53 protein-coding genes (1 of these 53 cut by a window edge) are annotated in these 56,137 nt (G+C 72.1%); 26 read left to right on the forward strand and 27 right to left on the reverse strand.

The features are described 5' to 3' along the window. Positions 1–652: 652 nt before the first annotated feature. Positions 653–1,657: a tryptophan--tRNA ligase gene (gene trpS / locus ACZ4YL_RS28960; RefSeq protein WP_468120616.1), complete on the forward strand. Its 1,005-nt coding sequence runs from the start codon at positions 653–655 to the stop codon at positions 1,655–1,657. A gap of 48 nt (positions 1,658–1,705) precedes the next feature. Here the strand turns inward: trpS and proC are convergent, their stop codons facing one another. The 5 genes from proC to ACZ4YL_RS28985 form a co-directional block, all read right to left on the reverse strand. Continuing rightward, positions 1,706–2,515, reverse strand: coding sequence for a pyrroline-5-carboxylate reductase (proC, locus tag ACZ4YL_RS28965; RefSeq protein ID WP_373038150.1), 810 nt, complete (start codon positions 2,513–2,515; stop codon positions 1,706–1,708). 101 nt (positions 2,516–2,616) lie between these two features. Beyond that, positions 2,617–3,354 carry an ABC transporter permease gene (locus ACZ4YL_RS28970; protein WP_030010824.1) on the reverse strand — a complete coding sequence of 246 codons (738 nt, stop codon included), beginning with the start codon at positions 3,352–3,354 and terminating at the stop codon, positions 2,617–2,619. Continuing rightward, positions 3,351–4,178 carry an ABC transporter ATP-binding protein gene (locus tag ACZ4YL_RS28975; RefSeq protein ID WP_468120618.1) on the reverse strand — a complete coding sequence of 276 codons (828 nt, stop codon included), beginning with the start codon at positions 4,176–4,178 and terminating at the stop codon, positions 3,351–3,353. Before ACZ4YL_RS28975 ends, ACZ4YL_RS28970 begins: the two co-directional genes overlap by 4 nt. Before the next feature lie 110 nt (positions 4,179–4,288). Next, the gene (locus ACZ4YL_RS28980) at positions 4,289–4,819 is read right to left on the reverse strand and encodes a hypothetical protein (protein ID WP_468120619.1); all 531 of its coding nucleotides are present in this window, start codon (positions 4,817–4,819) and stop codon (positions 4,289–4,291) included. Positions 4,820–4,888: 69 nt separating this feature from the next. Then, on the reverse strand, positions 4,889–5,191 hold the full coding sequence (locus ACZ4YL_RS28985) for an SH3 domain-containing protein (RefSeq protein ID WP_468120620.1): 303 nt from the start codon (positions 5,189–5,191) through the stop codon (positions 4,889–4,891). A gap of 106 nt (positions 5,192–5,297) precedes the next feature. Between ACZ4YL_RS28985 and ACZ4YL_RS28990 the strand changes: the two genes are divergently transcribed. After that, on the forward strand, positions 5,298–7,451 hold the full coding sequence (locus ACZ4YL_RS28990; protein ID WP_468120622.1) for a serine/threonine-protein kinase: 2,154 nt from the start codon (positions 5,298–5,300) through the stop codon (positions 7,449–7,451). A 52-nt stretch (positions 7,452–7,503) separates the two neighbouring features. Here ACZ4YL_RS28990 and ilvD read toward each other — a convergent pair whose 3' ends face one another. The 4 genes from ilvD to ACZ4YL_RS29010 form a co-directional block, all read right to left on the reverse strand. Next, on the reverse strand, positions 7,504–9,354 hold the full coding sequence (gene ilvD, locus ACZ4YL_RS28995) for a dihydroxy-acid dehydratase (protein WP_390796552.1): 1,851 nt from the start codon (positions 9,352–9,354) through the stop codon (positions 7,504–7,506). Positions 9,355–9,476: 122 nt separating this feature from the next. After that, the gene (locus ACZ4YL_RS29000) at positions 9,477–10,106 is read right to left on the reverse strand and encodes a TetR/AcrR family transcriptional regulator (RefSeq protein WP_468120624.1); all 630 of its coding nucleotides are present in this window, start codon (positions 10,104–10,106) and stop codon (positions 9,477–9,479) included. Beyond that, complete coding sequence (locus ACZ4YL_RS29005; RefSeq protein WP_468120626.1) at positions 10,103–10,960, reverse strand: sugar phosphate isomerase/epimerase family protein; 858 nt, start codon at positions 10,958–10,960, stop codon at positions 10,103–10,105. Before ACZ4YL_RS29005 ends, ACZ4YL_RS29000 begins: the two co-directional genes overlap by 4 nt. Positions 10,961–11,087: 127 nt before the next feature. Then, complete coding sequence (locus tag ACZ4YL_RS29010) at positions 11,088–12,026, reverse strand: Ppx/GppA family phosphatase (RefSeq protein ID WP_373038142.1); 939 nt, start codon at positions 12,024–12,026, stop codon at positions 11,088–11,090. A 63-nt stretch (positions 12,027–12,089) separates the two neighbouring features. On the opposite strand from ACZ4YL_RS29010, the gene ACZ4YL_RS29015 reads away from it, so the two are divergent. Then, entirely contained in the window at positions 12,090–12,962 is an 873-nt protein-coding gene (locus ACZ4YL_RS29015) for a DUF3109 family protein (RefSeq protein ID WP_468120628.1), read from the forward strand. Between the two features lie 12 nt (positions 12,963–12,974). Here ACZ4YL_RS29015 and ACZ4YL_RS29020 read toward each other — a convergent pair whose 3' ends face one another. Both ACZ4YL_RS29020 and ACZ4YL_RS29025 read right to left on the reverse strand, forming a co-directional pair. Then, positions 12,975–14,735, reverse strand: a complete 1,761-nt coding sequence (locus ACZ4YL_RS29020; protein WP_468120630.1) for a BACON domain-containing protein — start codon at positions 14,733–14,735, stop codon at positions 12,975–12,977. 51 nt (positions 14,736–14,786) lie between these two features. Beyond that, entirely contained in the window at positions 14,787–15,239 is a 453-nt protein-coding gene (locus tag ACZ4YL_RS29025; protein WP_468120632.1) for a hypothetical protein, read from the reverse strand. 85 nt (positions 15,240–15,324) lie between these two features. Between ACZ4YL_RS29025 and radA the strand changes: the two genes are divergently transcribed. Continuing rightward, the gene (radA, locus tag ACZ4YL_RS29030; RefSeq protein ID WP_390170987.1) at positions 15,325–16,737 is read left to right on the forward strand and encodes a DNA repair protein RadA; all 1,413 of its coding nucleotides are present in this window, start codon (positions 15,325–15,327) and stop codon (positions 16,735–16,737) included. Between the two features lie 205 nt (positions 16,738–16,942). Beyond that, positions 16,943–18,067 (forward strand): DNA integrity scanning diadenylate cyclase DisA, encoded by a 1,125-nt coding sequence (disA, locus tag ACZ4YL_RS29035; RefSeq protein ID WP_150258629.1) that lies wholly within the window; start codon positions 16,943–16,945, stop codon positions 18,065–18,067. Positions 18,068–18,142: 75 nt separating this feature from the next. Here disA and ACZ4YL_RS29040 read toward each other — a convergent pair whose 3' ends face one another. Then, entirely contained in the window at positions 18,143–18,949 is an 807-nt protein-coding gene (locus ACZ4YL_RS29040; RefSeq protein ID WP_468120634.1) for a hypothetical protein, read from the reverse strand. Between the two features lie 409 nt (positions 18,950–19,358). On the opposite strand from ACZ4YL_RS29040, the gene ACZ4YL_RS29045 reads away from it, so the two are divergent. The 6 genes from ACZ4YL_RS29045 (at position 19,359) to ACZ4YL_RS29070 (ending at position 25,019) form a co-directional block, all read left to right on the forward strand. Further along, positions 19,359–20,300, forward strand: a complete 942-nt coding sequence (locus ACZ4YL_RS29045; RefSeq protein ID WP_468120636.1) for an HhH-GPD family protein — start codon at positions 19,359–19,361, stop codon at positions 20,298–20,300. Positions 20,301–20,484: 184 nt separating this feature from the next. After that, on the forward strand, positions 20,485–21,045 hold the full coding sequence (locus ACZ4YL_RS29050) for a SigE family RNA polymerase sigma factor (RefSeq protein WP_161294905.1): 561 nt from the start codon (positions 20,485–20,487) through the stop codon (positions 21,043–21,045). Positions 21,046–21,080: 35 nt separating this feature from the next. Beyond that, positions 21,081–21,713 carry a hypothetical protein gene (locus ACZ4YL_RS29055; protein ID WP_468120639.1) on the forward strand — a complete coding sequence of 211 codons (633 nt, stop codon included), beginning with the start codon at positions 21,081–21,083 and terminating at the stop codon, positions 21,711–21,713. A gap of 29 nt (positions 21,714–21,742) precedes the next feature. Then, a complete protein-coding gene (cseB, locus tag ACZ4YL_RS29060; RefSeq protein WP_382549640.1) occupies positions 21,743–22,456 on the forward strand; it encodes a two-component system response regulator CseB in 714 nt (237 codons plus the stop codon). Then, complete coding sequence (gene cseC / locus ACZ4YL_RS29065; RefSeq protein ID WP_468120641.1) at positions 22,453–23,772, forward strand: two-component system sensor histidine kinase CseC; 1,320 nt, start codon at positions 22,453–22,455, stop codon at positions 23,770–23,772. Before cseB ends, cseC begins: the two co-directional genes overlap by 4 nt. Before the next feature lie 71 nt (positions 23,773–23,843). Then, positions 23,844–25,019: a LamG-like jellyroll fold domain-containing protein gene (locus ACZ4YL_RS29070; protein WP_468120643.1), complete on the forward strand. Its 1,176-nt coding sequence runs from the start codon at positions 23,844–23,846 to the stop codon at positions 25,017–25,019. 106 nt (positions 25,020–25,125) lie between these two features. Here ACZ4YL_RS29070 and ACZ4YL_RS29075 read toward each other — a convergent pair whose 3' ends face one another. Further along, entirely contained in the window at positions 25,126–25,719 is a 594-nt protein-coding gene (locus tag ACZ4YL_RS29075; protein WP_468120644.1) for a M23 family metallopeptidase, read from the reverse strand. A gap of 377 nt (positions 25,720–26,096) precedes the next feature. Here ACZ4YL_RS29075 and ACZ4YL_RS29080 point away from each other — a divergent pair, with 377 nt between their 5' ends. Continuing rightward, positions 26,097–29,123 (forward strand): NACHT domain-containing protein, encoded by a 3,027-nt coding sequence (locus ACZ4YL_RS29080; protein WP_468120646.1) that lies wholly within the window; start codon positions 26,097–26,099, stop codon positions 29,121–29,123. Positions 29,124–29,198: 75 nt separating this feature from the next. Here ACZ4YL_RS29080 and ACZ4YL_RS29085 read toward each other — a convergent pair whose 3' ends face one another. Further along, positions 29,199–31,724 (reverse strand): ATP-dependent Clp protease ATP-binding subunit, encoded by a 2,526-nt coding sequence (locus tag ACZ4YL_RS29085; protein WP_109778942.1) that lies wholly within the window; start codon positions 31,722–31,724, stop codon positions 29,199–29,201. 462 nt (positions 31,725–32,186) lie between these two features. Here ACZ4YL_RS29085 and ACZ4YL_RS29090 point away from each other — a divergent pair, with 462 nt between their 5' ends. Further along, a complete protein-coding gene (locus tag ACZ4YL_RS29090; protein WP_468120648.1) occupies positions 32,187–32,819 on the forward strand; it encodes an SCO3374 family protein in 633 nt (210 codons plus the stop codon). Positions 32,820–32,823: 4 nt separating this feature from the next. Here the strand turns inward: ACZ4YL_RS29090 and ACZ4YL_RS29095 are convergent, their stop codons facing one another. The 7 genes from ACZ4YL_RS29095 to ACZ4YL_RS29125 form a co-directional block, all read right to left on the reverse strand. After that, positions 32,824–33,159: a histone-like nucleoid-structuring protein Lsr2 gene (locus ACZ4YL_RS29095; protein WP_468120650.1), complete on the reverse strand. Its 336-nt coding sequence runs from the start codon at positions 33,157–33,159 to the stop codon at positions 32,824–32,826. A 164-nt stretch (positions 33,160–33,323) separates the two neighbouring features. Next, entirely contained in the window at positions 33,324–33,854 is a 531-nt protein-coding gene (locus ACZ4YL_RS29100) for an amino-acid N-acetyltransferase (protein ID WP_468120652.1), read from the reverse strand. An 11-nt stretch (positions 33,855–33,865) separates the two neighbouring features. After that, positions 33,866–34,318, reverse strand: a complete 453-nt coding sequence (locus ACZ4YL_RS29105) for a BlaI/MecI/CopY family transcriptional regulator (protein ID WP_382549027.1) — start codon at positions 34,316–34,318, stop codon at positions 33,866–33,868. 101 nt (positions 34,319–34,419) lie between these two features. Next, entirely contained in the window at positions 34,420–34,587 is a 168-nt protein-coding gene (locus tag ACZ4YL_RS29110) for a hypothetical protein (RefSeq protein ID WP_327383959.1), read from the reverse strand. Positions 34,588–34,601: 14 nt separating this feature from the next. After that, positions 34,602–35,165 carry a hypothetical protein gene (locus tag ACZ4YL_RS29115; protein WP_468120864.1) on the reverse strand — a complete coding sequence of 188 codons (564 nt, stop codon included), beginning with the start codon at positions 35,163–35,165 and terminating at the stop codon, positions 34,602–34,604. Between the two features lie 97 nt (positions 35,166–35,262). Further along, the gene (locus tag ACZ4YL_RS29120; RefSeq protein WP_468120654.1) at positions 35,263–35,448 is read right to left on the reverse strand and encodes a DUF397 domain-containing protein; all 186 of its coding nucleotides are present in this window, start codon (positions 35,446–35,448) and stop codon (positions 35,263–35,265) included. A 252-nt stretch (positions 35,449–35,700) separates the two neighbouring features. Beyond that, complete coding sequence (locus tag ACZ4YL_RS29125) at positions 35,701–36,831, reverse strand: threonine aldolase family protein (protein WP_468120656.1); 1,131 nt, start codon at positions 36,829–36,831, stop codon at positions 35,701–35,703. A 112-nt stretch (positions 36,832–36,943) separates the two neighbouring features. Between ACZ4YL_RS29125 and ACZ4YL_RS29130 the strand changes: the two genes are divergently transcribed. From ACZ4YL_RS29130 to ACZ4YL_RS29150, 5 genes are read left to right on the forward strand one after another with little or no spacing between them, the layout of a single operon-like run. Further along, positions 36,944–37,855, forward strand: a complete 912-nt coding sequence (locus ACZ4YL_RS29130) for a Rossmann-like and DUF2520 domain-containing protein (protein ID WP_468120658.1) — start codon at positions 36,944–36,946, stop codon at positions 37,853–37,855. Further along, positions 37,852–38,844, forward strand: coding sequence for a pantoate--beta-alanine ligase (gene panC, locus ACZ4YL_RS29135; RefSeq protein ID WP_468120660.1), 993 nt, complete (start codon positions 37,852–37,854; stop codon positions 38,842–38,844). The genes ACZ4YL_RS29130 and panC overlap by 4 nt, the downstream gene beginning before the upstream one ends. Beyond that, a complete protein-coding gene (locus ACZ4YL_RS29140; RefSeq protein ID WP_468120662.1) occupies positions 38,841–40,592 on the forward strand; it encodes an L-aspartate oxidase in 1,752 nt (583 codons plus the stop codon). The genes panC and ACZ4YL_RS29140 overlap by 4 nt, the downstream gene beginning before the upstream one ends. Positions 40,593–40,594: 2 nt before the next feature. Beyond that, positions 40,595–41,563 carry a carboxylating nicotinate-nucleotide diphosphorylase gene (gene nadC, locus ACZ4YL_RS29145; RefSeq protein WP_468120866.1) on the forward strand — a complete coding sequence of 323 codons (969 nt, stop codon included), beginning with the start codon at positions 40,595–40,597 and terminating at the stop codon, positions 41,561–41,563. 3 nt (positions 41,564–41,566) lie between these two features. Continuing rightward, positions 41,567–42,376 carry a type III pantothenate kinase gene (locus ACZ4YL_RS29150; protein WP_052876528.1) on the forward strand — a complete coding sequence of 270 codons (810 nt, stop codon included), beginning with the start codon at positions 41,567–41,569 and terminating at the stop codon, positions 42,374–42,376. Between the two features lie 63 nt (positions 42,377–42,439). Here the strand turns inward: ACZ4YL_RS29150 and ACZ4YL_RS29155 are convergent, their stop codons facing one another. Further along, positions 42,440–42,649, reverse strand: coding sequence for a hypothetical protein (locus tag ACZ4YL_RS29155; RefSeq protein ID WP_301368272.1), 210 nt, complete (start codon positions 42,647–42,649; stop codon positions 42,440–42,442). A 198-nt stretch (positions 42,650–42,847) separates the two neighbouring features. Between ACZ4YL_RS29155 and ACZ4YL_RS29160 the strand changes: the two genes are divergently transcribed. Together ACZ4YL_RS29160 and ACZ4YL_RS29165 are read left to right on the forward strand one after the other, a co-directional pair. Beyond that, entirely contained in the window at positions 42,848–43,975 is a 1,128-nt protein-coding gene (locus tag ACZ4YL_RS29160) for a DUF5937 family protein (protein WP_468120663.1), read from the forward strand. A gap of 232 nt (positions 43,976–44,207) precedes the next feature. After that, a complete protein-coding gene (locus ACZ4YL_RS29165) occupies positions 44,208–45,758 on the forward strand; it encodes a M28 family metallopeptidase (protein WP_468120665.1) in 1,551 nt (516 codons plus the stop codon). 69 nt (positions 45,759–45,827) lie between these two features. On the opposite strand, the gene ACZ4YL_RS29170 is transcribed toward ACZ4YL_RS29165, so the two are convergent. After that, entirely contained in the window at positions 45,828–46,772 is a 945-nt protein-coding gene (locus tag ACZ4YL_RS29170; RefSeq protein WP_468120867.1) for an SAM-dependent methyltransferase, read from the reverse strand. Positions 46,773–46,926: 154 nt separating this feature from the next. Here ACZ4YL_RS29170 and ACZ4YL_RS29175 point away from each other — a divergent pair, with 154 nt between their 5' ends. Together ACZ4YL_RS29175 and ACZ4YL_RS29180 are read left to right on the forward strand one after the other, a co-directional pair. Further along, positions 46,927–48,129: a sensor histidine kinase gene (locus ACZ4YL_RS29175; protein ID WP_468120666.1), complete on the forward strand. Its 1,203-nt coding sequence runs from the start codon at positions 46,927–46,929 to the stop codon at positions 48,127–48,129. A gap of 17 nt (positions 48,130–48,146) precedes the next feature. Continuing rightward, positions 48,147–48,821 carry a response regulator gene (locus ACZ4YL_RS29180; RefSeq protein WP_150258603.1) on the forward strand — a complete coding sequence of 225 codons (675 nt, stop codon included), beginning with the start codon at positions 48,147–48,149 and terminating at the stop codon, positions 48,819–48,821. Positions 48,822–48,914: 93 nt separating this feature from the next. On the opposite strand, the gene ACZ4YL_RS29185 is transcribed toward ACZ4YL_RS29180, so the two are convergent. From ACZ4YL_RS29185 to ACZ4YL_RS29195, 3 genes are all read right to left on the reverse strand, one after another. Next, on the reverse strand, positions 48,915–50,441 hold the full coding sequence (locus tag ACZ4YL_RS29185; protein ID WP_468120669.1) for an AAA family ATPase: 1,527 nt from the start codon (positions 50,439–50,441) through the stop codon (positions 48,915–48,917). A 144-nt stretch (positions 50,442–50,585) separates the two neighbouring features. Next, positions 50,586–51,986, reverse strand: coding sequence for a PH domain-containing protein (locus ACZ4YL_RS29190; protein WP_468120670.1), 1,401 nt, complete (start codon positions 51,984–51,986; stop codon positions 50,586–50,588). Then, positions 51,983–52,474: a PH domain-containing protein gene (locus tag ACZ4YL_RS29195; RefSeq protein ID WP_468120672.1), complete on the reverse strand. Its 492-nt coding sequence runs from the start codon at positions 52,472–52,474 to the stop codon at positions 51,983–51,985. The genes ACZ4YL_RS29190 and ACZ4YL_RS29195 overlap by 4 nt, the downstream gene beginning before the upstream one ends. A gap of 31 nt (positions 52,475–52,505) precedes the next feature. Here ACZ4YL_RS29195 and ACZ4YL_RS29200 point away from each other — a divergent pair, with 31 nt between their 5' ends. Genes ACZ4YL_RS29200 through ACZ4YL_RS29210 form a run of 3 tightly spaced genes read left to right on the forward strand, consistent with a single transcriptional unit; the run spans position 52,506 to position 54,782 of the window. Continuing rightward, complete coding sequence (locus tag ACZ4YL_RS29200) at positions 52,506–53,648, forward strand: NADH-quinone oxidoreductase subunit D (RefSeq protein WP_468120673.1); 1,143 nt, start codon at positions 52,506–52,508, stop codon at positions 53,646–53,648. A gap of 37 nt (positions 53,649–53,685) precedes the next feature. Further along, on the forward strand, positions 53,686–54,537 hold the full coding sequence (locus ACZ4YL_RS29205) for an arylamine N-acetyltransferase family protein (protein ID WP_468120675.1): 852 nt from the start codon (positions 53,686–53,688) through the stop codon (positions 54,535–54,537). Between the two features lie 29 nt (positions 54,538–54,566). Further along, positions 54,567–54,782 (forward strand): hypothetical protein, encoded by a 216-nt coding sequence (locus tag ACZ4YL_RS29210; RefSeq protein ID WP_301368292.1) that lies wholly within the window; start codon positions 54,567–54,569, stop codon positions 54,780–54,782. Positions 54,783–54,988: 206 nt separating this feature from the next. Here ACZ4YL_RS29210 and ACZ4YL_RS29215 read toward each other — a convergent pair whose 3' ends face one another. Next, positions 54,989–55,894 carry an NAD(P)-dependent oxidoreductase gene (locus tag ACZ4YL_RS29215; protein ID WP_468120676.1) on the reverse strand — a complete coding sequence of 302 codons (906 nt, stop codon included), beginning with the start codon at positions 55,892–55,894 and terminating at the stop codon, positions 54,989–54,991. 117 nt (positions 55,895–56,011) lie between these two features. Here ACZ4YL_RS29215 and ACZ4YL_RS29220 point away from each other — a divergent pair, with 117 nt between their 5' ends. After that, on the forward strand, positions 56,012–56,137 hold the start of the coding sequence (locus tag ACZ4YL_RS29220) for a TetR/AcrR family transcriptional regulator (protein ID WP_468120678.1). Its footprint extends 468 nt past the window's final position; 126 of the gene's 594 nt are visible here — the first part of the coding sequence; it begins with the start codon at positions 56,012–56,014; its stop codon lies off the right edge, out of view.

A 56,137-nucleotide genomic window follows, 5' to 3' on the forward strand; every position in this document is an offset into this window, starting at 1 on the left:
TTCTGTTCTTGCGTTTCCGACTCTATCAGACTCTTTCGTGTCCGACTTCCTCGGCGCTTTCCAGGTTTTCGCTTTCGCGCTTTCCCTTTCCGGCGAGTCCGACTCTATCAGATCCTTTCGGGCCTGATCCCCAGTCAGCGGGGCTTGCCTTCCGGGCTGTTGGGCCCTTTCGACGAGTGAGACAGTAGCGGATTCCGTGCCTCCGAACCTAATCGGCGGCTGCGTCCTGGAACGCGGATTCCTCATTCGCAAATACGCATGAAAACGAGACGACGGAGTGCGTCGTTCGTTCGAATGTGTAGTGCGGGATGGCTGTCCGGGGACCGACCGGGGTCGGCGCTCACTTCGGACAACTCGAAGAACCTTACGGACCGGGCACATCTGTGTCAACCCCCGGCTGACCCGCCGCGCGGGATCCGCGAAACTCCCGCCGCCTTCAGCCCCTTCGGTCTACGCTGGGCCCATGACTACGCATGCGCTCACGCTCAGCCTTCGCTGGTGGGCCGCCTGACGGCGGCCGACCTTCCACGCGAGCACGCATGCGCTCACGGCCGCCGCTACGGCGGCCGTTTTTGTTTCTCCCCTCCCGGGAGTGGCTCGGTCGCCCGGCGCGGTGGCCACCGGCACCACTCACACACAGGGAGAGCAGGACATGACGACGACGAGGATCTTCAGCGGGATCAAGCCCACCGGACACCTGACGCTGGGCAACTACCTGGGGGCCGTGCGGCAGTGGGTCGAAGCCGACCTGACGCCCGAGTCCGCGCTGTTCTGCGTCGTCGATCTGCACGCGCTGACCGTCGAGCACGAGCCGGCCCGCGTACGAAGGCTGAGCCGGCAGGCGGCGACGCTGTTGCTGGCGGCCGGGCTGGATCCGCAGCGGTGCACCCTCTTCGTGCAGAGCCATGTCGACGAGCACACCCGGCTGGCGTACCTCCTGGAGTGCACCGCCACCGACGGGGAGCTGCGGCGGATGATCCAGTACAAGGAGAAGGCGGCGAAGGCGCAGGCCTCCGGGGAGGGCGTGCGGCTGTCGCTGCTCACCTATCCCGTGCTGATGGCGGCCGACATCCTGGCGTACGGCGCGCAGGAGGTGCCGGTCGGGGAGGACCAGCGGCAGCACGTCGAGCTGACCCGGGATCTGGCGGTGCGGTTCAACCAGCGGTACGGGCACACCTTCACCATGCCGAAGGCGACGCTTCCGGCGGTGGCCGCGCGGGTCATGGACCTGCAGGACCCGACGTCGAAGATGGGGAAGTCCCATGAGAGCGGGGCCGGGATCGTCTATCTGCTCGACGAGCCCGGGGTCGTGCGCAAGAAGGTGATGCGGGCGGTCACCGACAGCGGGGACGGTGCGGTGGTCTACGACCGGGAGGCGCGGCCGGGGGTCGCCAATCTGCTGGACATCCTGGCGGCGTGTGCCGGGGGTGATCCGGCCGAACTCGCCGAGGGGTACAGCGGCTACGGGGCGCTGAAGCGGGATGTCGCCGACGCGGTGGTCGAACTGCTGCGGCCCGTACAGGAGCGGCATGCGGAGCTGGCGGGCGATCCGGCGGAGCTGGAGAAGGTGCTGCGCGAGGGTGCCGGGCGGGCCAGGGAGCTGGCGCGGCCGGTGGTGGACCGGGCGTACCGGGCCATCGGGCTGCTGGAGCCGTGACGGGTGGGGGGTCCCGCATGCCGCGGGGCCCCCACCGGTACGGGTGTCTCAGCTGTTGCCGGAGGCGAGCTCGCGGCTGCGGTCGCGGGCCGCTTCGAGGGCGGCGATGAGGGCGGCGCGTACGCCGTGCTTCTCCAGTTCGACGATGGCGTTGATCGTCGTGCCGGCCGGGGAGGTGACGGCCTCGCGGAGCTTGACCGGGTGTTCGCCGCTGTCGCGCAGCATGACGGCGGCGCCGATGGCGGCCTGGACGATCAGGTCGTGGGCCTGGGCGCGGGGCAGCCCGAGAAGGATGCCGGCGTCGGTCATGGCCTCGACGAGGAAGTAGAAGTAGGCGGGGCCGGAGCCGGAGAGGGCGGTGGCCGCGTCCTGCTGGGACTCGGGGACGCGCAGGGTCTTGCCGACGCTGCCGAAGATCTCCTCGGTGTGGGCGAGGTGCGCCGCGGTGGCGTGGCTGCCGGCGGAGATGACGGACATGGCCTCGTCGACGAGGGCGGGGGTGTTCGTCATGACGCGGACGACGGGGGTGCCGGGGCTGAGCCGTTCCTCGAAGAAGGCGGTGGGGACACCGGCGGCGCCGCTGATGACCAGGCGGTCGGCGGGAACGTGCGGGGCGAGCTCGTCGAGGAGCTTGGCCATGTCCTGGGGCTTGACGGTGAGGATGAGGGTGTCGGCGCGCTTGGCGGCCTCGGCGTTGGAGACGGCCTCGACCCCGTAGCGGGTGCGGAGTTCCTCGGCCCGTTCGGTGCGGCGGGCGGTGACGAGGAGCTTCGAGGCGGGCCAGCCGCCGCGGATCATTCCGCTGAGCAGGGCCTCGCCGATCTTGCCGGTACCGAGGACTGCGACTGTCTGGGTCATGCCCGATCCACCTCGCCGAACTGTTCTTGCGCGTGAGCTGCCTATACGTCCTCATCCTTGCACCCGGGCGGGGAAGGGGGAGGGTGCCGTCCGGAGTGCGGTCAGGGGGTGCGGCGGCGGAGGGTGACCGCGCCGAGGGCGAGGACGAGCAGGGCGCAGGCGGCGACGATCGCGGCGTCGCGGACGAAGTCGGCGGTCATGTCGGTGTGGGTGACCACCTGGGTCATGCCGTCGACGGCGTAGGACATGGGCAGGACGTCGGAGAGTCCTTCGAGGACGGGGTGCATGGTGTCGCGGGCGGCGAAGAGGCCGCAGAGGAGCAGCTGGGGGAAGATCACCGCCGGCATGAACTGGACGGCCTGGAACTCGGAGGCCGCGAAGGCGGAGACGAAGAGCCCGAGTGCGGTGCCGAGGAGGGCGTCGAGGAGGGCTACGAGGAGGAGCAGCCAGGGGGATCCGACGACGTCGAGGCCGAGGGCCCAGAGGGCGAGGCCGGTGGCGAGCAGGGACTGGAGGACGGCGACGGCGCCGAAGGCGAGGGCGTAGCCGGCGATGAGGTCGCCCTTGCCGAGCGGCATGGCGAGGAGGCGTTCCAGGGTTCCGGAGGTGCGTTCGCGCAGGGTGGCGATGGAGGTCACCAGGAACATGGTGATGAGGGGGAAGATCCCGAGGAGTGAGGCGCCGATGCCGTCGAAGGTCTTGGGGCTGCCGTCGAAGACGAAGCGCAGCAGGGTGAGCATCAGTACGGGGACCAGGAGCATCAGCGCGATGGAGCGCGGGTCGTGGCGGAGCTGGCGCAGGACGCGGGCGGCGGTGGCGGTGGTGCGGGCGGCGTTCATCGGGTCTGCTCCCGGATGGCGGTGACGTTGGAGACGGCGGCGGCGTTGGCGTTGGCGTTGGCTTCGTCGACGAGGCGCAGGAAGCCCTCCTCGACGGTGGTGGCGTGGGTACGGGTGCGCAGTGCGTCGGGGGTGTCCTGGGCGAGGATGCGGCCCTCGCGCATGAGGAGCAGGTCGTGGCAGCGCTCGGCCTCGTCCATGACGTGGGAGGAGACGAGGAACGTCGCGCCGCGGGTGGCGGTGATGTCGTGGAAGAGGTTCCACAGGTCGCGGCGCAGGACGGGGTCGAGTCCGACGGTGGGTTCGTCGAGGACCAGGAGCTCGGGGGTGCCGAGCAGGGCGACGGCGAGGGAGACGCGGCTGCGCTGGCCGCCGGAGAGGTTGCCGGCGAGGGCGCCGGCACGGCTGGTGAGGTCGACGTCGGTGATGGCGCGGCTGACGGCGGCGGCGCGGCGGTCGGCGGCGGCGCGGCCGGGGTCGAGGACGGCGGCGAAGTAGTCGAGGTTCTGCCGGACGGTGAGGTCGTCGTAGACGCTGGGGGCCTGGGTGACGTAGCCGATGCGGGAGCGGAGCCGGGGGTGGCCGGCGGGGTGGCCGAGGACGTCGAGGGTGCCGGTGACGTGAGCCTGGGTGCCGACGATGGCGCGCATGAGGGTGGATTTTCCGCAGCCTGAGGGGCCGAGGAGGCCGGTGATGCGGCCGCGGGGGACGTCGAAGGCGATGGCGTCGAGGACGGTGCGGGGAGTGCGGCCGGTGCCGCGCCGGACGGTCAGGTCATGGGCGTGGACGGCGGCCGGGTCTTCCTCGGCCTGGTTATTCATCATGTGATGAATAATGCTCCTGGCGGTGCCAGGACGTCAATCGCCGGGACGGGTGTGGGTGTGGGTGTGGGCGCGGGTGCGGGTTGCTTCTCGCCGCTGCGCCGCGCGCGGGGCTACTTCTTGCGCTTGGGCCGACGGGCGGCCGGGTTCCCCGTACGGGTGCTGCGGCGGCGGGCGTATTCGACCTGGGCGCGCTCGTACTCGGCGCGGCGGAGCTTCTCGCCCGGCGCCTCCCCGAGGCAGCGCAGGAAGTACGCGATCAGGGAGCCGATGAAACCGATCGTCTTCAGGCCCTTGAGGGCGGCCTCGTCGGAGGACGGGGCGGGGCGACGGCTGAAGGAGGCCCAGGTCTTGGTGAAGGCGATGGAGCTGGCGATCGCGAAGAGGACGACGACCGAGATGCTGAGGAAGGGGCCGACGTTGCCGATCTCCAGGCCCTCGTAGGCGAAGCGGAGCAGCAGGGCGGCGGCGACGGCGGTGGCCAGCGAGCCGATGGCGAGGCCGACGCGGCGCAGGGCGTAGCCGCCGTCGTGCTCGACCCAGGTGGTGCCGAAGAACGGGATCGGCTCGGGCTGCGGGCCGGCGGGCAGCGGGGCCTGCGCGGCCGGCTCGGCGGGGGTCTGGTCTCGCTGGTCGTCGCTCACATCAGCGATTATCCCTCGCCGGGCCGGTCGGGCCGGGTGTGTCTCACGTGGCAGACGGGTCCGGGACGGTCAGCCGCACTGGGTGACGACGTAGCCGTCACTGCCCGTCTTCACGTACGCGTCGGAGACGAAGCGGCCGTTGCCGATGCAGTCCCAGACGTCGGTCGTGCCGTACGGGCCCGAGATGGTGGTGCCGTCGCACTGGCAGCGGAGCGTGACGGTCGCGCCGTACGGCAGGACGTCGATCACCGAATAGTTGGTGCCGGGGCCGCTGCGGACGTTCACCCGGTAGCCGGGCGCCACCGGGTAGGACGGGTAGCCCGAGCCGGACGCCAGGCTCTGGACTTGGCTCGAATCGTTCTCCACCGACATACGAAATCTCCCCCCATGGGTGTTGCCGTGCGCAACTCGCGCAGGGTAGCAGGACCTTGGAGATGCGCAGGGGTCATCGACTAGGCTCCGGCGGGGGTGGTGAGCGGTGCATTCGCTGCGCGCGGACTACGCGGGCTTTCCGGAGTATGCCGGGCAGTACCGGCTCGAATCGGTGCTCGGCTCCGGAGGGATGGGCGTCGTCCATCTGGCCACGTCCGGTTCGGGGCTGAAACTCGCCGTCAAGATCGTGCACCCCGAGCACGCGGTGGACCCGGAGTTCCGCGCCCGGTTCCGGCAGGAGGTCGCCGCCGCGCGGCGGGTCAGCGGGGCGTTCACCGCGCCCGTCGTCGATGCCGATCCCGATGCCGAACGGCCGTGGATGGCCACCCTGTTCATCGACGCGCCGACGCTCGCCGAACGGGTACGGGAACAGGTCCTGGACCCCGTCGAACTGACCCGGCTCGCCGCCGGCCTGGCCGAGGCGCTGCGGGACATCCACCGGGCCGGAGTGGTGCACCGGGACCTCAAGCCCAGCAACGTGCTGATGGCTCCGGACGGCGTGCGGGTCATCGACTTCGGGATCTCGCGTCCGGCCGACAGCGACCTGCGGACCGAGACCGGGAAGCTGATCGGTACTCCGCCGTACATGGCGCCCGAGCAGTTCCAGCGACCGCGGGACGTGGGGACGGCCGCGGACGTCTTCGCCCTGGGGGCCGTGCTCGTGCACGCGGCGACGGGGCACGGACCGTTCGACTCGGACAGCCACTACCTGGTGGCGTACCAGGTGGTGCACAGCGAGCCCGATCTGACCGGGCTGCCGCCGCGGCTCGTACCGCTCGTCGCCCGGTGCCTGGCGAAGGATCCGGTGGAGCGGCCCACCGCCGAGGAGCTGATCGCCGAGATACGGGCCATCGCGTACCCGACGGCCGAGGACACCCAGGCCTTCATCCCCCAACCGCGACGGCCCGTCGAGGCGGAGCAGGTCACCCACCAGAGGGAGAGGATCGCCGCCGAACCCAAGTCGCCGCCCCGCCCGCGGTCCCGCCCGTGGTCCCGTCGGCGGGCCCGCATGGCGGTCGGAGCCGGGGTCGGTCTGTTGCTCGTGGGCGGGGCCGTCGGCGGGTACCGGCAGTTCGGGACGGCGGCCGAGCCGCCCGCCCAGATCGCCGCGAAGACGGGCCCGTCACCGCAGAAGGCCTTCGCCCCGTGGGCGGCCCCCCTGGGCAAGCCCGCGAGCGGCAACCGCACCGGGGCCTGCTCCTGGCAGGCGGCGGCCCTCTATTGCGCCGGACCGGGCCTCGTCGCGGCCCGGCTGAACCCCGCGGACGGCTCCACGGTGTGGGCACTGGAGGCGACCGGGCCGGCGAAGGCGGTGACGGCCGTCAGCGCGCCGCAGCACGCGGGCGGGCAGGTCCTCGTCGTGGTGCCGGGCAGCGAAACGCTCCGGGCACTGGACCCGGGCACGGGGGCCGAGCGCTGGAGGCACAAACTCCCGGGCGGCGCGCAGGCGGTGGCCGCAGGCGGGCAGGTCCTGCTGGTGGGGACGGGCGGCAGCGTCACGGCGCTGGACCCGGCGACCGGCACACCGCGCTGGACCAGGCAGATCGGCGGGGTCGGATCCGTCTGGTGGGGCGACGGCGGACCGGAAGGCGCGGCGCCCGGGCTGTACGTGGCGACGCCCGAGAGCGGCGGCGGTTTCACACAGATCGCCGCGGTGGACCCGGCGAACGGGACGGCGCGCTGGGAACTGCGGACGGCGGGGTGGCTGCGGCCGGTCGGCACCGCGCAGGGCGGGCTGTACCTGCTGGACATCGACGCGTCCGCCAAGGCCACCGCCGTCGTACGCGCCGACCTGGCAACGCGCAGCGTGCACCGGGTCCGGCTGGCGGCGCCGCTCTTCGACGCGGAGGCGACCGTCGCCCCGGACGGGACCACGTACCTGTCCGGGACCTCCGGCGCGCTGGTGGCGGTGGGAGCGGCCAAGGAGCAATGGCGGTCGGAGACGGGCGTGACCGTGGCCTCCCGCCCCGTCTTCGCCGACGGCCGGGTCTGTCTGATGGCGCCGGACGGCCGGCTGCTGGCCGTCGACGCCGCCAGCGGCCGGCCCGCCGGGCAGACCAGGCCGCGAATGGCCGACGGCAAGGCAGCCACCTACACCGCGACCCTGCCCGCTCCGGTGGCCGGGGACGGGCGGCTCTTCGGGAGCGCGCCCGACGGGACGGTGTTCGCGGTGGCCGCCGACGCGCCCGCCGCCTGGTGAGACGCCGGCGCCCCCGCACCGGAAGGTGCGGGGGCGCCGGCGAAGTCGGTCGTCAGCCCAGGAGGGAGACGTCGCGGACCGCGCCCTTGTCGGCGCTGGTGGCCATCGCGGCGTAGGCGCGCAGGGCCGCGGACACCTTGCGCTCGCGGTTCTTCGGGGCGTAGACGCCGCCGAGTGCCTCGTGGCGGGCCGCCAGGGTGGCCTCGTCGACGAGGACCTCGATGGACCGGTTCGGGATGTCGATGCGGATCCGGTCACCGTCCTCGACGACCGCGATGGTGCCGCCCGAGGCCGCCTCCGGGGAGGCGTGGCCGATGGACAGGCCCGAGGTTCCGCCGGAGAAGCGGCCGTCCGTCACCAGGGCGCAGACCTTGCCGAGGCCGCGGCCCTTGAGGAAGGAGGTCGGGTACAGCATCTCCTGCATACCGGGGCCGCCGCGCGGGCCCTCGTAGCGGATGACGACGACGTCGCCCGCCTTGATCTCCTTGCGGAGGATCTTGTCGACGGCCTCGTCCTGGGACTCGCAGACCACGGCCGGGCCCTCGAAGGTCCAGATCGACTCGTCGACGCCGGCGGTCTTCACGACGCAGCCGTCGACGGCGATGTTGCCGCGCAGCACGGCCAGTCCGCCGTCCTTGGAGTACGCGTGCTGCACCGAGCGGATGCAGCCGCCCTCGGCGTCGAGGTCGAGGGTCTCCCAGCGCTTGGACTGGGAGAAGGCGGTGGCGGAGCGCTCGCAGCCGGGGGCGGCGTGCCACAGCTCCATGGCCGTGTCGGTGGCCGTCCCGGAGCGGGCGTCCCACTTCGCGAGCCAGTCCTCCAGGCCGTCCGAGTGGACGGTGGTGATGTCCTTGTTGAGGAGGCCGCCGCGGTGCAGCTCGCCGAGGATGGCGGGGATACCGCCGGCCCGGTGGATGTCCTCCATGTAGTACGTGCCGCCGGGCGCCACGTTCGGCGCGACCTTGGACAGGCACGGGACGCGGCGCGAGACGGCGTCGATGTCGGTGAGGTCGTACTCCAGGCCCGCTTCCTGGGCGGCGGCCAGCAGGTGCAGGATCGTGTTGGTGGAGCCGCCCATCGCGATGTCGAGGGCCATGGCGTTCTCGAAGGCCTCGCGGGTGGCGATGCTGCGCGGGAGGACGGACTCGTCGCCGTCCTCGTAGTAGCGCTTGGTGATCTCCACGACCGTGCGGCCGGCGTCCTCGTACAGGGCGCGGCGGGCGGTGTGCGTGGCGAGGACCGAGCCGTTGCCCGGGAGGGCCAGGCCGATGGCCTCGGCGAGGCAGTTCATGGAGTTGGCGGTGAACATGCCCGAACACGACCCGCAGGTGGGACAGGCGTTCTCCTCGATGCGGAGCACGTCCTCGTCCGACACGTTCTCGTTGGAGGCGTCGACCATGGCGTCGATCAGGTCCAGCTTGCGGACGGTGCCGTCGACGAGGACGGCCTGACCGGCCTCCATCGGACCGCCGGAGACGAAGACGACCGGGATGTTGAGGCGCATGGCGGCCATCAGCATGCCGGGGGTGATCTTGTCGCAGTTGGAGATGCAGATCAGCGCGTCGGCGCAGTGCGCCTCGACCATGTACTCGACCGAGTCCGCGATCAGGTCGCGGGAGGGCAGGGAGTAGAGCATGCCGCCGTGACCCATGGCGATGCCGTCGTCGACCGCGATGGTGTTGAACTCGCGCGGGATCGCACCGGCGGCACGGATGGCGTCGGAGACGATGCGGCCGACCGGCGCCAGGTGGGTGTGACCGGGGACGAACTCGGTGAAGGAGTTGGCGACCGCGACGATCGGCTTGCCGATGTCCGCGCTCGCTACGCCCGACGCGCGCATCAGCGCACGCGCGCCTGCCATGTTGCGGCCGTGGGTGACGGTGCGGGACCTCAGCTCGGGCATGCGGTTTCACTCCCCATGAGTGCGGCTGTACGGTCAGCCGCGACTGCGGATATGGCTCAGATACGAGGCTACGCCCACCGCCCGCGATCCGGACAGCGCGTCCGGATGCCGGGACGGCGGGCTCATTCCTCGGTCAGGTACCGCTGGAGCGTGGGCGCCACGAGGGCCACGATCTTCTCCGGGTCGGCGGACGCGAGGGGCTCCACCTGGACCACGTAGCGCAGGATCGCGATGCCGACCATGTGGGAGGCGGCGAGCTCGGCGCGGAAGGTCGGGTCGGGGACGTCCAGGTCGGCGGCGACGCGCTCCAGGAGCCGCCGCAGGACCAGCCCGCGCAGTACCTTCGCGGCGGCCTCGTGCGTGAGCGCCGAGCGGATCACGGCGAGCAGCGGGACCCGGGTGACCGGGTTCTCCCAGACGCCCAGGAAGTAGCGGGCGAGGCGCTCGCCGATGCCGTCCGGCCCCTCGCCGATGATCGCGGGGACCACCAGGGCGGGCTCGATGCTGACCTCGATGGCGGCGGCGAACAGGTCGTCCTTGCTGCCGAAGTAGTGGTGCACCAGCGCCGGGTCGACGCCGGCGACCTTCGCGATGCCGCGCACGGACGTCTTGTCGTACCCGCGCTCCGCGAACACCTCACGGGCGGCGAGCCGGATGCGCTCCTGGGTGCCGGGGCCGTCGTCGGCCTCGTCCTGCCGGGGCCGGCCGGGGCCGCGGCGGCGCGGCTTGGGTGCGCCGGGGGTATCGGTCACGGCCGGCGGGCCTTGTCGCGCTCGGCGGGGGTGGATGTCGTGGATGTGGTGGATGTGGTGGCGAGGTGCAGGCGGGTGAAGGCCAGCGCCTCGGCGAGATCGGCCTCGCGCTCGGCGGAGGACATCGCCCGGCGGGTGTTCACCTCGATCACCACGTGCCCGTCGAACGAGGTCCGCGCGAGGCTCTCCAGCAGCTCGGCGCAGGGCTGCGTGCCGCGGCCCGGGACCAGGTGCTCGTCCTTGGCCGATCCGTTCCCGTCGGCGAGGTGGATGTGCGCGAGCCGGTCGCCCATCCGGTCGATCATCGCGGTGGCGTCGGTACGGGCGGTCGCGGTGTGCGACAGGTCGACGGTGAAGTGGCGGTAGTCGTCCTTCGTCACGTCCCACTCAGGGGCGTACGCGAGCATCTCGCGGTCGCGGTAGCGCCACGGGTACATGTTCTCCACGGCGAACCGGACGTCGGTCTCGTCGGCCATCCGCCAGATACCGGTGACGAAGTCCCGCGCGTACTGGCGCTGCCAGCGGAAGGGCGGATGCACGACCACGGTGCTCGCCCCGAGCCGCTCGGCCGCGGCCTGGGCGCGCTGCAGCTTGGTCCACGGATCGGTGGACCAGACCCGCTGGGTGATCAGCAGACAGGGCGCGTGCACGGCCAGGATCGGCACCCCGTGGTGGTCCGACAGCCGGCGCAGGGCGTCGACGTCCTGGCTGACCGGATCCGTCCAGACCATCACTTCGACGCCGTCGTAACCGAGGCGCGCGGCGATCTCGAAGGCGGTCGCCGTCGACTCCGGATAGACGGAGGCGGTGGATAGGGCGACTTTCGCGGTCGGGACACGGACTGGTTCTGCCACGAAGACAGGGTACGGGCCCGCACCGGCGCCCGACCGTGACGGCGGCCACGCGACTCCGGAAGGCGGGATCTGCCCGACCACCGAAGCCCCCGCCCCGCCCCACCCTCCCGACCCCGCCCCTACGCCCCTACGCCTCCGGGGCCGGCATGTGGTCCAGCCTGCGCAGGATCACGCCCTCGCGGAGGGCCCACGGGCAGATCTCCAATTCCTCCACGCCGAAGAGGTCCATCGCGCCCTCCGCGACCAGCGCTCCCGCCAGGAGCTGGTTCGCCCGGCCCTCCGAGACGCCCGGGAGGGCCGAGCGCTGGGCCGTGGTCATCGCCGCCAGGCGCGGGACCCATTCCTCCAGGGACTTGCGGCTCAGATCTCGCTGCACGTACAGGCCGTCCGCCGAGCGGGCCGCGCCCGCGATGCGGGCCAGCTGCTTGAAGGTCTTCGAGGTCGCCACCACGTGGTCCGGCGCACCGAAGCGGCTGAACTCGCCGACCGTCCGGGCGATCTCCGCCCGCACGTGCCGCCGTAGCGCCCGGATGTCCAGCGCGTCCGGCGGGTCGCCCGGGAGCCAGCCCGAGGTGAGGCGGCCCGCGCCCAGCGGGAGGGAGACGGCCGCGTCCGGGTCCTCGTCGATGCCGTACGCGATCTCCAGCGAGCCGCCGCCGATGTCCAGGACCAGCAGTTTCCCGGCGGACCAGCCGAACCAGCGGCGGGCCGCGAGGAAGGTGAGCCGGGCTTCGTCCTCGCCGCTCAGCACCGGCAGGTCGACGCCGGTCTCGGCCTTGACCCGTGCGAGGACCTCGTCCGCGTTCGTGGCTTCGCGTACGGCGCTGGTCGCGAAGGGGAGGACGTCCTCGCACCCCTTGTCCTCGGCGGCCTGGACCGCGTCGCCGATCACCGAGACGAGACGCTCGACGCCTTCGGGGGTGACGGCTCCGCGCTCGTCGAGCAGCTCCGCCAGCCTCATCTCCACCTTGTGCGAGTGCGCCGGCTGCGGGCGCGCGCCGGGGTGCGCGTCCACCACCAGCAGATGGACCGTATTCGAACCCACATCCAGCACACCGAGTCTCATAGGGGGAAACGCTACTGCGAGGAAGACTCGGGGGTTGTGTAAGGGGCGCATAGGCTTGGGTTTGTGCCAAATACGAAGAAGGCCAACAAGACCCGGTCGCAGAAGGACACGGGCAAGGACACCGTCAAGAGCAAGGCGAAGGCGAAAGCCAAGCCCGACGCCAAGGGCGGCAAGGACAAGGCCGTGCTCGCGGCCGACGAGAAGGGGCTCGACTTTCCCCGGGCCTGGGTGGAGTTCCCCGACCCCGCCGACGACGAGCAGGTCTTCCGCTGTGACCTGACCTGGCTGACCTCCCGCTGGACCTGCATCTTCGGCAGCGGCTGCCAGGGCATCCAGGCGGGCCGGGCCGACGACGGCTGCTGCACGCTCGGCGCGCACTTCTCCGACGAGGACGACGAGCAGCGCGTCGCGCAGCACGTGGCCCGGCTGACGCCCGAGCTGTGGCAGTTCCACGACGTCGGCAGCGAGAGCGGGTGGACGCAGCACGACGACGACGGGGAGAAGCAGACCCGCCGCTGGGACGGCGCGTGCATCTTCCTGAACCGGCCGGGGTTCCCCGCCGGGGCGGGCTGCTCGCTCCACATCCTCGCGGTGAAGGAGGGCCGGGAGCCGCTGGAGACCAAACCCGACGTCTGCTGGCAGCTGCCGATCCGCCGGACGTACGAGTGGATCGACCGGCCGGACGACACGCGCGTGCTGCAGGTGTCGATCGGTGAGTACGACCGCCGCGGCTGGGGTCCGGGCGGGCACGACCTGCACTGGTGGTGCACGTCGGCCACCTCCGCGCACGGTGCCGGCGAGCCGGTGTACGTGTCGTACCGCCCCGAGCTGACCGAGCTGATGGGCAAGGAGGGCTACGACGAGCTCGTGAAGCTGTGCGAGGCGCGGCTGGCCTCGCTGCTGCCGATGGCTCCGCACCCCGCGGATCCTGCCTGACCGCGGGCCCTCTCAAGGTCCCGTCGAGGCCGACGGGGCCGGGCCCGGGGCGGGGGAAACCGTTCCGCCTGAGCCCTCCGTCGGGGTCGGCTCGGGCGTCGGGGACGGCGGCGGGATCGTCGGCTCCGTCGGGGACGGGGTCGGGGTGGACGGCTGCGTCGGGTCCGGCGAGGGCGCCGGGGTCCCGGGCCGCGTCGGGTCGGTGGTGGGCGCGGGCGTCGCCGCGGGCCGGCCGCGGCCGGCGATGGAGATCACGGCGCCGCTCGGGTCGACCCCGACCCGGGCCGTCCAGGCGCCGATCGGCTGGCCCTCGGGGTCCACGGCGATCCGTAGGGTGACCGATTCTCCTGGGGCCAGCGTGCCCGCGGTCCGGCTCGCGCGCAGCCAGGGGGCGTCGGACCAGAGCCGCCAGTCCACGGGTCCGCCGCCGGAGGCGGTGAGGGTGAGCAGGGTGACGGCGCCCCGGGCGGACGCGGCCACGGTGAGGTGGCCGGCGCTGCCGGGGTGGTCGGGGGTCGCGGGCGGACCGGTGCTGATGATCTCGACGGAGACGTCGGAGGTCGTCTCGCTCTGGGCGAAGCCTGGGCCGCTGGTGGTGGTGGCGTTGCCGGCGTTCTCGTAGGCGGTCAGCGGGCGGCCGTCGGTCCGCGCGGCCGGGAGTTCGGACTCGCTGGCGGAGATATGGGTGGCGTCGCCGCCGGCGGGCTCGCCGGAGCCGGGGTCGCCGCGGTACGCCGCCCACAGGGCCAGGACCGGGGCGGCGACGACGGTGGCGACCACGGTGGTGGTCACCACGCGGGCGCGCAGCCGGTCCCGGCGGGCCGCGCGGTCCTTGGGGTCCATGGGGAAGCCGGTGCGGTCGAAGCGTGGGGCGGTCCCCCGGCCGCGGCCCCGGCCGGAGCGGAGCATCGCGGCGTGGACGGCGGTGCGAGGGGCGGGTACGAGGGGGAGCGCGGCGGTGTTGAGGCCGCCGGAGCCGGGCCAGGGGCCCGCGGCGCCCACGCGTTCGGCGACGCGGCGACATCGGGGGCAGTCGTCGACGTGGCGGACGAGCTCGGCGCGCAGGGGGCTGGAGAGCAGGACGTTGCCGTCGCCGTCGTCGCCGGTGAGCCGGGAGACGCTGGGGCAGTTGCCGGTCTCGACGACGGCGAGGGCGGCGCGGGTGCGCTCCACCTCGCAGGCGGCGCCGGAGAGCAGCTCACGGGCGGCGGCCGCGGGGGTGCCGAGGACGGCGGCGAGTTCGGAGACGCCGAGGCGGTGGCGGACGGCGAGTTCGAGGGCCTCGCGCTGCTCGGGTGTGGTGCCGGCGGCTTCGGGCCAGGCGAGCCGGGCCAGTTCGGTACGGCGGTGGGCGCTCACGTCAAGCGGCCGGTGGGCGTCCTGGCCGCGGTCGGGTTGCGTGTCACCACCCGGCGCACGGTCACGCCCGGTGTGCTCCGGCGCACGCCGGGCGGAATGCGCTCCCTGGCGCGCGCGCCGCTGCTCGGCCAGCCGGTGCAGGCAGCCCCAGCGGGCGAGCGCGTAGAGCCAGGCGCGCCGGTCCCCCTCGTCGGGGCAGCGGCCGGGATGCCGCTCGGCCACGGCGAGGACGTCCCCGAGCACGTCGGTCGCCGTGTCGTGGTCGCACAGGACCGACAGGCAGTACGTGAACAGGCCGTCCAGGTAGGGCTCGTGCCGGAACGGCGGCGGCTGCTCGGCCTCGTGGGGCATGCGCCCGTGCGCCCGGTGTGCGCCGGTGCGCGCTGAGGAGTGTGCCTGGTTGCTGCTGTTCACCTGGCGACCGTAGGCGGCACGCCGGTGACGCCCTGGAAGCCTTCGCCACATTTAGCCCTTACGGGTGAACAGATCGGTGAGGCGCTGACGCAGGCCCTGACGCGGTCGGACCGGCAGGTCCTGCTGCCGTAGGCCTGTGGGTCCCGCGAGGTCGGCGGGACCCACGCGCACCTCGCGCAGCAGAGCGCCGTCCTCCCCGTGGAACTCCACGGAGAAGGGGAGGCCGCGTGCGGACAGCACGGCGGTGAGCGCGTCGAGCCGGCCGGCGTCCGCCTCGCCGTGGAGGAGGACGCCGGCGTCGACCGGTTCGATCTCCAGCCGGGCCAGCGGACTCTCCACCTCGTACCCCTCCCAGGAGGAGGATCGCGAGCTCCAGCCCGCGCGGACGAAGAACGCGGCGAGGTCCGCGGCGGAGCGGCGGCCGGGGAAGAGCCCCGCCACATCCGCGACGGTCATGCCGATCACGCCGGCGTCGAAGGGGGATCCCTCGTCGGACAGGCCCATGGGGACACCCTCGCACCACGCCGGCCGCGCCCCGCGACCAGCACCCCGGTCCGGCCTGTCGGTGCGGGCGGCTACCGTGAACGGCATGGCTGCCCGCACCGCTCGTTCATCCGCCAAGGACCGGCCGTCCTACCGCTGCACCGACTGCGGCTGGACGACCGCCAAGTGGCTCGGCCGCTGTCCCGAATGCCAGGCCTGGGGCACCGTGGAGGAGATGGGCACGCCCGCCGTGCGGACCACCGCCGCCGGCCGGGTCTCGACCGCCGCGCTGCCGATCGCGCAGGTCGACGGCCGGACCGCGACCGCCCGCAGCACCGGCGTGGACGAGCTGGACCGCGTCCTCGGCGGCGGGCTCGTGCCCGGCGCCGTCGTCCTGCTCGCCGGCGAGCCCGGTGTCGGCAAGTCGACCCTGCTGCTGGACGTCGCGGCGAAGGCGGCCAGCGACGAGCACCGCACGCTGTACGTGACGGGCGAGGAGTCGGCCAGCCAGGTGCGCCTGCGGGCCGACCGGATCAACGCCCTCAGCGATCACCTCTATCTCGCCGCCGAGACCGATCTGTCCGCCGTCCTCGGGCATCTCGACGCCGTGAAGCCCTCCCTGCTGATCCTGGACTCCGTACAGACCGTCGCCTCCCCCGAGATCGACGGCGCGCCCGGCGGCATGGCCCAGGTGCGCGAGGTGGCCGGAGCGCTGATCCGGGCCTCCAAGGAGCGCGGGATGTCCACCCTCCTCGTCGGCCACGTGACCAAGGACGGGGCCATCGCCGGTCCCCGCCTGCTGGAGCACCTCGTCGACGTGGTGCTGAGCTTCGAGGGCGACCGGCACGCCCGGCTGCGGCTGGTGCGCGGCATCAAGAACCGGTACGGGGCCACCGACGAGGTCGGCTGCTTCGAACTGCACGACGAGGGGATCACCGGGCTCGCCGACCCGAGCGGGCTGTTCCTGACCCGGCGGGCCGAGGCCGTTCCGGGCACCTGCCTGACGGTGACTCTGGAGGGGAAGCGCCCGCTGGTCGCCGAGGTGCAGGCGCTGACCGTGGACTCCCAGATCCCCTCCCCCCGGCGCACGACCTCGGGCCTGGAGACCTCGCGTGTGTCGATGATGCTGGCGGTGCTGGAGCAGCGCGGCCGGATCACGGCGCTCGGCAAGCGCGACATCTACAGCGCCACCGTGGGCGGGGTGAAGCTGACCGAGCCGGCCGCCGACCTGGCGATCGCGCTCGCGCTGGCCTCCGCCGCCAGTGACGTGCCGCTGCCGAAGAACCTCGTCGCGATCGGTGAGGTCGGCCTGGCCGGCGAGGTGCGGCGGGTGACCGGCGTGCAGCGGCGGCTCGCGGAGGCGCACCGGCTGGGATTCACGCACGCGCTGGTCCCGGCGGATCCGGGGAAGGTGCCGGCCGGGATGAAGGTCATCGAGGTGGCCGACATGGGCGACGCGCTACGGGTGTTGCCGCGCGGCCGCTCCCGTACGCCGGCCAGGGAGCGGTCCGCGGAGTAGCCGACGCGGGGGAAGGACCGGGGGGCACAACCGGGGGACGATCCCCTGGTCAGGGGGGCCGTAGGGGGCCCGGCCGGGCCGTACCTGGCCAAGCCACGGCGGGGCCGTGGCGCGCGCCGGTAGACTTTGTGCTGGTCCGCCCGGCCGTACGCACGTCCTCGTGCCCGCGGCGCTGGGCGGCGCAACCCGCGACCGGAGGAGTGCAGTGGCAGCCAAGGACGGGGCAGCAGCATCCGGGAAGTCGGGCGCGAGCTCCAAGCAGGAGGCCATGATGCGCGCCTCGCTGAGCGCGGTCGCACCAGGTCAGCCGCTGCGTGACGGCTTGGAGCGGATCGTTCGCGGCAACACCGGCGGGCTCATCGTCCTCGGTATGGACAAGAGCGTCGAGGCCATGTGCACGGGCGGTTTCGTCCTGGACGTGGAGTTCACCGCGACCCGGCTGCGCGAGCTGTGCAAGCTCGACGGCGCGCTCATCCTCGACAAGGACATCACCAAGATCCTGCGGGCCGGTGTGCAGCTCGTGCCGGACGCGTCGATCCCGACGGAGGAGACGGGTACGCGGCACCGTACGGCCGACCGCGTCTCCAAGCAGTGCGGCTTCCCCGTGGTGTCGGTGTCCCAGTCGATGCGGCTGATCGCGCTGTACGTGGACGGGGAGCGGCGGGTCCTGGAGGAGTCCGGGGCGATCCTGTCGCGGGCGAACCAGGCGCTGGCCACGCTGGAGCGGTACAAGCTGCGCCTCGACGAGGTCGCGGGCACGCTGTCGGCGCTGGAGATCGAGGACCTGGTCACGGTGCGCGACGTGACGGCGGTCGCGCAGCGGCTGGAAATGGTCCGCCGGATCGCGACCGAGATCGCCGAGTACGTGGTCGAACTGGGCACGGACGGGCGACTGCTGTCGCTGCAGCTGGACGAGCTGACGGTCGGGATCGAGCAGGAGCGGGAGCTGGTCATCCGGGACTACGTGCCGGAGCCGACGGCGAAGCGTTCCCGCACGGTGGACGAGGCGCTGGCGGAGCTGGACGCGCTCACGCATCCGGAGCTGCTGGAGCTGGCGATCGTGGCGCGGGCGCTCGGGTACACGGGCTCGCCGGAGACGCTGGATTCGGCGGTGTCGCCGCGCGGGTACCGGCTGCTGGCGAAGGTGCCGCGACTGCCGGGCGCGATCATCGAGCGGCTCGTGGAACACTTCGGCGGGCTGCAGAAGCTGCTCGCCGCGAGCGTCGACGACCTGCAGACGGTGGACGGGGTGGGCGAGGCCCGCGCACGGAGCGTCCGTGAGGGCCTGTCCCGCCTGGCGGAGTCGTCCATCCTGGAACGCTACGTCTAGTGCTGTGACCGGCCGTCTCTTCCGGGGCCCGAACGCCGGCGGGGCCGGCATTCAGCCGCGCCGGCACGGGTCCGATCAGTCCTGCTTGAGGACGAACGAGGTGCGGGCCACCGGCATGCCCGGGGCCTTGACCTCGACCACGTAGGTGTCGGGTGCCGCGGACCCCGCCGGAGGCGACTGGCACTGGTCGGCCGCGCTGAACCTGCGGTCCCAGTCCAGCGACTGCTTCGTCTCACCCTGCGCCGGGAGGCGGAAGAAGGCGTTGCCCGCGCCCGTCGGGCAGTCCGCCGAGGACCAGACCGCCTTGCTGCTGCTCGCCTGAAGGATGGTCAGGACGGCCTGCTTCGGACCGAGGTCGATCTTGCAGGTGGTTCCGGAGGTGTTGCGGGCGACCAGTTCGAGGCGCGGCTTCTCGTTCGCCTCGTACTCGTTCTTCACGCTCTTGACCTCCCACTGCAGCGCTCCCGGCGCGCACGTGGGGAGCGGGGAGTCCGCCGGGACCGGAGCCGGGCCGCCCGCGGCGCCGCCGGAGCCGGAGCCCGAGCCGCCGTTCGAGCCCGTACCGCCGCCCGGTTCGCCGTTCTTGCCCGCGCCGCCCGTGTTGCCGCCTCCGGAGCCCGTGTTCCCGCCGCTGCCCGATTCGGGGCGCCCGCCGGGGGCCGCGCTGATCGCGGGGCCGGTGCCGGCCGGTCCCGGGGTGATCGAGGTGACGGGGTCGGGGCCGTCCTGGCCCTTTCCGTTCGTACTCGTCCTCCCCCCACCGGAACTGACGGTCCATACGGCGAGGAGTGCCAGGAGCGCGACGACGGAAGCCAGCACAGCCCTCCGTCGCCAGTAGATGGAGGAGGGGAGCGGCCCGACCGGATTGCGCAGAGATCCCACGGACGGAACTTTACGAGAGTTCGCGACCCGATCAGTGCCCCACATGCCGCGCAGAGGACTTGATTTGCCGATGATCATCCTGCGGGCGCAATCGGGGCGCCGAGATCCGGCCAAAGGGGTCGATGCGGAGATCGATCCGCTGTGAGTGCGTTCGGTGATCACGGGCCGGCTCCGGCCTCTGTCCCGCCCTCACCCATATCGCCCACCGGACACCCTCATGGGCGCAATCGGCCTCCATGATCTGGACGGCATGCGGGCTCCTCCCCTTCGGGGTGCTCCTTAGGGCCGCCTGGTGGCGCCCGCGTGGCCGGGGCGCCGCGCGGGCGGGTGGCGGACCGGCCGTCGTCCGGTTCACCGGCCCCGTTCCGGCGCGCCGGGGGAGGGGAAACGTGCCAGGATGCCGTCTGCCATGACTGCATCTCCCGATTCCTCCACGGCCGTATCCCCCGACTCCTCCCACGCGCTGCACTCCCCCGTCATCGCGTGGTTCGACGAGCACGCCCGCGACCTGCCCTGGCGCCGCCCCGAAGCCGGCCCCTGGGGGGTCATGGTCAGCGAGTTCATGCTCCAGCAGACGCCCGTCAGCCGGGTCCTGCCGGTCTACGAGCAGTGGCTCGCCCGGTGGCCCCGCCCCGCGGACCTGGCCACCGAGGCCCCCGGCGAAGCCGTACGGGCCTGGGGGCGGCTCGGCTACCCGCGCCGCGCGCTGCGGCTGCACGGGGCGGCCGTCGCGATAACGGACCGGCACGGGGGCGACGTACCGCGGGAGCACGCGCAGCTGATGGCGCTGCCCGGGATCGGCGAGTACACGGCGGCGGCCGTGGCCTCCTTCGCGTACGGGCAGCGGCACGCCGTCCTCGACACCAACGTCCGCCGGGTCTTCGCGCGGACCGCGACCGGGGTCGAGTACCCGCCGAACGCGACGACCGCCGCCGAACGGCGCCTCGCCCGGGACCTGCTGCCCGAGGATGATGCCACCGCGGCCCGCTGGGCGGCCGCCTCGATGGAGCTCGGGGCGCTGGTGTGCACCGCCAAGAGCCCCGACTGCGCGCGCTGTCCGGTGGCCGGGCTGTGCGCGTGGCGGCTCGCCGGGAAGCCGGCGCACGAGGGTCCGCCGCGGCGCGGGCAGACGTACGCCGGTACCGACCGGCAGGTGCGGGGCAAGCTCCTCGCCGTGCTCCGGGAGGCGGTGGGCGCGGTTCCGCAGGCGGTGCTCGACACGGTCTGGGACGAGCCGGTGCAGCGCGCCCGGGCGCTGGACGGGCTGGTGTCCGACGGGCTGGTGGAGCCCTTGGACGGGGGCTTCTACCGGCTGCCGCAGGCCCTCCCCCGGACCGTCCCGCAGGCCTGACCGAAGCTGACTCCGAGATTCCGCTTTCTGCCGGGAAACTCCAGCTCACGGGGGTTGTTACACAACCTATGGGTGTCCGTGCGCCCACCGAAGGCTGGCTCGCACAGGCCCGTGACAACCCCTCCGTACCTTCGAATCCGTAGGACACGGGGATGAGCGGTTGGACGGGTGGAGGCGGTCTCAGATGGCGCACGGTGAGGTACTCGGATTCGAGGAGTACGTACGCACCCGGCAGGACGCGCTGCTGCGCAGTGCCCGGCGCCTGGTCCCGGACCCCACCGATGCCCAGGACCTCCTGCAGACCGCGCTCGTACGCACCTACGGCCGCTGGGACGGCATCGCCGACAAGTCCCTGGCCGACGCCTATCTGCGCCGGGTCATGATCAACACCCGCACCGAGTGGTGGCGCGCCCGCAAGCTCGAAGAGGTCCCCACCGAGCAGCTCCCCGACGCCTCCGTCGAGGACGGCTCCGACCAGCGGGCCGACCGCGCCCTCCTCATGGACATCCTCAAGGTTCTCGCGCCCAAGCAGCGCAGCGTGGTCGTCCTGCGACACTGGGAGCAGATGAGCACCGAGGAGACGGCCGCGGCGCTCGGAATGTCGGCGGGAACCGTGAAGAGCACTCTGCACCGCGCGCTGGCCCGCCTCCGGCAGGAGCTGGAGAGCCGGGATCTGGACATGCGTGCGCTGGAGCGCGGTGACCACACCATGCAGTACGAGGGGCGTGAGCGGTGCGCGGCCTGAACGGCCAAGGTTTGTCCGGGGGTTCTCTGGTGCTGATGTCGGCGGGGACGGTCGTCCTCGTCGGCACAGCCGTGTTCGCGGTCGGGTGCGCCACGGGCGGCACCGGCCTGCGCGACGGCGGCCCGGCCCGCACCGAGGCCGTGGCCAAGGCCACGCCGTCGGGGCCCACCCCCGACGAATCCGTCCCGCCCTCGTCCGGCCGGCCGCTGAAGAAGGTCGACCCCGTCGGGCTGCTGATGAAGGACCCCAAGGTCAGCACCGAGGTCAAACGGGACCTCAAGCCCTGCTCGGGCAAGGAGTACCCGGTGGACGTGAGCTACGGGAAGATCACCGGCAGTCCCGTCGTGGACATCGTGGTGAACGTCCTGTCCTGCGCCGACGCCCTGGGCCGCGGAACGTACGTGTACCGGGCGGACGGAGACACGTACGAGAATGTGTTCTCGGACGAACAGCCACCCGTCTACGCGGAGATCGACCGGGGCGACCTGGTGGTCACGAAGCAGGTCTACGGAAAGAGCGACGCGCTCGCCTATCCGTCGGGCGAGGACGTGATCACGTACCGCTGGAACGGGGAGAAGTTCACCGAGCAGGACCGAGTTCACTCGGAGTACAGCAACGTGGTCGACGGCGGTGTCCAGCCCGCCCCGGTCACGAGTCAGAAGAACTGAGCACAGAAGAACCGAGGCGAGGCTCCCGCATGGCCGAGACCCATGTCCTGTTCGTGGAGGACGACGACGTCATCCGTGAGGCCACGACCCTGGCGCTGGAACGCGACGGGTTCGTGGTCACGGCCATGCCCGACGGCCTGTCCGGACTGGAGTCCTTCCGCGCGAACCGGCCCGACATCGCCCTGCTGGACGTGATGGTCCCGGGCATGGACGGCGTGAGCCTGTGCCGTCGCATCCGCGACGAGTCCACCGTCCCGGTGATCATGCTCTCCGCGCGCGCCGACTCCATCGACGTGGTGCTGGGCCTGGAGGCGGGCGCCGACGACTACGTCACCAAGCCCTTCGACGGGTCCGTGCTCGTGGCCCGGATCCGCGCGGTGCTGCGCCGCTTCGACCACTCCGGCGGCCCGCAGAACGGCGGAGCCAACGGGGCCGACAACGACTCGGACGCCGAGCGCGGGGTCCTCTCCTTCGGCGACCTGGAGGTGGACACCGAGGGCATGGAGGTCCGCCGGGCGGGCGCCGCCGTGGCCCTGACCCCGACCGAGATGCGGCTGCTGCTGGAGTTCTCCTCCGCACCCGGCACCGTGCTGTCGCGCGACCGGCTGCTGGAGCGGGTCTGGGACTACGACTGGGGCGGCGACACCCGTGTCGTGGACGTCCACGTCCAGCGGCTGCGCACCAAAATCGGACAGGACCGCATCGAAACGGTCCGGGGCTTCGGATACAAACTCAAGGCATGAGACGGTTCACCTTCCGCACGGGGATCCGCTGGAAGATCACCGTCGCCATCGCCTCCGTGGGCGTCCTCGTCACGATCGCGCTGAGCCTGGTGGTGCACAGTGCTGCCCGCGTGTCGATGCTGGAGAGCGCCCGCGAGGTGCAGCTGGAGCGCGTGCAGTTCATCTCCCGCAATGCCGACGCCGGGCGCAAGCCGCCCATGGGGGCCAAGCTCAACGATCCCGAACTGCCCGCCGAACTGCGGCACAAGGCGCAGTCGGGCCGGCGCGGGACCTACATCCAGGAGCGGCCGGGCGGGGGGCTGCCCGAGGTGTGGGCCGCCGTACCGCTCGGGAACGGGATGGTGCTGTCGCTGCACACGCCGTTCCGGGAGAGCACCAATCTGCTCCCCGACCTGGACCGGGCCCTGCTCATCGGCGGGCTGTCCGCCGTGATCGGCGGCTCGGCGCTCGGCGTGCTCATCGGCGGGCAGATCTCGCGCCGGCTGCGCAAGGCCGCGGCCGCTTCGCAGCGGGTGGCGCACGGCGATCCCGACGTACGCGTCCGGGACGCGGTCGGCGGTGTCGTGCGGGACGAGACGGACGACCTGGCGCGGGCCGTGGACGCCATGGCGGACGCCCTCCAGCAGCGGCTGGAGGCCGAGCGGCGGGTGACCGCGGACATCGCGCACGAGCTGCGGACCCCGGTGACGGGCCTGCTCACGGCGGCGGAACTGCTGCCTCCGGGGCGGCCGACGGAGCTGGTGCGGGACCGGGCCCAGGCCCTGCGCGCGCTGGTCGAGGACGTGCTGGAGGTGGCCCGGCTGGACAGCGCGTCGGAGCGGGCGGAGCTCCAGGACGTGGCGCTGGGCGAGTTCGTGAGCCGGCGGGTGGCGTCGCTGATGCCGGAGGCGACCGTACGGGTCGTCGCGGACGAGATCGTCAGCACCGACCCGCGCCGCCTGGAGCGGATCCTGGGGAACCTGCTGGCCAACGCCGCGCGTTACGGGCAGCCGCCGGTCCAGGTCGACGTCGAGGGCCGGGTCGTACGGGTCCGGGACCACGGGCCGGGCTTCCCCGAGGCACTGCTGCGCGAGGGGCCGAGCCGCTTCCGCACCGGGTCGACGGACCGCGCGGGCGTGGGGCACGGGCTGGGGCTGACCATCGCGGAGGGCCAGGCGCGGGTCCTGGGCGCCCGCCTGACCTTCCGTAACGTGGCCGCCCGGGGCGGCTCGGAGCGTGCGGGCGCGGCGGCGGGTGCGGTGGCGGTCCTGTGGCTGCCGGAGCACGCGCCGACGGCGACGGGCAGCTTCCCGATCCTCAAGCTGCCGCAGGGCTGAACCGGGGCGGGTGGGGCGGACGGGTACCGGGCCGTATCCGCCCCGGGGTCCGTGACTTAGCATCCAGTGACATGACCGACGGTACGAATCCCCCGAGCCACCCGCAGCCCGAATCCGCCCCCGGGAGCGGCGGATACGGGTTCCCGCCGGGACCGCCCGCGCAGGACGGCTACGGCTACCCGACCACGTCCGGCGGCTACGGCTATCCGCAGACGGGACAGCAGCCGAACCCGTACCAGCAGGACGCGGGGGGCGGCCAGTGGCCGCCGTCCCAGCAGGACGCGGGCGGCGGCGAGTGGCCGCCGTCCCAGCCGGGCTTCACGAGGCTGGCCGGTCCGGACCTCCCCGGCGCCTCGCAGCAGCCGGACTGGGAGGCCATGGCCGACCGCTCCGCGGCCGAGCGGCGCAAGAAGCGGCTGTGGATGCTGGGCGGCGCGGTGACCGTACTGGCGCTGCTGGCCGGCGGCGGAACGTTCTTCCTGCTGGGCGGCAACGAGGACGGACAGGACGCGCAGCCCGCGAACTCGGCCTCCGCCTCGCCCGAGCCGGAGGATGCGAAGGGGCCTGCCGCCTACACCGCGACCGTCGCGGGTGACGACACCCTGCTGCGCGACAGCTACGGCAGCATGGGGATCCGGCTCGGCCCGGACCTCAAGGTCGGCCCGCTGGGCAAGCGCTTCCAGGTCGTAGGCAAGGGCACCGGGAACTCGTGGGGGCAGTCCGCCGAGCCGGTCGTGGACGTGACCAAGAGCTTCACCGTCACGGCCCGCGCCTACAACTCCGCCGCCAAGGGCTCGCGGATCATCATGAGCCAGGGCGACGGGGAGTCGTTCTCCTTCGAGCTGGGCGTGAACGAGGTGAACGGCAAGCAGGCCTGGATCTTCCGCGTGCAGACGGGCGACAAGGGCGCCGCGGCCACCACGCGGACGGTCACCGCCGAGGGGCTTGAGATGCTGAAGACGCCCACGCTGCTGATGGCCACCTACGACGCCGAGAAGAAGGCCATCGCGCTCTACGTGGACGGCAAGAAGGCCGGCGAGACTCCGGTGCCGCCGATCTGGCAGGCCCCCGGTCCCCTCCAGCTCGGCCGGTCCAAGCACCACAACATCTGGACCGGTCCGTGGCAGGGCGCCCTGCACAACATCAAGACCTACGACATGGCCTTCACGGCGGAGCAGGCCGCCGCGTACAAGGAGGGGAAGCTCGAACCATCGCCGAAGCCGACCCATGCCTGGCTGCTCACCTGATCGGTGAGCAGGGCGGGTCGGCCGGTACGACGGGTGCCGCGGGCGCCGCGGATGCGGCGGGTACGGCGGGTACGGCGGGTGCTGCGGGTACTGCGGTCGGGACGGGTCAGACGGTGACGCCGTTGGTGCGCAGGAAGGCGACCGGGTTGACGGCCGAGCCGTAGTTCGGGGTGGTGCGGATCTCGAAGTGCAGGTGCGGGCCGCTGGAGTTGCCGGTGTTGCCCGACAGGGCGATCCGCTGCGAGGCGTTGACCTTCTGGCCGATCTTGACCTGGATCTTCGAGAGGTGCGCGTACTGCGAGTACGTGGCGTTGGCGTGCTTGATCACGATGGCATTGCCGTACGCGGGGCCGTCGCCGCCGCCGTTCGGGCCCGCCTTGACGACGACGCCGGCGGCCGCGGCCTTGACCGGGGTGCCGACCGGGACGGCGAAGTCCTGGCCGGAGTGCTTGTGGGACCACATGTTGCCGCCCTTGCCGAAGGTCGCGGACAGCGTGTACTTCTCCAGCGGCTTGTCCCAGAGACCGGCCTTCGAGGCGCCCGCGGCACCGGCGGCGCCGGCCGCCTTCGCGGTGACGGCGGTCTGCGGGGCGTCTGCGAACGCGGCGGTCGTGCCCGCCCCGAGGGCCAGCACGGCACCGAGAGCGGTGGTGCCGACAGCGATACGGGTACGACGGGTGTAGACGCGCTTCGCGAACATGTGCAGACCTCCGGGGCCGGGGACAAGGGGGGTTTCACACCTGTAAGAGGCATGAAGTGACCCGGCACGATCGAGCGAGTGCCGGGTTGGCTCATCTTTGGTAACCCGCGCCCCGGGACTTCCCCAAATGTCCCGATTACTAGCGGAACTCGTAGCGGCCCCCGTGTGACGCGCCCCGTTGACGGCCTCCCTCCAGGGACGAAGGTCCCGCAGCAGAGCCTTTTGGATCTACGAAACGACCTAGTACGTCCGATTTGTCTTGTGCGGCTTGTCACCGGGCCCCGCCGCCGTCTGAGGCCCAGGTCACAGGGGGTGTCCTGTCGATCAGGGCGGATCAGGGAGCGGTGGTCGGCAAGACACCCCTAGGCTCCGATGCCGTGGACGCATCGGTGGTGGGGATCCGGCTGGCCTCGGGGGTCGTGGCACCCCTCGTCAGGAAGCTCTTCCGGCAGGAGGGGGCGGGCGCGGGGCTGGTGGACCGGCCGCACCGCATCTCCTCCTACGTGGCGTGGCGCGAGAAACGCGAGCTCCACGCCACCGACCTGCGCAAACTCGCCGACCACCTGGTGAAGGAGGCGTTAGAGGCCCCCGGGGAACGCCCCCTGCCCCCCGGCGAGGAGGCGGGCGTGTCCGCCGCGCTCGCCGCCACCCTGTACGCGCTGGGCGACCTCACCCTCTCCGACGTGGATGCCGTCCGCCTCGGCCCGCAGGCCTTCGCCCGGAAGCTCCGGGCCGTCGGCCCGCACCCCGGGCTCTCCCGGGACGCCGAGCTCTTCCACGCCCGCCTGGTGGACCTGGCCTGTCTGCACATCCTGAACTTCTTCACCCAGCGCTCCACCTTCGTGGCGGCGACCCTGGTCGAACAGAGCCGACTGCATGCCGAGACCATCGCCAAGGTGGACGAGCTGCTGACCCGCCTGCCCCGCCAGGACGGCCGGGACACCGCCTTCGAGACCCGCTACCTGGACTATCTGGCCCGGCGCCACAGCACCCTCACCATCTTCGGCCTGGACCTGGCCCCCGGCTCCTCCCGCTGGCCGCTGGACGCGGCGTACGTGAGCCTGGAGGTCTCCACCACCCCCGGAGCCGGTGCAGAGGCCGGGGCAAGGGCCGGCGAGCTCCCCGCCCCCTACTCCCCGCCCGCCGACCGGCTCCTCGACGAGCACCACCGCGTCCTGCTGCGCGGCGAGGCCGGATCCGGCAAGACCACCCTCATCCAGCGGCTGGCCGTCTCCGCCGCCCGGGACCACGCCGACGGGCTCGTCCCCTACGTCCTGCCCCTGCGCACCCTCACCCGGCACGGCGAGCGGCTCCCCGCGCCCCGCGACTTCCTCTCCGGCACCCCGCTGGCCGGGGAGGCCCCCGAGGGCTGGGAGGGCCGCGTCCTGCGCGACGGGCGCGCCCTGCTGCTGGTCGACGGCATCGACGAGATCCCGGAGGCCGAGCGGGACCGCGCCCGGGACTGGCTGGCCGACCTGATCACCGCCTACCCGGGCAACCGCTGGCTGGTCACCTCACGGCCCTCGGCGGTCCGGCAGGACTGGCTGGCCGAGGTGGACTTCTCCGAGGTGACGCTGGCGCCGATGAGCCAGGCGAACGTACGGGCCTTCATCGAGCGCTGGCACGCGGCCGCGGACCATGCCCCGGCGGAGTACCAGGAGCAGCTGCTGGACTCCGTCGCCAAGAAGCCGGACCTGGCCCGGCTCGCCACCAACCCGCTGCTGTGCGGCCTGATCTGCGCGCTGCACCGGGAGCGCCGGGGGTTCCTCCCCTCGGGCCGCAAGGAGCTGTACGCCGCCGCGCTGTCGATGCTGCTGGACCGCCGCGACCGCGAACGGGGGGTGCGCCTGCCGTACCTGGCCGAGGAGCCCCAGCTCCAGCTGCTCCAGCGGCTCGCGTACTGGCTGATCCGCAACGGCCGCACCGAGCTGGACCGCTCCCGGGCCGAGGCGCTGATCGCGGACGCGCTGCCCGCCGTACCGGCCGCCGGCGCCCTCGGCGACGCACGGGCCGTGTTCGCGCACTTCCTGGAGCGCACCGGCCTGCTGCGGGCGCCGACGGTGGACACGGTCCAGTTCGTCCACCGCACCTTCCAGGACTTCCTGGGGGCCCGGGCGGCCCTGGACGAGGGCAGCCTCGGCGAGCTGACCGGCCACGCGGACGACGACCAGTGGGAGGACGTCATCCGCATGGCGGTGGCCCAGGGCCGACCCCGCGAGCGCACCGAGATCATCAGGGGCCTGCTCGCCCGGGACTCGCAGCGGTCGGTCCTGCTCGCCCTGGCCTGCCTGGGGTACGCGGCCGAACTCGATCCCGTACTGCGCGCGGAGGTCGAGCGGCAGGCGGGCCGGCTGATCCCGCCCACCAGCGTGGGCATGGCGCGCGAGCTGGGCCGGATCGGGCCGCTGGTCCTGGAACTGCTCCCGCCGCCGGAGCGGGCCCCCGCCGGTCCGGCGGCCCTGCACACGGTCCAGGCCGCGGGCGGGGTGCTGTCGGAGCTCGCGATCCCCTTCCTCGTCGGCTACACCGGCCACCCCTCCTACGAAGTCCGGGCGGAGCTGGCCAGGCTCTGGCCGCGCTTCGAAACGCGCCGGTACGCTGCGGAGGTCATCTCCCTGCTCCCTGCAGACCAGAACGTGACGGTCGTGTCAGACGCGGAGCTGGCCGCTCTGGCCGAGTTCTCGCCCCGCCGGGACCTGAACGTGGTCGGTGAGGTGACGGGCGAGGCCCTCGCCGGCTATCTGGGCGCGGTCCGGGCCCAGTACCTCGCCGTGCGCGGCAACGGCCTGCTCACGGACCTCGGCTTCCTGGAGGGCCAGGACGCCCTGCTCGCCATCGAGATCTCCCACTGCTCCGGGATCCGGGACCTGGAAGGGCTGATGGGGCTGCCGGTCCGGTCGGCCGTGCTCGACCTGCGCGGCGACCGCCTCCCCATCGGCCCCGTCCTCGCCGGGTGGACCTCCCTGCGCGGCCTCGTGCTCCGCGGCACCCACGCCAACTGGTCGCTGGACGGGTTCGCCCCCCGCGTCGAGCTGGACAGCGTGAACATCTACTCGGTGACGCCCGACGCCGCCGGACCCGTCGGTCTGTCCCGCCACCGCGGGCTCCGGTCCGTCTCGCTCGGGGGGTGCTGGGCCCCGCGACACCCGGCCGAGTGGCAGGAGCTCGCCCTGCTCACGAAGCTGACCGAGCTCGCCGTACCGGACGTGTCCCTCGATCTCCTCCCGGACGGCCTGCGCATGCCCTCGGTGGAGCAGCTCCACGTGCCCCGGAGCACGGGCCTGGGCCCGGAGATCACCCGCCGGCTGCCCACGGTCTTCCCCGGCCTGAGAACCGTGTCCGGGGATTTCGACGAGTCGGCCATCGGCGCGCTGCCCCCGCACATCCAGGTGACCCGTTCGTAAGGGCCGTCCAGCCGGAAAAAGGGGCGGCCCCGGGACTTTTTGGTCCCGGGGCCGCCCCTTGGTACTGATCCGCGCTTACGCGCCCTTCGACAGGTCCGGGCCGGAGCCCGTGGCCTCGATCGGGGGGAGGTCGGGCAGAGCCGACTTCTCCTCGCCGCGGAAGGTGAACTTGGCGTCCTCGCCCTCACCCTCCTTGCCGACGACCACGATCTGACCGGGACGCAGCTCGCCGAAGAGGATCTTCTCCGACAGCAGGTCCTCGATCTCGCGCTGGATGGTCCGGCGCAGCGGCCGGGCACCCATGATCGGGTCGTAGCCGCGCTTGGCGAGCAGGAGCTTCGCGTCACCGCTCAGCTCGATGCCCATGTCGCGGTCCTTGAGGCGCTCGTCGACCTTGGCGATCATGAGGTCGACGATCTGGATGATGTCTTCCTCGGTGAGCTGGTGGAAGACGACCGTGTCGTCGACACGGTTGAGGAACTCGGGCCGGAAGTGCTGCTTGAGCTCTTCGTTGACCTTCGCCTTCATCCGGTCGTATCCGGTCTTGGTGTCGCCCTGGGCGGCGAAGCCCAGGTTGAAGCCCTTCGAGATGTCCCGGGTACCCAGGTTGGTCGTCATGATGATGACCGTGTTCTTGAAGTCCACGACCCGGCCCTGGGAGTCGGTCAGGCGACCGTCCTCCAGGATCTGGAGAAGGGAATTGAAGATATCCGGGTGGGCCTTCTCGACCTCGTCGAAGAGGACGACGGAGAACGGCTTCCGGCGCACCTTCTCGGTGAGCTGGCCGCCCTCTTCGTAGCCCACGTAGCCGGGGGGCGAACCGAAGAGACGGGAAACCGTGTGCTTCTCGCTGAACTCCGACATGTCGAGGGAGATCAGCGCGTCCTCGTCGCCGAAGAGGAATTCGGCGAGCGTCTTGGAGAGCTCGGTCTTACCGACACCGGACGGACCGGCGAAGATGAACGAGCCACCCGGGCGCTTCGGGTCCTTCAGACCCGCACGGGTACGGCGGATCGCCTGGGAGAGCGCCTTGATGGCGTCCTTCTGGCCGATGACCCGACGGTGGAGCTCGTCCTCCATGCGGAGCAGTCGCGAGGACTCCTCCTCGGTGAGCTTGAAGACGGGAATGCCGGTCGCGGTCGCGAGGACTTCGGCGATGAGCTCGCCGTCGACCTCGGCGACGACGTCCATGTCGCCGGCCTTCCATTCCTTCTCGCGCTTGGTCTTCGCCGCCAGCAGCTGCTTCTCCTTGTCACGGAGAGACGCCGCCTTCTCGAAGTCCTGGGAGTCGATGGCCGACTCCTTGTCGCGGCGCACGCCCGCGATCTTCTCGTCGAACTCGCGGAGGTCCGGCGGCGCGGTCATCCGGCGGATGCGCATCCGGGAGCCGGCCTCGTCGATCAGGTCGATCGCCTTGTCCGGGAGGAAGCGGTCCGAGATGTACCGGTCCGCCAGCGTCGCCGCCTGGACGAGGGCCTCGTCCGTGATGGAGACGCGGTGGTGGGCCTCGTAGCGGTCGCGCAGGCCCTTGAGGATCTCGATCGTGTGGGGGAGGGAAGGCTCCGCCACCTGGATCGGCTGGAAGCGGCGCTCAAGGGCCGCGTCCTTCTCAAGGTGCTTGCGGTACTCGTCGAGCGTCGTGGCACCGATGGTCTGGAGCTCACCACGGGCCAGCATGGGCTTGAGGATGCTGGCGGCGTCGATCGCGCCCTCGGCGGCGCCCGCACCCACGAGGGTGTGGAGCTCGTCGATGAACAGGATGATGTCGCCGCGGGTGCGGATCTCCTTGAGCACCTTCTTCAGGCGCTCCTCGAAGTCACCGCGGTAGCGGGAACCCGCGACCAGGGCGCCGAGGTCAAGCGTGTAGAGGTGCTTGTCCTTCAGCGTCTCGGGAACCTCGCCCTTGACGATCGCCTGGGCCAGGCCCTCGACGACGGCGGTCTTGCCGACGCCGGGCTCGCCGATGAGGACCGGGTTGTTCTTCGTACGGCGGGACAGCACCTGCATGACCCGCTCGATCTCCTTCTCGCGCCCGATGACCGGGTCGAGCTTGGATTCGCGGGCCGCCTGGGTGAGGTTGCGGCCGAACTGGTCCAGGACGAGCGAGGTCGAGGGCGTGCCCTCGGCCGGGCCGCCGGCCGTGGCCGACTCCTTGCCTCCACCGGTGTAGCCGGAGAGCAGCTGGATGACCTGCTGCCGGACTCGGTTGAGATCGGCGCCCAGCTTCACGAGGACCTGGGCGGCGACACCCTCGCCCTCGCGGATCAGGCCGAGCAGGATGTGCTCGGTGCCGATGTAGTTGTGGCCGAGCTGGAGGGCCTCTCGGAGCGAAAGCTCCAGGACCTTCTTCGCCCGCGGGGTGAAGGGGATGTGGCCGGACGGGGCCTGCTGCCCCTGACCGATGATCTCCTCAACCTGCTGGCGAACAGCCTCGAGCGAAATCCCGAGGCTCTCCAGGGCCTTAGCGGCGACACCCTCACCCTCGTGGATCAAGCCCAGGAGGATGTGCTCGGTGCCGATGTAGTTGTGGTTGAGCATCCGGGCTTCTTCCTGAGCCAGGACGACAACCCGCCGCGCGCGGTCGGTGAACCTCTCGAACATCGTTTATCGCTCCTCAGAGCGGTCGGGCAGTTCGGGGTCGGTCCCCGCCCTGTCCTTCCGCATGCTAGTCCCGCGGGGCGGGACAGCTCATTCCAACTGCCGACATCCGTCCGCGGCTCACCCCTGCATCAGCGGGAAAACCGGCGTGAAGAGCCGACAACTGCTCCAACTCGATGGTGCGAGACGATGTTCCCGCAGGCCAGGCAGATACCCGTCATGCGTGTACGCCGACGGCGAACGGAAGCCCGTCAAATCAGCGTGTCGCCCCGATCCACTAGGAATGTCTTACCCGTAAGGACTGACACTCCATGCCGGTGCCACCGGTTCCCTCAGCTAAGGGCGAACACAGTTGCGTCCCGAATGCGGACTCCGGACTCCACGGATGTTTACGTTCCGCATGGCCGTGAGTGCGGTGTGTCACATCGAGCGTAACCCCGGGGCGTTTCGGAAGTTGCTCCGGACATGGCCGTAACCCTCCCGCCGCTCGCCCCGCCGACCGTGCCGTCGCCCCGCCCGGCGCCCGAGGAGGACGCGTACGCCTCCTGGTACGGGAGAGTGCTCGGCTGGACCGTCGTGGGCGGGCCGCCCGCCCAGCTCGCGACCGGCATCCGGTTCGACGTGCTGGAGCTGCCGTCCGACGCGGGGGCCGCACTGCTGCGCAGGCCGGTCGCCACGGGCCCGGTGGCCCTGATGGGGCGCCGGATGCGGTTCCTGGTGGCCGCGGGGAGCGCAGAGGAGCTCGACGGGCTGCTCGACTGGCTGGAGTGGGGCGGGGTCGCCCTCGATCTCGCCGCCCTGGGTGCGGGTGGCCGGATCACCGCCCCGGTGCCGCCGGGGCATTGCGTAGGGGACGGGAGTCCCCGGGGGGCCGCCGTGTGGCTACGGCCCCCCGAGCAGGGGTGCGAGGCACTTCTGCCTGCCCTGTCCGGTCCCGGACAGGGCGCCGGTCCCGGGCGGGTGAGCGCCGGGCCCGATCTCGTGCGCCTGGTCTCCGCGGCGGCGACGGAATGCCACCGCGCGCGGCTCCGGCGCCGTACGCCCCTGCGGAGCGCCGTGGCCGGGCCTCCCTCGCGGGCCGGCCGGGTCAGTCCCTGACGGGTCAGACCCGGTTTTCGTAGGCGTCGCGGATCTCCTGCGGAACGCGACCGCGGTCGTTGACGCTCATGCCCTGGGACTTCGCCCAGGCGCGGATCTCTGCGGTGTCCGGGTTGCCGGACGCCGCGGCCGTACGGCCCTTGGCGCGACCGGTGGACGCGCGGCCACCGGTACGGCGGCCGCCCTTGGTGTACGGGTCGAGCAGACCGCGGAGCTTTTCAGCGTTGGCGGTGGTGAGGTCGATCTCGTAGGTCTTGCCATCCAGAGCGAACGTCACCGTCTCGTCCGCCTCGCCACCGTCGAGGTCGTCGACAAGAAGGACCTGAACCTTCTGTGCCACCGGGATTTCCTTTCATCGAAAAGCAGTACGCGGAAAGGAAACCGCTTTTGCCTGGAAAACACAAACCCCCGGGGAGAGGTTCGAGACCGCAACAGGGCGGGAAACGTGCGCGATTCGGACATAGGCCACAGGTACGCGAGCGCCGGAAAAGCTGAGGCCATCGATCAGAGGTGCAGAAGCATCCGACTGTTGCCCAAGGTGTTCGGCTTCACTCGTTCGAGACCGAGGAACTCGGCGACACCCTCGTCATAGGAACGCAGCAGCTCCATGTAGACATCGGTCTTGACCGGGGTCTCGCCGATCTCGACGAAGCCGTGCTTCGCGAAGAACTCGACTTCGAAGGTGAGGCAGAAAACCCGGCTCACCCCGAGGGTACGGGCGGTACGCAACAACTGCTCCAGCACCTGATGCCCGACTCCGGCACCCTTCAAGCCCCGGTCGACGGCGAGAGTGCGCACTTCGGCGAGGTCTTCCCACATCACGTGGAGTGCGCCGCAGCCGACGACCTCGCCGTCGGACTCGCGTTCCGCGACCCAGAACTCCTGGATGTCCTCGTAAAGGACGACCGGAGCTTTGTCGAGCAGGATCCGCTGCTGCACGTACTGGTCGAGGAGGCGGCGCAGCGCGGGAACATCACGCGTCCGGGCACGGCGGATCGTCACTGTTTCTGCATGTGCAGTGGAAAACTCTCCCATGGCTGCGGACGTTATCGTCCCGGCTCCTGCGGGCGCTCGGCGGACTCCCCCTCGGCCACGGGCGGAGCGGGGGGTTCTGGGGCGGTGTCGGCGCCCGACTCGTCGTCGTACTGGACGACCCGCACGGCGTCGCGGAGGGCGTCCCGCTGTTCCGCGGACATCATGCCGAAGAAGGCCACCAGGGCGGCCGCGGGGTTGTCGCTCGTCGACCACGCTTCGTTCATCAGTGCGGCCGAGTAGGCGGCGCGGGTGGAGACCGCCGTATATCGATAGGCGCGGCCTTCGGCTTCCCGGCGGACCCAGCCCTTCTGATGAAGATTGTCCATAACGGTCATGACCGTGGTGTACGCGATGGACCGTTCCTGCTGGAGGTCTTCCAGTACTTCTCGCACGGTGACCGGGCGGTTCCACTGCCACACCCGTGTCATGACGGCGTCTTCGAGTTCTCCCAAGGGGCGAGGCACAGCAGCACGATAGTGCGGCTTGTGCGGAATTGCCCGACTATTCGCTCGGCAACGCGCAAGAAAATCGGGCGCACGGCCGGTGGAGCCGCACGCCCTGAGGGTTACTTCTGCTGCTGCTGGGCGGCCTCGGCCCGGGCGAGCACGGCGTCGACCGCCGCGTCCTCCTTGGCCTTGTTGGAACCGCCCTGGCTCTTCACGATCGTCATGACGAGAGCGATGAAGAACACGGCCATCACGAAGGGGGGCACGAGCGCGGAGACATAGTCCATGCCCCCCAGCGTAGCTACCCGGCGGCCCGCCCGGCCGCCGGGGGCGGGCTGGGCTTGCGGCGCGGCGGGAACACCTCACCAGGGGTCGGAATGGGCCGCTCCGGGCGCGGCGGCTCCTTGGGGTGCGGCGCCGGGCGGGCCGGCGGCTCGTCCTTCTCCTTGCCGCCGGCCAGGGCCAGCAGCCGGGTCCGGGGCGCGGGGGCGGTCGACAGCCGCCGCCGTACGGAGCGCTCCGCGACCGTCCGGACCCGTTCCAGCAGCGCGGCGGCGACCGGATTGGCGCGGAGCGCGCGCAGGGCGGCGAGGTCGTCGGGCTCCGGTTCGTACCCGGCGGCCAGGGCGTCCTGCAGCAGCTCCAGGTAGCCGGAGAGACTGCCGGGCAGGGCGCCGCGGTAGCGGGCGAGGTCCGCGAGGAGGAACGCTCTGAGCCGGCCCGCCTCCTGGACCGCTTCGTCCACCGACCGCGCGAGGCGCAGGCAGTCCTGGACCTCCTCGGCCGTCAGGGGGGCCGAGGAGGACTGAAGGGCGTGGGCGAGGAGGCGCCTGAGCAGGTGCAGCTCAGCGGCGCCGAACGCCATGCCGCCGCGGGATCCGTAGGGCGTGGGCATGGGCCGAAGATACGCGCTAATCGGACAAAATCCCCTGATCGCGCGTGCGGCGCGCTCGGCGGGTCCCTCAGCCGGTCTCTTTGACCGCGCGCAGGAATGCGGCCCAGGCGGCCTGGGTGGTGGCGAGCACGAGGTGGGCGGGGTCGGCGCGGTCGGCGACCTTGACGAGGGCTCCGGGGGCGGTGGCGACGTAGACGCAGGCGTCGCCCTCACTGCAGAACGAGGACTTACGCCACGCGGGCTGAGTGGTCATGGTGTCTCCTCCGGGCGCGGTGGCCGGTAATTGCCGTCAATGACGGTAACGCCGTGGCCGGGCTGCGCCGGCGGCTTTCGGGAATTCGGCGTTTCGCCCTTGCCTTCCGAGGGCGGTGCGGGTACCGCTGAGCTGGGCCTCTCCCCGCCCCGCCCTTTCGCCGCTTCCCGGGGCTCCGCCCCGGACCCCGCGCCTCAAACTCCCCCAGCTACCGCTGGGAGGTGCCCCCTGCCGGGGCTGGATTTCGCGAGCCTAGATACGGGCCACGAAGGCCGAGACCGCTTCGTGGACGTCGGACTCCGTCCAGGACAGGCCCGGCTCGGTGATTTCCAGTTCCGTCACCGCCAGGCCCGGCGGGCCGTCGGCGGACCAGCGGCGGAAGAGGACCGTGCCCGTCTCCTCGGCCTGGCGCAGGCCCGCCTGCGTCAGCCGGTCCGGCTCGTACGGGAGCCACACCTGGAACTGGTGGGTGTGCGGCTCCTCCGGGTTGATCCGGGCCCAGGGGACCCCCGAATCCGCGAACGCCGAGCGCAGCGCCCGGGCCACCACCCGCGCCTGGGCCACGTACGACGGCAGCCGGGGCAGTTCCCGTTCCAGTCCGGCCAGGGCCGAGAGGGCCTGCGGGAACTGCCGGAAGATCTGGCCGCCGTAACGGTGGCGCCAGACCCGGGTCTCCTCGACGAATTCCCGTGGCCCCGCCAGGGCCGCCCCGCTGAGGCCGCCGAGCGACTTGTAGAAGGAAACGTACACCGAGTCCGCGAGGCCCGCGATCTCCGGCAGGGTGCGGCCGAAGTGGACGGTGGACTCCCACAGCCGGGCCCCGTCGAAGTGGACGACCGCGTCCCGCGCCCGGGCCGCCCCGGTGAGCGCCTCCAGCTCCTCCCAGGTGGGCAGCAGGAAGCCCGCGTCCCGCAGGGGCAGCTCCACCATCAGCGTGCCGAAGGGCTCCCGGAGCGACTCGACGTCCGCGGCCGACGGCGGGCGGGCCTCCGTCGTCGGGTGCGCCACCCGCAGCCCGGAGACGGCCGACAGGGCGTCCCCCTCCCACCGCTCCGGATGGCTCATCGGGTGCAGCGCCACCACCTGGTTCCCGGTCCGGCCCGCCCAGCACCGCAGCGCGATCTGCTGCGCCATCGTGCCGCTGGGGAAGAACGCCGCGTCCTCGGTCCCCAGCAGCTCGGCGACCTTGCTCTCCAGCGCGCCGACGATCCCGTCGCCGTAGACGTCGGCCGGCCCGTCCATGTCGTACGGGGCTTCGGCGAGCGAGCCGAGCAGCTCCCCCACGGTGGGCTCCAGCAGGCTGCGCGACAGCTTCCGCTCCGCCCCGCGCCAGGCCGCGACCAGCCGCTTCGTACGTTCGATGTCTTCGCTGTCATCACTCATGGGGAAAGATCCTCGCTCCCGTCGCCGCCGACCGGCCAACTGCCCCAGGAGCTAGCATGGCGGCGTATCGTCCGGTACCCCCCGCGGACTGGAACGGAAGGGCCCTCCCCGCGTGAATCCATCACAGCAGCCACGCCCTGCCCGGCTCGCCGTCGGCGTCGTCGGAGCCGGCCGCGTCGGTCCCGCGCTGGCGTGTGCGCTCCAGCAGGCCGGGCACCGGCCCGTCGCCGTCTCCGGAGTCTCCGACGCGTCCGTGCGCCGGGCCGCGCGGATACTGCCCGACGTGCCGCTCGTACCGCCCGCGCAGGTGCTGGAGCTGGCCGACCTCGTGCTCCTGACCGTCCCCGACGACGCGCTGCCGTCCCTCGTGGAGGGCCTCGCCGAGACCGGCGCGGTCCGGCCCGGACAGCTCCTGGTGCACACCTCCGGCCGGTACGGGACCTCCGTGCTCGACCCCGCGCGCCGCGCGGGCGCCCTGCCGCTGGCCCTGCACCCGGCGATGACCTTCACCGGGACCGAGGTCGACGTGCAGCGGCTCGCCGGCTGCTCGTTCGGGGTCACCGCCCCCGAGGAGCTGCGCCTGGCCGCCGAGGCCCTGGTCATCGAGATGGGCGGGGAGCCCGAGTGGATCGCGGAGGAGAACCGTCCGCTCTACCACGCGGCCCTGGCCCTCGGCGCGAACCACCTGGTCACACTGGTCGCCCAGTCGATGGAGCTGCTGGCCAAGGCCGGGGTGGAGCACCCCGACCGGATGCTCGGCCCGCTGCTCGGCGCGGCCCTCGACAACGCCCTGCGCTCCGGTGACGCCGCCCTGACCGGGCCGGTGGCCCGCGGGGACGCCGGTACGGTCGCCGCGCACGTCTCGGAGCTGCGCAGGCACGCGCCCGGCGCGGTCGCCGGGTACCTGGCGATGGCCCGCACGACCGCGGACCGGGCCCTCGCGCACGGTCTGCTCAAGCCCGAACTCGCCGAGGACCTGCTCGGTGTGCTCGCCGACACGGAGTCCGACGGGGGAGACCGGTGACCGACCTGCTGCTGCACACCGCGGAGGAGCTGCACAAGCTGTCGCGCACCGGCCGCCGGGCCGTGGTGATGACCATGGGCGCCCTCCACGAGGGCCACGCCACCTTGATCCGCACGGCCCGCGAACAGGCCGGGCCCGAGGGGCAGGTCGTCGTCACCGTCTTCGTCAACCCCCTGCAGTTCGGGGCGGGCGAGGACCTCGACCGCTACCCCCGCACCCTCGACGCGGATCTGCGGATCGCCGAAGAGGCGGGCGCCGACGCGGTGTTCGCCCCGGCCGTCGACGAGGTCTACCCGGGCGGTGACCCGCAGGTGCGGATCAGCGCCGGCCCCATGGGCGAGCGTCTCGAAGGGGCCACCCGCCCCGGGCACTTCGACGGAATGCTGACCGTCGTCGCCAAGCTGCTCCACCTCACCCGCCCCGACCTGGCCCTCTTCGGTCAGAAGGACGCGCAGCAACTGGCCCTGATCCGGCGGATGGTGACCGACCTGAACTTCCCCGCCGAGGTGGTCGGCGTACCGACCGTCCGCGAGGAGGACGGGCTCGCGCTGTCGTCCCGCAACCGCTACCTCTCGGCCGCCGAGCGGGGCACCGCCCTGGCCCTGTCGCGCGCCCTGTTCGCCGGCCGCGACCGGCTCGCCGCGCAGGCGGCGCTGCGCGCCCGCGCCGAGGCCTCCCCGGCCAGCGACGAGCGGGCCAACGCCCTGGCCCGCCTCGGCGAGATCCGCGCCTCCGCCGACGCGCACGCCGTCTCGGCGGCCGGCGCCGGACTGCCGGCCGCGGTACGGGCCGCCGCGCTGCACGTCCTGGACGAGGCGGGCCGCCACGAGCCGCCGCTCGTACTGGACTACCTGGCGCTGGTGGACCCGCTGGACTTCACCGAGGCCGGTCAGGACTTCACCGGGCAGGCCGTGCTGGCCGTCGCCGCGAAGGTGGGCTCGACCCGGCTGATCGACAACATCCCATTGGAATTCGGAGCACACTCGTGAGCACCCCAGGCAGAGGCATCCCGTCGGGCGGGGCAGGCGCAGGCACCGGCATACGGCTGCACGCACCGGCCCCCGGCTGGTCCCTCGACGCCGATGTCGTGGTCGTCGGTTCCGGCGTGGCGGGCCTGACCGCCGCGCTGCGCTGCGCCGCCGGGGGCCGCCGTACCGTCGTGGTCACCAAGGCCCGGCTCGACGACGGCTCCACCCGCTGGGCCCAGGGCGGTATCGCCGCGGCCCTCGGCGAGGGCGACACCCCCGAGCAGCACCTCGACGACACCCTGGTCGCCGGTGCGGGCCTGTGCGACGAGGAGGCCGTCCGGCTGCTCGTCACCGAGGGCCCCGACGCGGTACGGCGGCTGATGGCCACCGGCGCGGTCTTCGACACCTCCACGGAGACCGGCGAGATAGAACTGACCCGCGAGGGCGGGCACCACCGCCGCCGGATCGCGCACGCGGGCGGCGACGCCACCGGCGCCGAGATCTCGCGGGCGCTCGTCGAGGCCGTCCATGCCGCGGGCATCGAGACCGTGGAGAACGCCCTCGTCCTGGACCTGCTGCAGGACGCGCAGGGCCGGACGGCCGGTGTGACCCTGCACGTCATGGGCGAGGGCCAGCACGACGGGGTCGGCGCCGTGCACGCGCCCGCCGTGATCCTCGCGACCGGCGGCATGGGGCAGGTCTTCTCCGCGACGACCAACCCGTCGGTGTCCACCGGTGACGGCGTGGCGCTCGCGCTGCGGGCCGGCGCCGAGATCTCCGACCTCGAATTCGTGCAGTTCCACCCGACGGTGCTCTTCCTCGGCCCGGACGCCGAGGGACAGCAGCCGCTGGTGTCGGAGGCGGTCCGGGGCGAGGGCGCGTACCTCGTCGACGCGGACGGCGTGCGCTTCATGCAGGGCCAGCACGAGCTCGCCGAGCTCGCGCCGCGCGACATCGTCGCCAAGGGCATCACGCGCCGCATGCAGGAGCAGGGCACGCAGCACATGTACCTCGACGCCCGGCACTTCGGCGCGCAGATGTGGGAACAGCGCTTCCCGACCATCCTGGCCGCCTGCCGCTCCCACGGCATCGACCCGGTGACCGAGCCCATCCCGGTGGCGCCCGCCGCGCACTACGCGTCCGGCGGCGTCCGCACCGACCTGCACGGGCGGACCACCGTCCCCGGCCTGTACGCCTGCGGCGAGGTCGCCTGCACCGGTGTGCACGGCGCGAACCGGCTGGCCTCCAACTCCCTGCTGGAGGGTCTGGTCTTCGCCGAGCGGATCGCCGAGGACATCGTCGCCGAGCGGCCGGCCGGCAGCGGCCCGGGCATACCCGTCCCGGCGACCGGCCCGCTGCAGCCCGCCGGGGCCCGGTACGAGGTCCAGCGGATCATGACGGAGGGCGCGGGCGTGCTCCGCTCCGCCGAGTCGCTGAGCGCGGCCGCCGAGGCCCTCGAAGGGCTCTACGCCACCGCCCTGAACGACCTCGAAGCGCACGGCAAGACCGCCGAGCCGGGCGTGGACACCTGGGAGGCCACGAACCTGCTGTGCGTGGCGCGGGTCCTGGTCGCCGCGGCGCAGCGGCGCATGGAGACCCGCGGCTGCCACTGGCGCGAGGACCACCCCGAGCGGGACGATGCGCACTGGCGCCGCCATCTCGTCGTCCGGCTCTCGGCGACCGAGAAGCGCGCCCTGGTCGTCGTACCCACCGACTCCGCGGACTTCCCGTCCGTGCACCCCCTGAGCACCCCGAGCCTGGAGCAGTGACCGTGAGCACCCCCGAACTTCCCCTGATCGACCAGAACGACGGCGGCTGCGGCGACGACTGCGCCTGCGGTGACGGCGAGGAGAGCGGCCTGGACCCGGCGCTGGCGCAGCTGCTCGCCGACGCCGGCCTGGACCCGATCGAGGTCGAGGACATCGCGCACATGGCGCTGTCGGAGGACCTGGACGGCGGCGTGGACGTGACGACCGTCGCGACCGTGCCGGAGGAGGCCGAGGCCGTCGCGGACTTCGTCGCGCGCGAGGACGGTGTCGTGGCCGGTCTGCGGATCGCCGAGGCCGTGTTCTCCGTGGTCTGCACGGAGGCCTTCGAGGTGGAGCGGCACGCGGAGGACGGCGACGCCGTCGAGGCCGGGCAGCTGCTGCTGTCCGTGCGCTCGCGCACCCGTGACCTGCTGACGGCGGAGCGCAGCGCGCTGAACATCATGTGCCGGCTGTCGGGCATCGCGACGGCCACCCGCCGCTGGGCCGACGTGCTGGAGGGCACCTCGGCGAAGGTCCGCGACACCCGCAAGACCACGCCGGGCCTGCGCTCGCTGGAGAAGTACGCGGTGCGCTGCGGCGGCGGCGTCAACCACCGGATGTCGCTCTCGGACGCCGCGCTGGTCAAGGACAACCACGTGGTGGCGGCGGGCGGCGTCGCGCAGGCGTTCAAGGCCGTGCGCGAGGCCTTCCCGGAGGTCCCGATCGAGGTCGAGGTCGACACGCTGGAGCAGATCGGGGAGGTCCTGGAGGCCGGCGCCGACCTGATCCTGCTGGACAACTTCACCGTCGAGCAGACCGCGCAGGCCGTGGCCCTGGTGGCCGGCCGCGCGGTGCTGGAGTCCTCCGGCCGCCTCACCCTGGACACCGCCCGCGCGTACGCGGAGACCGGCGTGGACTACCTGGCGGTCGGCGCGCTGACCCACTCCTCGCCGATCCTGGACATCGGGCTCGATCTGCGCGAGGCGGTGTAACCCGTGCTCCTCACCATCGACGTAGGCAACACCCACACGGTCCTGGGCCTGTTCGACGGTGACGAGATCGTCGAGCACTGGCGCATCTCGACCGACCCGCGGCGCACGGCCGACGAGATGGCCGTGCTGATGCAGGGCCTGATGGGCATGCACCCGATGCTCGGCAGCGAGCTGGGCGACGGGATCCACGGCATCGCGATCTGCTCGACGGTGCCGTCGGTCCTGCACGAGCTGCGCGAGGTGACCCGGCGCTACTACGGCGACGTGCCGGCGGTGCTGGTGGAGCCCGGCATCAAGACGGGCGTGCCGATCCTCATGGACAACCCGAAGGAGGTCGGCGCGGACCGCATCATCAACGCGGTCGCGGCGGTCGAGCTCTACGGGGGCCCGGCGATCGTGGTCGACTTCGGTACGGCGACCACCTTCGACGCGGTGTCCGCGAAGGGCGAGTACGTGGGCGGGGTGATCTCCCCGGGCATCGAGATCTCGATGGAGGCGCTCGGCGTACGGGGTGCCCAGCTGCGGAAGATCGAGCTGGCCCGGCCGCGCAACGTGATCGGGAAGTCCACGGTCGAGGCGATGCAGTCGGGCGTGGTCTACGGCTTCGCGGGGCAGGTCGACGGGGTCGTGACCCGGATGGCGAAGGAGCTGGCCGGACCGCACGGCGACCCGGACGACGTGCGGGTCATCGCCACGGGCGGGCTGGCTCCGATGGTGCTGGGCGAGTCCTCGGTGATCGACGACCACGAGCCGTGGCTGACGCTGATCGGGCTGCGGCTGGTGTACCAGCGCAACGCGCCCAATTTCGAGTAGCGAGGGCGGAAGGGTCCCGGGCCGGGCCGGGCTCGGGGCCTCGCCGGATCAGCGCGCCCGCAGTCAGCACGCCCGCGGGCGGACGAATATCCGGCGCAGGGCCGCGCGCCAGGGGTGGCGGCCGGATCTGCCGTCCATGACGGCGCGGGCCTGCTCGTACGAGCGGAGCGAGCGCAGGACGGCGACGTCGTCCCGCCCCGGCGGCGGGGGCATCGGGGCGCCCTGCTGGGACGCCCGGTAGGTGTCGATCATGTACTGCTCGATTGCGGTCATGACCCAAGCCTCACCCCGTCGGCGGCATCGCGCACGACAGTTGACGTTCCCCGTCAATCGACGGCTCGAAAGCGCACCCGCGGCCACAAATGATCACTCGTCCGGCCGCCGTGCCGGCGCGCCCGCAGCCACTCGTACGGCGGGGCCCGGTGGCCCGTCCCGGCTTTCCCGGCGTGCGCGGAACGACAGAATGGCCTGATGAGCGTCACGATCGACATCGCAGGCCTGCCCACCGAGCGGATCACTTTCGCGCCCTCCCCGCTCGCCGAGCTCTGCATGGCCCTGCACGCGCTCTCCCAGCCCGCGCACCACCCTGGACTGACCTCCTGGACCACCGCCACCGCCGCCTCGCTCGATCCGTGCCTCGCGGACCGGCTGCTGGAGGCCGACTTCATGTGGCGGAGCTCGTTCTCCGACATCTTCATGCCCTTCGCCGGGCTGCCCGGCGGAACCGGACAGCCGGCCGCGACGCTCGCCGAGGCGCTGGACGTGCTCGACCGGCTGGACGACGAGCGGTTCGTGCGGGCCGCCCTGGAGCAGTGCTGGCTGGCGCTCTACAACGAGGGCGGCCCGTCCTCCTCGCCTCTGGACAACCCGGCGGCGCGGGCCAAGGCGCTGGAGACGGCCGCCGCCCGCGGCCCGCTCCAGCTGGACTTCTCCATGCGGCTCCTCGACGACACGGCCGCCGTGCGGGTGTGGATGCGGCGCCTCCTGGAGGACTGCGACGAGGCCTTCTTCGCCGAGACGTGGAAGCGCGTCGAGCCCGGGCAGAGCGCCGACGCCCGGCACAAGACGCAGGTGCTGCGCCGCAAGGGGCTGCCGGCCGTACTGAAGGAGGTCTCGGCGGCGCTGAGCGTCGACGAGGCCGGCACCACCATCACCGCCGACAAGATGGTCCACGGATCGACGACCGCGACCGATCACCGAATAGGCACCGGTCTGGTCTTCGTGCCGACCAACTTCGGCTGGCCGCACCTGCTGGTGCTGCACGCGCCGGGCTGGCGGCCGGTGGTCCACTATCCGCTCGGCTCTCCCGAACTGGCCTCCGAGCCCGGCTCGGTGGAGTTGCTCCAGCGGCGGATGGAGGCGCTGGCGCATCCGATGCGGATGATGCTGTGCCGGAGCCTGGCCCGGGCCCCGTTCACGACGAGCGAGCTGGCGACCGTGTACGGGATCACCGCGCCGGAGGTGTCGCGGCATCTGGCCGTCCTGAAGAAGGCCGGCCTGATGCATACGCGGCGTCAGGGACGCTACGCCCAGCACCAGTTGGACTTGACGGCGGTCGCGCGCATCGGATCGGACTTCATCGAGGGCATCCTCCGCTAGAAGCAACCAGTCTGCGGTTGGCTGGATTTGGGCGGCCCAGATTCACCGATATACGGAATTCATAAACCGGAATCAGCGAAAACTCTGGCCATGGTGGCCACTTGCTGTCTAACGTGCGTCCACCGATCCCCCACGCAACGCGCACCACTTCTGCTCGCGCGCTCCACCACGCTCCGCCTCGCCGTGCCCTGCTCCGCCCTGCCCTGCTCGCCTTTGCCGTGGAAGGACCTTCATGCCCTCACGCCGTATAGCCGCAGCAACCGCCGCCCTGGCAGCCGCAGCCCTCGTCTCGCCGCTGCTGCTGGCCGGACCGGCCGGAGCCACCGCAAGCCCGCAGAGCGACGCCGCCCGGGGTGACGCGCTCGCCAGGAAGCTGGTCAAGGAAGCCACCGGCAAGGGCGCCTACAACCACCTCAAGGTCCTGCAGTCGCTCGCCGACTACAACAACGGCAACCGCGCGGCCGGCTCCAAGGGGCACGTGCAGTCGGCCAAGTACATCGAGGCCGTGATGAAGGCGGCCGGTTACAAGGTCACCAAGAACGAATTCGACTTCGTGTACGTCGAGACCGTCGAGGAGAAGCTGACGGTGGGCGGCGCGAACCAGCGCGACGTACCGATCCACCTGATGTCGTACACGGCGAACAGCCCGGAGGGCGGTGTGACCGCCGGTGTCGCCGTCGCCCCGGTCGACGCGGACGGGACGAACGGCTGCGAGCCCGGCGACTTCGCCTCCGGCACCTTCACCGGCAAGATCGCCCTGGTCAAGCGCGGCGGCTGCACCTTCGCGGCCAAGCAGGCCAACGCGGCGGCGGCCGGCGCGGTCGGCGCGATCATCTACAACAACACCGCGGGCGCCCTCAACGGAACCCTCGGCGACCCGAACGCGGGCAAGATCCCGACGGGCGGCATCACCCAGGAGGACGGCGAGAAGCTCGCCGCCGAGGCCGCGGCCGGCCCGGTCGAGGTCACCCTCGACATCCGGCAGCTGCGCGAGAACCGCAAGACGTACAACGTCATCGCCGAGACCAAGGGCGGCGACGAGAACAACACCGTCTTCCTCGGCTCGCACCTCGACTCGGTCGCGGCCGGCCCCGGCATCAACGACAACGGTTCCGGATCGGCCGGCATCCTCCAGGTCGCGCAGCGCCTCGCGAGCAGCCAGTCGAAGATCAAGAACAAGGTCAAGTTCGCCTGGTGGTCGGCGGAGGAGTTCGGCCTGCTCGGCTCCGAGGCGTACGTCGCCGGGCTGACGGACGCGCAGAAGAAGCAGATCAAGCTCTACCTGAACTTCGACATGATCGCCTCGCCGAACGCCGCGTACTTCGTCTACGACGGCGACGACTCGGACGCGACCGGCGCGGGCCCCGGCCCGGAGGGCTCCGCCCAGCTGGAGAAGGGGATCAACGACTTCCTCGACTCGAAGAAGATCCCGCACGAGGGCACGGACTTCTCGGGCCGCTCGGACTACGGCCCCTTCATCGAGGTGGGCATCCCGTCCGGCGGTACCTTCACCGGTGCCGAGGGCATCAAGACCCCGGAGCAGGCCGCGAAGTTCGGTGGCCAGGCGGGTGTCGCCTACGACGTGAACTACCACGGCAAGGGTGACGACATCACCAACATCGACCAGAAGGCGCTCGACATCAACGTCGACGTCATCGCGGACGCGGTCGGCCACTACGCCTTCGACCTGGCCCCGCTGTCGAAGCCGGTCGTCTCGCAGCCGACGGGCGGCTCGGGCAGCGGCGGCGGCCTGCACCAGGGCCACGACGAGGTGAAGCAGTAAGCACGTAGGCAGATGCGCAGGAGGGCCGGGATCCCGCAGCGGATCCCGGCCCTCCGCGTTCTCGGCGGGTCAGTGCGCCGCCCGCGCGCCCGGCCACGCCGGGGCCGGGATGCCGGCCGGCTGGACCAGCCAGCCGAAGGCGCCCAGCCCGGCGCGGTCCGTGAGCTCCGCCGCCTCACCGGCCGAGGACAGGGCCCGTACGTAGGCCACCGGGTCCGCCGAGGCGAGGGCCAGCGGGGGCCGGGCGCCCGAGACGCCGAGCGCGGCCAGGGCCTCGCGCTGGGTCAGCAGGAGCGCCCCCGGCCCCGCACAGGAATCGAGCGCCACGTGGGCGGTGACGTCGCAGGAGCCGTCCGGCACCGGCGGGACCTCCCGGCCGCCGCGGAAACCCGTCAGGGTGCCGTACGGGGGCCGGGCGCCCCGGGTGTGGGCGTAGTCCACCGCCACTGCCAGGCCCCGCTCCAGGGTCCCGGCGGCGGCCGCCCAGGCCTCGTCACGGGCGCGGCCGATCTCGGCGCGGCCGCCGCCGGGCCACCACCGCTCCAGCCAGGCCCGGTCCGCGCCGTCCAGCGGGCCGCCCGCGCTCTCCGTACCGTCCGGGGCGACGAGCACGTAGTGCCCGTCCTCGGCGACCTCCAGCGGCACGTTGTCCAGCCATTCGTTGGCGAAGAGCAGCCCGCTCGCCCCTTCGGGCGGGGCCGCGACCCAGCGGATCCGCCGGTCGAGCCCGGCGGGCCGCTCCGCCCGTTCCACGGCGTACGGGCGCACCCGCGCGGCCGTCTGCGGCTCCAGCGCGGCGAGCACCCCGGCCAGCAGCTCCCCCCGCCCGGCCCCGACGTCGACCAGGTCCAGCTCCGCCGGGTGCCCGAGCTCGGCGTCCACCCGGCGCAGCAGCCGGGCCACGGCCGCGGCGTACAGCGGCGAGGCGTGCACGGAGGTACGGAAGTGCCCGGCGGGTCCCGGCCCGCCGGGCCGCACGTAGAAGCCGTCGGGCCCGTACAGCGCGGCCTCCATCGCACTGCGCCACCGGACCGGGGTCACGCCTTCACCCTGAGAGCTCACCGGACAAAGGGTAGGCTTCCGTCCACCTTGGGGAGTACGCCCCCGGTGTCAGGTTCGAACCTCTGGTTGACTCCAGCACCTATCTGCGTTCCCTACTCTGGGTTACGTGCAGCGCCTCTACGACTTCCTCCGCAGACACCCGACGGGCGTCGACAGCTTCTGGGCTGTCTTCCTCTTCGGGGTCGGGATGCTGCAAGTCGCCGACGACAGTTTCAGCAGCGTCACCGCACGGATGCTCGCCGTCCCCGCGGTGGTCGCCATGAGCCTCGTGGTGGCCCTGCGCCGCAAGTGGACGCAACAGATGTTCTGGCTGGCCGTCGGCACCGGCGTCTACAAGCTGATCGTCCATGCCGAGGTGAACAACGCCGACCTCGCGATGCTGATCATCCTGTACACGGTCGCCGCCTCGGCCGAGATCTCGCGCCGGATGTCCCGTACCGCGCTCGCCATCGGATTCCTCGCCTCCCCCCTGTACGCCCTGCGCTTCCAGGTGGACAAGGGCGACTTCCGCGACAACGTCCTCTTCACGCTCTTCGCCATCGTCCCCTTCACCCTCGCCTGGGTGCTGGGCGACTCGCTGCGCACCCGCCGGGCCTACTACGCCCAGCTCGTCGAGCGGAACCAGCGCCTGGAGAACCAGCGCGAGGCCCAGGCCAAGGTGGCCGTGGCCGCCGAGCGCGCCCGGATCGCCCGCGAGCTGCACGACGTCGTCGCGCACAACGTCTCGGTGATGGTGGTCCAGGCGGACGGAGCGGCGTACGTCATGGACGCGGCCCCCGAACAGGCCAAGGAGGCCCTCCAGACCATCTCCGGCACCGGGCGCCAGGCGCTGGCCGAGATGCGGCGGCTGCTGGGCGTCCTGCGCACCGGCGAGCCGCAGGAGTCCGAGGACTACGTGCCCCAGCCCGACGTCGAGCAGATCGAGGTCCTGGTCGAACAGGTGCGGACGGCCGGGCTCGCCGTGGACTTCGAGGTCGAGGGCACGCCGCGAAGGCTGCCCAGCGGGGTCGAGCTGACGGCGTACCGGATCGTGCAGGAGGCTCTGACCAACACCCGCAAGCACGGCGGCCCCGACGCGACGGCCAGCGTCCGGCTGGTCTACTTCGACGACGGGCTCGGCCTGCTCGTCGAGGACGACGGCCGGGGCGCGGCCCACGAGCTGTACGAGGACGGCGGCGCGGACGGCGCCGGGCACGGGCTGATCGGCATGCGCGAGCGGATCGGTATGGTCGGCGGAACCCTGGACGCGGGGCCGCGGCCCGGTGGCGGCTTCCGGATCAGCGCACTGCTGCCCCTGAAGAAGAGATGACGAGGACGAGGTAACTGATGTCCATCCGCGTGATGCTGGTCGACGACCAGGTGCTGCTGCGCACCGGTTTCCGTATGGTGCTCGCCGCCCAGCCGGACATGGAGGTCGTCGCCGAGGCGGGCGACGGCCTGGAGGCGCTGGAGGTGCTGCGGGCCACGAAGGTGGACGTGGTGCTGATGGACGTCCGCATGCCCAGGCTGGACGGCGTGGAGGCGACGCGGCGGATCTGCGAGCCGGAGGAGCACCCGAAGGTGATCATCCTGACCACCTTCGACCTGGACGAGTACGCCTTCTCGGGCCTGAAGGCCGGCGCGAGCGGATTCATGCTGAAGGACGTCCCGCCGGGCGAACTGCTCGCGGCCATCCGCTCGGTGCACAGCGGGGACGCGGTGGTGGCCCCGTCCACGACGCGGCGCCTGCTGGACCGCTTCGCGCCGATGCTGCCGACGACCACGCAGGAGCCGCAGAACAAGGACATCGAGCGGCTGACGGAGCGCGAGCGCGAGGTCATGCTGCTGGTGGCGCAGGGCCTGTCGAACGGCGAGATCGCGGCCCGGCTGGTCCTGTCGGAGGCGACGGTGAAGACCCATGTGGGCCGGATCCTGACCAAGCTGGGGCTGCGCGACCGGGTCCAGGTGGTGGTCCTGGCGTACGAGACGGGCCTGGTCCGCGCGGGCGGCGGCGCCGGCTAGCACTGCCTTCGGACGCCCCCTCGGGCCGCCCGGCCCGAGGGGGCGTCCGGCCCGAGGGGGGCCGTGCGCCGAGCCCCCTCCTGCCGTTCGGTCCTACCCGAAGAGCCTGGCGGGGGTCACCCGGCCGTAAAGCTCATCGAGACCGATCAAGAGCACGTCTCCACCATCCCTTGCCACCTCGTCTCGCAGTGCGCCGCTGAATCCCGCGGCGCTGAAACACGCGAGCGCACACCGGGTGACGTCCATCCCGCGTCCAGCGAGCACTTCTCGCGCGCGCCGGAGCCTCTCCACGTGGTTCTGCCCCATGACCGTCCCCCACTTGACCTCACCCAGCATCGCCACCGTCGGCCTCCTGCCTCCGGCCCCTGATTCGACGACGGCGACGTCGATCTGGATCTGCTGCCGGGTCGCCGGATCGGACACGATGCCGCCACCCACCTGACCGAGCGAGGTGCCGAGCAGGGACCTCCCCGGGCCGAGCACGTACTCACGACAGATCGCCTCGAAGTGCGGTCCTGCCACCTGCGCCGCGAAACGCTCCGCCGACTGCGCCCAGACCTCGGCCGCGTGCCCGCTCTCCAGCCGGGCCCATGCCGGACGCATCACCGCCTCGTAGAAGTTGATCAACGGCTCGGTGATCCGGTACTGGGATTTTCCGGCCCGGAAGAGATCCGCTTCCCGTACCAACAGGTGACTGTCCTCCAGCACGTTGAGCGGGTGGGAGATGTCCACCGACTTGCGGCCGATATAGCCCGCGATCCCGCCCCTCGTACTGTTTCCCTGAGCCACCGCGGCGAGCACCGAGTGGTAAAGGGCGCCGTCACGGATGTCCGCTTCTTCGGCGAGCAGGTACCGCGCCTCACGGAAGAGCGGACTGTACGGCGACAGGACCGTACGGCAGATCCAGTCGCCGAACTCTTCCAGGCTCCCGGGAACGTCATCCGCCAGGAACTGGCGCCGGTAGGCGGGCGTACCGCCGAGCACGGCATGGAGCCGAGCGGCGAGAGCGGGACTCCCGGCGACGTCCCAGAAGTCGGCGGCGGCTCGGTATCCGAAGGGGCGCACCACCAGTTCCAGCTGCGCCCGCCCCCGCAACGGCGCGGTGCTCGCGAGCAGGCCTCCCATGACGGACATCGCCGATCCGCACAGGAGCAACCTCATCCGGTTCTCCTCGACCTGGAACCGGTCGATCTCCCGCTGGATGAGCGACGGCAGTTCCGGCGCGGCCTTCGCCAGGTACGGAAACTCGTCGATGACCACGAGCAGTGGCCCGGTCCCCCGGTCGGCGGCGCCGAGGCCGAAGAGGTACGAGATCGCGTCGTCCCAGGTGGCGAAGGAGAAGGGGACCGGGGAGCGCGCGTGTTCTGCCAGCGCTGCCCCGAACTGACGCAGAGACTCCGCCTCGGTCGCAGCCGTGGCCCCGAAGTAGAAGCCTTGCTGCTGCTCCACCAGGGCACGCAGCAGGTAGGTCTTGCCCATGCGCCGCCTGCCGCTGACGATGCCGAGCATCGCGTGCGGCATCGGTCTGCCCACGAAGGCGGTGAGGCTTTCCCACTCCGCACCGCGATCGAAGACATGGGACGGCTTGCTCGGCCCTGATCGATGCCGCAATGTTCCCACTCCTTAGGAGTACACCCCAAAGGACTGTACTCCTAAGGAGAGCAGGAGCCTCGTTCATCCAGCGGGGCCCTGGGCCCCCCGGACCGGATGCGGACGCGCCAGAGCCAGGAGGTGTCCGGTCCCGTCGCCGTTCCCCGTCCCCGGCTACGTCATCCAGCGGTCCGGACGGGCCGAGGCCCGGGAGGTGCGGGAGCGTGCGGCCTGGGCCTGCAGCAGGGCAGCGGCCTCCGGCTCCGGGCGGAGCCGGGCCGTGACCGTGCAGTTCGCGCCGGTGTCCACGTGGACGTCGGCGACGCCGCGGGCGCGGGCCCAGGGGCCCTGCGTGAAGCGGACGCTCTGCACCTTGGCGTGCGGGACGACGTCCGTACGCCGGCACAGGCGGCCGTGCCGGGCGGCGAACACCTCCGGGGAGACCGCCAGGGCGTAGCCCTTCCACCACACCGGCACCACCCAGCGGGACCCGGTCCGCGGGGAGCCGGAGAAGGACAGGGCCGCCAGGTCCACGCCGGGCAGCACCCGGGCGATCATGGCGAAGGCGGCGTCCTTGGAGGCCACGGGGATCAGGACCGTGTTGTTCGAGCCCGCCACCTTCAGCTCCACCCGGACCAGGCCGCGCCGCCGCCACAGCAGCGGCTCCACGATCCGTACGCATTGCACGCGCCCCGGCGGCACGGTCTCGTGGGCCCGGTCCAGCAGTCCGTGGTCCAGGCGCAGCCCGTCCGGGGACTCGGCGACCCGCCAGTCGTACTCGGTGAGGAAGCGGCCCGCGGTGCCCGCCCAGACCGCGCCGAGCATCGGGAGCACGGCGACGAGGGCGGCCCACGGGCTGGAGCTGAGCCACCACACGACGGGCGGCACGATCAGGCCGGGGACCAGCAGGGCCCAGACGCCCAGGTTGAGCAGCAGCGACACGACGAGCTCGCGCGGGGTCACGCGCAGCAGTTCGCTCTCGGGGGCTTCGCCCAGCCTCACGGCCTCCTCGGGGGCGAAACCGGCCGCGCGGGCCAAGAGCTCGGCGCGCAGGGCGACGGCCTCCTTCTCGCCGAGGAAGGACAGCTGGTCCTTGTCCTCGGTGCCGATGACGTCGAGCCGGAGGCTGGCGACGCCGGTCAGCCGGGCCAGCAGGGGGCGGGTGACGTCCACGGCCTGGAGCCGGTCGAGGCGGATGTGCGCGGTGCGGCGGAAGAAGAGCCCGCTGCGGATGCGCAGTTCGGTGTCGGTGATGGCGTAGTGGGTGAACCACCAGCTCAGGAATCCGTAGGAGCCGAAGACCACGATCAGGCCCGCCACCGCCGCCACCCGCAGGAGGGCGGACAGGTCGGCCACCCATCTCCCGGCCTGGTCGCCCTGCTGGGCGATCACGCCGACGGTCGCGGCGATCGGCACCCAGGCGCGGCGCAGCGGGGTGAAGGGGTGCAGTCGGCGCTCCACGGCGGAGCCGCCCGCGGGGCCGCCCGCGGGATCGGTGGCGGGGCCGGCGGCGGGGCCGGCGGCGGGACCGCCCGCAGCGGGTCCCTCGGCGCCGTCGGCCGGAGCGGGGCTCACAGGCCCGCCGACCTTGCCTCGCCGAGGGCGGTGAGCCGGTCGCGCAGGCGCTCCGCCTCGGCCGGCACCAGCCCGGGGATCTTGGCGTCGCTGGCCGCCGCGGCCGTGTGCAGCTGCACGGAGGCCAGGCCGAAGCGGCGCTCCAGCGGGCCGGAGGTGACCTCCACCAGCTGCATCCGCCCGTACGGCACCACGGTCTCCTCCCGCCACAGCACGCCCCGGCTGATCAGCAGGTCGTCCGCGCGCTCGGCGTAGCGCCAGGACCGCCAGTTCCGGCCGAGGAGCACCCAGCCCCAGGCCAGGACCGCGAGCCAGAACGCCCCGAGGGCCGCCCACCCCGGGCCGAGCGTCAGCCCGAGCACGACGGCGGTCACGGCGGCGAGCGCCACCGTCCATATCAGCAGCAGCGTCCGCCGCAGAGTGAGCAGCCCGCCCGGCAGCCCGACCCATGCAGGTCCGTCCGTCTCACCCATCGTCCCCGTTTCCATGCGTCCACCCTAGGGCTGAGACAATGCCCGCATGACGGAGACCACGGTCGGTATCGGCGGAGCGGCGGAGAGCACCGACATGGTGCTCAACATCGGCCCCCAGCACCCTTCCACGCACGGCGTGCTGCGCCTGCGCCTCGTCCTGGACGGCGAGCGGATCGTCAGCGCCGAACCGGTGGTCGGCTACATGCACCGCGGTGCGGAAAAACTCTTCGAGGCCCGCGACTACCGGCAGATCGTGATGCTCGCGAACCGCCACGACTGGCTGTCCGCGTTCTCGAACGAGCTGGGCGTGGTCATGGCGGTCGAGCGGATGCTCGGCATGGAGGTCCCCGAGCGGGCCGTGTGGATGCGGACGCTGCTGGCCGAGCTGAACCGGGTGCTGAACCACCTGATGTTCCTCGGCTCGTACCCCCTCGAACTGGGTGGAATCACCCCGATCTTCCACGCGTTCCGGGAACGCGAGGAGCTCCAGGCCGTCATGGAGGAGATCTCCGGCGGCCGTATGCACTACATGTTCAACCGCGTCGGCGGCCTCAAGGAGGACCTCCCGGCCGGCTGGCTCGGCCGGGCCCGCGCCGCGATCGCCGACGTCCGGACCCGGATGGACGTCTACGACAAGCTGGTCCGCGGGAACGAGATCTTCCGCGCCCGTACGCGCGGGGTCGGCGTCCTGTCCGCCGAGGCGGTGCACGCGTACGGGGTCTCCGGCCCGATCGCCCGCGCCTCCGGTGTCGACTTCGACCTGCGCCGCGACGAGCCGTACCTGGCCTACGGCGAGCTCCAGGACGTCCTGAAGGTGATCACCCGCACCGAGGGCGACTGCCTGGCCCGCTTCGAGTGCCTGCTGGACCAGACCCACAACGCGCTCGACCTGGCCGTGGCCTGCCTGGACCGGATGGACGACCTTCCGCCGGGGCCGATCAACCAGCGGCTGCCGAAGGTCCTGAAGGCGCCCGAGGGGCACACGTACGCCTGGACCGAGAACCCGCTCGGCATCAACGGCTACTACCTCGTCTCCAAGGGCGAGAAGACCCCGTACCGGCTGAAGCTGCGCAGCGCCTCGTACAACAACATCCAGGCACTGGCCGTGCTGCTGCCGGGGCAGCTGGTCGCCGACATGGTGGCGATCCTGGGCTCGCTCTTCTTCGTGGTCGGCGACATCGACAAATAGCCGCTCGCGGGGCAGATGCCCGATCTAGGGTGGCCCCATGATCATTTCTGGCATATACGCCGCGTACCTCGGGCGGATCGGCATCACCGAACCCGGATCCCCCTCCGCCGAAGGGCTGTTCGCGCTCACGCGGGCCCATCTGGAGCGGATCCCGTTCGAGAACACCGAGATCCAGCTGGGCCGGCCGCCGGGCATCGACCCCGAGCTGTCCGTGCGCCGCATCGGCGCCGGGCGCGGCGGCTACTGCTTCCACCTCAACGGCGCCTTCGCGGCGCTGCTGGAGCACCTCGGGTACGACGTGACGCGTCACCTCGGGGGCATGAGCGCGGATCCGGATTCCCAGGAGGTGAGCGGCGACCACCTCACCCTGACCGTACGGATCGACGGGCAGGCCTTCCTCGTGGACGTCGGCCTGGGCGACGGTCCGCCCGAGCCGCTGCCCTTGCGCGAGGGCAAGTACGAGCGGGGCTTCCGGTACGGCCTGCGGCCGCTCGGGAGCGCGGACGGGCCCGACACGGGCTGGACCTTCCTCAACGAGGGCTCGCCCTTCCCCGCGATGAACTTCCGCTCGGCCCCCGCGACCATGGCCGAATTCGAGGACGAGCACCTTCGGCTGTCCACCGCCGAGGACTCCCCCTTCCTGCAGTCCTTCTTCATGCTGCGGCGCAACGCCGGGGTCATGAACCGGCTGCACGGCAGGATCCTGCTGACCCTCGACCCGCAGGGCGGCCGCGACAAGCGGGAACTGACCTCCCCGGAGGAGCTCTTCGAGGTCATGGCCACGGTCTTCGGGCGCGAGCTCGACGACCTGACGCCGGCGGACCGGGCCGCGCTGTGGGACCGGGTGCAGCGGGCGCACGAGGCCTGGCTCGCCTCCCAGCAGGACTGATGTCGGTGCGGCAGGGCAGACTGGGCGGCATGTCCCACTCTCCCCGCCGGGCCTGCCCCTCCTGCGGTCGCGACTGCGCCGTCACCGCCGGACGGATCGCCCGCCACGATCCGCCCTCCGGGCGGGGGCGCGGCGACCTGGTGTCCTGCCCCGGATCCCGGGCCCGGGTGGTGCTCGGCGCCTCCGCGCCGACCCTGGACGGCTTCGTACTGGCCGAACACCCGGGGCAGCTCCCGCTGTTCTGAGGATCCGGAGAACTGGGTACGGGGCCGCGCGGGCCCCTGCCCCCGGCGGACTCCCCCGTCCGTCCGGGGGACAGCCCCCGCGGCCTGCGCCACCGTGGACCCGCAGGGCCGGCCCACCACCGCGACCGGGCTGCTCGTCCTGCCGCGCAGTGGCCCGCGCCGCCTCGACCTAGCCTCCGACACCCCCGCCCTTCGGGCGGCCGGCGCTACTTTGCGGACACGGCCTCCCGGGTGCCGCCGAGCACGCCGATCAGGCGCGAGCTGCTGTCCGCGCCGAAGCCAGCCTCGACACCGCGCCGGTAGAGCTCGGCGTGCGCGGTCAGGATCCCGGTGTCCACACCGGAGTCGGCGGCCGTGTGCAGGATGTGCTCGACGCTCGCGGCGCACATGGCGAGCCGCTCGTGCTCGCCGCCGTGCTCGCCGGCGTCGATCAGCGGGGCGCCCCCCGTGTAGAAGCCGCGCATGCTGTCGGCCGTGTAGCCGGCGTACGGGAGGATGTCCGCCGCCGTCAGCCCGTTGGCGCGGGCGACGGCGACGGCCTGGTACCAGCCGGTGTAGGCGGTCCAGAAGAGGATCATGTTGAGCTGGTAGTAGAGCTGCGCGTGGCCGGGGTCGGCGCCCCGGTAGTCGGTGGCGGCGAGCACGTCGAGAGCGGCCCGGTGCTCCTCGTAGACCTCCGGCGGGCCGCTGACGAACACGGAGGAGCCCTCCTGGCCGATGCCGGCCGGCGGCACGTTGACCCCGCCGGTGAGGTACGCGGCCCCGCGCGCCTCGGCCCACCGGGCGGCGGCGCGGGCCTTGTCCGGGACGTCCGAGGACAGGTTGGCCAGTACACGGCCGCCGAGGTCGGTGTCGCCGAGCGTGCCGTACATGGCCTCGACGTCGATGAGGCTGAGCACGGTCAGCCGGCTCGCGGCGACGGCCTCGGCGACCTCGGCGGCGCGGTGGGCCCCGCGGGCGACGAGCTCGTCGCCCTTGCCCGCGCTGCGGTTCCACACGGTGACCTCGAAGCCGGCGTCGAGATAGGCGGCGGCCATGGCGCGGCCCATCGGGCCGAGGCCCACGACGGTGACCTTGGCGTCCTGGGCCCGGGTGGTACGGATCTGGTTCATGACGGAGTTCTCCCCCAACGCATCGTCTAGAACGAACGCTCTATCCAGCGCTCGGGACGACCGTAGCACGGGACTAGAACGAACGCTCTATCTAGATTCGGCGGTAGGATCACGCCCATGGCCACAGCAGCGACGACCACAGCACCCGGGACGCGCGACCGGCTGGTGCGCACCGCATCCCGCCTCATGCAGCACGGCGGATACGAGAACACCCCGGTCAAGCAGCTCGTCCGCGAGGCCGGG

This window comes from Streptomyces sp. NPDC030021 (assembly GCF_055574035.1).

Excerpts from the sequence above, each read along its gene's own strand:
- ACZ4YL_RS29070 (WP_468120643.1), top strand. The coding sequence starts at position 23,844 with ATGACCGACGGTACGAATCCCCCGAGCCACCCGCAGCCCGAATCCGCC.
- ACZ4YL_RS29090 (WP_468120648.1), top strand. The coding sequence starts at position 32,187 with ATGGCCGTAACCCTCCCGCCGCTCGCCCCGCCGACCGTGCCGTCGCCC.
- ACZ4YL_RS29110 (WP_327383959.1), bottom strand. The coding sequence starts at position 34,587 with ATGGACTATGTCTCCGCGCTCGTGCCCCCCTTCGTGATGGCCGTGTTC.
- ACZ4YL_RS28975 (WP_468120618.1), bottom strand. The coding sequence starts at position 4,178 with ATGATGAATAACCAGGCCGAGGAAGACCCGGCCGCCGTCCACGCCCAT.
- ACZ4YL_RS29215 (WP_468120676.1), bottom strand. The coding sequence starts at position 55,894 with ATGAACCAGATCCGTACCACCCGGGCCCAGGACGCCAAGGTCACCGTC.
- ACZ4YL_RS29210 (WP_301368292.1), top strand. The coding sequence starts at position 54,567 with ATGTCCCACTCTCCCCGCCGGGCCTGCCCCTCCTGCGGTCGCGACTGC.
- ACZ4YL_RS29050 (WP_161294905.1), top strand. The coding sequence starts at position 20,485 with ATGGCGCACGGTGAGGTACTCGGATTCGAGGAGTACGTACGCACCCGG.
- ACZ4YL_RS29155 (WP_301368272.1), bottom strand. The coding sequence starts at position 42,649 with ATGACCGCAATCGAGCAGTACATGATCGACACCTACCGGGCGTCCCAG.
- radA (WP_390170987.1), top strand. The coding sequence starts at position 15,325 with ATGGCTGCCCGCACCGCTCGTTCATCCGCCAAGGACCGGCCGTCCTAC.
- ACZ4YL_RS29170 (WP_468120867.1), bottom strand. The coding sequence starts at position 46,772 with ATGGAGGCCGCGCTGTACGGGCCCGACGGCTTCTACGTGCGGCCCGGC.
- ACZ4YL_RS29075 (WP_468120644.1), bottom strand. The coding sequence starts at position 25,719 with ATGTTCGCGAAGCGCGTCTACACCCGTCGTACCCGTATCGCTGTCGGC.
- trpS (WP_468120616.1), top strand. The coding sequence starts at position 653 with ATGACGACGACGAGGATCTTCAGCGGGATCAAGCCCACCGGACACCTG.
- ilvD (WP_390796552.1), bottom strand. The coding sequence starts at position 9,354 with ATGCCCGAGCTGAGGTCCCGCACCGTCACCCACGGCCGCAACATGGCA.
- ACZ4YL_RS29195 (WP_468120672.1), bottom strand. The coding sequence starts at position 52,474 with ATGGAAACGGGGACGATGGGTGAGACGGACGGACCTGCATGGGTCGGG.
- ACZ4YL_RS29025 (WP_468120632.1), bottom strand. The coding sequence starts at position 15,239 with ATGGGCCTGTCCGACGAGGGATCCCCCTTCGACGCCGGCGTGATCGGC.
- ACZ4YL_RS29010 (WP_373038142.1), bottom strand. The coding sequence starts at position 12,026 with ATGAGACTCGGTGTGCTGGATGTGGGTTCGAATACGGTCCATCTGCTG.
- ACZ4YL_RS29120 (WP_468120654.1), bottom strand. The coding sequence starts at position 35,448 with ATGACCACTCAGCCCGCGTGGCGTAAGTCCTCGTTCTGCAGTGAGGGC.
- ACZ4YL_RS29200 (WP_468120673.1), top strand. The coding sequence starts at position 52,506 with ATGACGGAGACCACGGTCGGTATCGGCGGAGCGGCGGAGAGCACCGAC.
- ACZ4YL_RS29165 (WP_468120665.1), top strand. The coding sequence starts at position 44,208 with ATGCCCTCACGCCGTATAGCCGCAGCAACCGCCGCCCTGGCAGCCGCA.
- ACZ4YL_RS29100 (WP_468120652.1), bottom strand. The coding sequence starts at position 33,854 with ATGGGAGAGTTTTCCACTGCACATGCAGAAACAGTGACGATCCGCCGT.
- ACZ4YL_RS29055 (WP_468120639.1), top strand. The coding sequence starts at position 21,081 with ATGTCGGCGGGGACGGTCGTCCTCGTCGGCACAGCCGTGTTCGCGGTC.
- ACZ4YL_RS28970 (WP_030010824.1), bottom strand. The coding sequence starts at position 3,354 with ATGAACGCCGCCCGCACCACCGCCACCGCCGCCCGCGTCCTGCGCCAG.
- cseC (WP_468120641.1), top strand. The coding sequence starts at position 22,453 with ATGAGACGGTTCACCTTCCGCACGGGGATCCGCTGGAAGATCACCGTC.
- ACZ4YL_RS29045 (WP_468120636.1), top strand. The coding sequence starts at position 19,359 with ATGACTGCATCTCCCGATTCCTCCACGGCCGTATCCCCCGACTCCTCC.
- cseB (WP_382549640.1), top strand. The coding sequence starts at position 21,743 with ATGGCCGAGACCCATGTCCTGTTCGTGGAGGACGACGACGTCATCCGT.
- ACZ4YL_RS29160 (WP_468120663.1), top strand. The coding sequence starts at position 42,848 with ATGAGCGTCACGATCGACATCGCAGGCCTGCCCACCGAGCGGATCACT.
- ACZ4YL_RS29180 (WP_150258603.1), top strand. The coding sequence starts at position 48,147 with ATGTCCATCCGCGTGATGCTGGTCGACGACCAGGTGCTGCTGCGCACC.
- ACZ4YL_RS28985 (WP_468120620.1), bottom strand. The coding sequence starts at position 5,191 with ATGTCGGTGGAGAACGATTCGAGCCAAGTCCAGAGCCTGGCGTCCGGC.
- ACZ4YL_RS29085 (WP_109778942.1), bottom strand. The coding sequence starts at position 31,724 with ATGTTCGAGAGGTTCACCGACCGCGCGCGGCGGGTTGTCGTCCTGGCT.
- ACZ4YL_RS29205 (WP_468120675.1), top strand. The coding sequence starts at position 53,686 with ATGATCATTTCTGGCATATACGCCGCGTACCTCGGGCGGATCGGCATC.
- ACZ4YL_RS29115 (WP_468120864.1), bottom strand. The coding sequence starts at position 35,165 with ATGGCGTTCGGCGCCGCTGAGCTGCACCTGCTCAGGCGCCTCCTCGCC.
- proC (WP_373038150.1), bottom strand. The coding sequence starts at position 2,515 with ATGACCCAGACAGTCGCAGTCCTCGGTACCGGCAAGATCGGCGAGGCC.
- ACZ4YL_RS29125 (WP_468120656.1), bottom strand. The coding sequence starts at position 36,831 with ATGAGTGATGACAGCGAAGACATCGAACGTACGAAGCGGCTGGTCGCG.